The organism is Melioribacter sp. (assembly GCF_049325435.1).
Taxonomy (GTDB): Bacteria; Bacteroidota; Ignavibacteria; order Ignavibacteriales; family Melioribacteraceae; genus Melioribacter; species Melioribacter roseus.
Window position 1 is genome coordinate 37,501 of record NZ_JBMOLD010000012.1, and the last position, 57,671, is coordinate 95,171.

The 57,671-nt window shown below is 41.8% G+C and carries 49 protein-coding genes, 1 tRNA gene and 2 rRNA genes (2 of these 52 only partly in view); 26 read left to right on the plus strand and 26 right to left on the minus strand.

The window, feature by feature from the left end:
• Positions 1-861: ribosomal RNA gene (locus ACOYVE_RS08250) — 23S ribosomal RNA — on the plus strand (it extends 2,156 nt beyond the left edge of the window).
• 66 nt (positions 862-927) lie between these two features.
• Positions 928-1,044, plus strand: a 5S ribosomal RNA gene (rrf, locus tag ACOYVE_RS08255).
• A 471-nt stretch (positions 1,045-1,515) separates the two neighbouring features.
• On the opposite strand, the gene dnaX is transcribed toward rrf, so the two are convergent.
• Genes dnaX through lon form a run of 3 tightly spaced genes read right to left on the minus strand, consistent with a single transcriptional unit; the run spans position 1,516 to position 6,039 of the window.
• Positions 1,516-3,099: a DNA polymerase III subunit gamma/tau gene (gene dnaX, locus ACOYVE_RS08260; protein ID WP_014856456.1), complete on the minus strand. Its 1,584-nt coding sequence runs from the start codon at positions 3,097-3,099 to the stop codon at positions 1,516-1,518.
• 4 nt (positions 3,100-3,103) lie between these two features.
• Positions 3,104-3,619, minus strand: a complete 516-nt coding sequence (locus tag ACOYVE_RS08265; protein ID WP_014856457.1) for a GAF domain-containing protein — start codon at positions 3,617-3,619, stop codon at positions 3,104-3,106.
• On the minus strand, positions 3,619-6,039 hold the full coding sequence (gene lon, locus ACOYVE_RS08270) for an endopeptidase La (RefSeq protein ID WP_014856458.1): 2,421 nt from the start codon (positions 6,037-6,039) through the stop codon (positions 3,619-3,621). The genes ACOYVE_RS08265 and lon overlap by 1 nt, the downstream gene beginning before the upstream one ends.
• A 150-nt stretch (positions 6,040-6,189) precedes the next feature.
• On the opposite strand from lon, the gene ACOYVE_RS08275 reads away from it, so the two are divergent.
• From ACOYVE_RS08275 to ACOYVE_RS08320, 10 genes are all read left to right on the plus strand, one after another.
• Entirely contained in the window at positions 6,190-6,957 is a 768-nt protein-coding gene (locus ACOYVE_RS08275) for an inositol monophosphatase family protein (protein ID WP_014856459.1), read from the plus strand.
• A 210-nt stretch (positions 6,958-7,167) separates the two neighbouring features.
• Positions 7,168-7,956 (plus strand): 3-methyl-2-oxobutanoate hydroxymethyltransferase, encoded by a 789-nt coding sequence (gene panB / locus ACOYVE_RS08280; RefSeq protein WP_014856460.1) that lies wholly within the window; start codon positions 7,168-7,170, stop codon positions 7,954-7,956.
• Positions 7,956-8,714 (plus strand): pantoate--beta-alanine ligase, encoded by a 759-nt coding sequence (gene panC, locus ACOYVE_RS08285; protein ID WP_014856461.1) that lies wholly within the window; start codon positions 7,956-7,958, stop codon positions 8,712-8,714. Before panB ends, panC begins: the two co-directional genes overlap by 1 nt.
• The gene (gene coaBC / locus ACOYVE_RS08290) at positions 8,701-9,945 is read left to right on the plus strand and encodes a bifunctional phosphopantothenoylcysteine decarboxylase/phosphopantothenate--cysteine ligase CoaBC (RefSeq protein ID WP_014856462.1); all 1,245 of its coding nucleotides are present in this window, start codon (positions 8,701-8,703) and stop codon (positions 9,943-9,945) included. Before panC ends, coaBC begins: the two co-directional genes overlap by 14 nt.
• Positions 9,942-10,724, plus strand: coding sequence for a type III pantothenate kinase (locus ACOYVE_RS08295; protein ID WP_014856463.1), 783 nt, complete (start codon positions 9,942-9,944; stop codon positions 10,722-10,724). Before coaBC ends, ACOYVE_RS08295 begins: the two co-directional genes overlap by 4 nt.
• The gene (gene panD, locus ACOYVE_RS08300) at positions 10,721-11,062 is read left to right on the plus strand and encodes an aspartate 1-decarboxylase (RefSeq protein ID WP_014856464.1); all 342 of its coding nucleotides are present in this window, start codon (positions 10,721-10,723) and stop codon (positions 11,060-11,062) included. The genes ACOYVE_RS08295 and panD overlap by 4 nt, the downstream gene beginning before the upstream one ends.
• A 39-nt stretch (positions 11,063-11,101) precedes the next feature.
• Positions 11,102-11,809 (plus strand): (d)CMP kinase, encoded by a 708-nt coding sequence (gene cmk, locus ACOYVE_RS08305; protein WP_422881515.1) that lies wholly within the window; start codon positions 11,102-11,104, stop codon positions 11,807-11,809.
• 82 nt (positions 11,810-11,891) lie between these two features.
• Positions 11,892-13,721, plus strand: a complete 1,830-nt coding sequence (gene rpsA, locus ACOYVE_RS08310; RefSeq protein ID WP_422881517.1) for a 30S ribosomal protein S1 — start codon at positions 11,892-11,894, stop codon at positions 13,719-13,721.
• Between the two features lie 99 nt (positions 13,722-13,820).
• Positions 13,821-15,146 (plus strand): tRNA (N(6)-L-threonylcarbamoyladenosine(37)-C(2))-methylthiotransferase MtaB, encoded by a 1,326-nt coding sequence (gene mtaB, locus ACOYVE_RS08315; protein ID WP_422881519.1) that lies wholly within the window; start codon positions 13,821-13,823, stop codon positions 15,144-15,146.
• A 2-nt stretch (positions 15,147-15,148) separates the two neighbouring features.
• Positions 15,149-15,877, plus strand: a complete 729-nt coding sequence (locus ACOYVE_RS08320) for a hypothetical protein (RefSeq protein ID WP_422881520.1) — start codon at positions 15,149-15,151, stop codon at positions 15,875-15,877.
• Positions 15,878-15,915: 38 nt separating this feature from the next.
• On the opposite strand, the gene ACOYVE_RS08325 is transcribed toward ACOYVE_RS08320, so the two are convergent.
• Positions 15,916-17,148 carry a hypothetical protein gene (locus ACOYVE_RS08325; RefSeq protein ID WP_014856469.1) on the minus strand — a complete coding sequence of 411 codons (1,233 nt, stop codon included), beginning with the start codon at positions 17,146-17,148 and terminating at the stop codon, positions 15,916-15,918.
• Positions 17,149-17,164: 16 nt separating this feature from the next.
• The gene (locus ACOYVE_RS08330) at positions 17,165-20,059 is read right to left on the minus strand and encodes a TonB-dependent receptor domain-containing protein (protein ID WP_422881522.1); all 2,895 of its coding nucleotides are present in this window, start codon (positions 20,057-20,059) and stop codon (positions 17,165-17,167) included.
• A gap of 187 nt (positions 20,060-20,246) precedes the next feature.
• Here ACOYVE_RS08330 and truA point away from each other — a divergent pair, with 187 nt between their 5' ends.
• From truA to ACOYVE_RS08360, 6 genes are read left to right on the plus strand one after another with little or no spacing between them, the layout of a single operon-like run.
• Positions 20,247-20,981 carry a tRNA pseudouridine(38-40) synthase TruA gene (truA, locus tag ACOYVE_RS08335; RefSeq protein ID WP_014856470.1) on the plus strand — a complete coding sequence of 245 codons (735 nt, stop codon included), beginning with the start codon at positions 20,247-20,249 and terminating at the stop codon, positions 20,979-20,981.
• On the plus strand, positions 20,981-21,730 hold the full coding sequence (locus ACOYVE_RS08340; RefSeq protein ID WP_422881524.1) for an SDR family NAD(P)-dependent oxidoreductase: 750 nt from the start codon (positions 20,981-20,983) through the stop codon (positions 21,728-21,730). The genes truA and ACOYVE_RS08340 overlap by 1 nt, the downstream gene beginning before the upstream one ends.
• 14 nt (positions 21,731-21,744) lie before the next feature.
• Positions 21,745-22,194, plus strand: a complete 450-nt coding sequence (locus ACOYVE_RS08345; RefSeq protein ID WP_014856472.1) for a DUF2231 domain-containing protein — start codon at positions 21,745-21,747, stop codon at positions 22,192-22,194.
• Positions 22,191-22,784, plus strand: a complete 594-nt coding sequence (locus ACOYVE_RS08350) for a hypothetical protein (protein ID WP_422881525.1) — start codon at positions 22,191-22,193, stop codon at positions 22,782-22,784. Before ACOYVE_RS08345 ends, ACOYVE_RS08350 begins: the two co-directional genes overlap by 4 nt.
• A gap of 9 nt (positions 22,785-22,793) precedes the next feature.
• The gene (locus tag ACOYVE_RS08355) at positions 22,794-23,573 is read left to right on the plus strand and encodes an enoyl-CoA hydratase/isomerase family protein (protein ID WP_422881526.1); all 780 of its coding nucleotides are present in this window, start codon (positions 22,794-22,796) and stop codon (positions 23,571-23,573) included.
• A 17-nt stretch (positions 23,574-23,590) separates the two neighbouring features.
• Positions 23,591-24,577, plus strand: coding sequence for a hypothetical protein (locus tag ACOYVE_RS08360; RefSeq protein ID WP_422881528.1), 987 nt, complete (start codon positions 23,591-23,593; stop codon positions 24,575-24,577).
• Here ACOYVE_RS08360 and ACOYVE_RS08365 read toward each other — a convergent pair.
• Genes ACOYVE_RS08365 through ACOYVE_RS08375 form a run of 3 tightly spaced genes read right to left on the minus strand, consistent with a single transcriptional unit; the run spans position 24,574 to position 28,418 of the window.
• Positions 24,574-25,932, minus strand: a complete 1,359-nt coding sequence (locus ACOYVE_RS08365) for a M16 family metallopeptidase (protein ID WP_422881529.1) — start codon at positions 25,930-25,932, stop codon at positions 24,574-24,576. The genes ACOYVE_RS08360 and ACOYVE_RS08365 overlap by 4 nt on opposite strands.
• Entirely contained in the window at positions 25,925-27,208 is a 1,284-nt protein-coding gene (locus ACOYVE_RS08370) for a M16 family metallopeptidase (RefSeq protein WP_422881531.1), read from the minus strand. Before ACOYVE_RS08370 ends, ACOYVE_RS08365 begins: the two co-directional genes overlap by 8 nt.
• A gap of 1 nt (position 27,209) precedes the next feature.
• Complete coding sequence (locus ACOYVE_RS08375; RefSeq protein WP_422881532.1) at positions 27,210-28,418, minus strand: ectonucleotide pyrophosphatase/phosphodiesterase; 1,209 nt, start codon at positions 28,416-28,418, stop codon at positions 27,210-27,212.
• A 411-nt stretch (positions 28,419-28,829) separates the two neighbouring features.
• Between ACOYVE_RS08375 and ACOYVE_RS08380 the strand changes: the two genes are divergently transcribed.
• Positions 28,830-31,538: a TonB-dependent receptor gene (locus ACOYVE_RS08380; RefSeq protein WP_422881534.1), complete on the plus strand. Its 2,709-nt coding sequence runs from the start codon at positions 28,830-28,832 to the stop codon at positions 31,536-31,538.
• A 47-nt stretch (positions 31,539-31,585) separates the two neighbouring features.
• Here the strand turns inward: ACOYVE_RS08380 and ACOYVE_RS08385 are convergent, their stop codons facing one another.
• The gene (locus ACOYVE_RS08385) at positions 31,586-32,083 is read right to left on the minus strand and encodes a YajQ family cyclic di-GMP-binding protein (RefSeq protein WP_014856481.1); all 498 of its coding nucleotides are present in this window, start codon (positions 32,081-32,083) and stop codon (positions 31,586-31,588) included.
• Between the two features lie 162 nt (positions 32,084-32,245).
• Here ACOYVE_RS08385 and ACOYVE_RS08390 point away from each other — a divergent pair, with 162 nt between their 5' ends.
• Together ACOYVE_RS08390 and ACOYVE_RS08395 are read left to right on the plus strand one after the other, a co-directional pair.
• The gene (locus ACOYVE_RS08390; RefSeq protein WP_422881535.1) at positions 32,246-33,478 is read left to right on the plus strand and encodes a YjbH domain-containing protein; all 1,233 of its coding nucleotides are present in this window, start codon (positions 32,246-32,248) and stop codon (positions 33,476-33,478) included.
• Positions 33,468-34,796 carry a hypothetical protein gene (locus tag ACOYVE_RS08395; RefSeq protein ID WP_014856483.1) on the plus strand — a complete coding sequence of 443 codons (1,329 nt, stop codon included), beginning with the start codon at positions 33,468-33,470 and terminating at the stop codon, positions 34,794-34,796. The genes ACOYVE_RS08390 and ACOYVE_RS08395 overlap by 11 nt, the downstream gene beginning before the upstream one ends.
• Positions 34,797-34,897: 101 nt before the next feature.
• On the opposite strand, the gene ACOYVE_RS08400 is transcribed toward ACOYVE_RS08395, so the two are convergent.
• Together ACOYVE_RS08400 and ACOYVE_RS08405 are read right to left on the minus strand one after the other, a co-directional pair.
• Entirely contained in the window at positions 34,898-35,041 is a 144-nt protein-coding gene (locus ACOYVE_RS08400) for a GIY-YIG nuclease family protein (RefSeq protein ID WP_014856484.1), read from the minus strand.
• Between the two features lie 9 nt (positions 35,042-35,050).
• Positions 35,051-35,128: transfer RNA gene (locus ACOYVE_RS08405), tRNA-Pro, on the minus strand.
• Between the two features lie 74 nt (positions 35,129-35,202).
• Between ACOYVE_RS08405 and ACOYVE_RS08410 the strand changes: the two genes are divergently transcribed.
• The 5 genes from ACOYVE_RS08410 to ACOYVE_RS08430 all read left to right on the plus strand — a co-directional run bounded on the left by ACOYVE_RS08410 (position 35,203) and on the right by ACOYVE_RS08430 (position 41,562).
• Positions 35,203-36,288: an OmpA family protein gene (locus ACOYVE_RS08410; RefSeq protein ID WP_014856486.1), complete on the plus strand. Its 1,086-nt coding sequence runs from the start codon at positions 35,203-35,205 to the stop codon at positions 36,286-36,288.
• A gap of 101 nt (positions 36,289-36,389) precedes the next feature.
• Complete coding sequence (locus tag ACOYVE_RS08415; protein WP_014856487.1) at positions 36,390-38,417, plus strand: sensor histidine kinase; 2,028 nt, start codon at positions 36,390-36,392, stop codon at positions 38,415-38,417.
• Positions 38,414-38,857 carry a response regulator gene (locus tag ACOYVE_RS08420; protein ID WP_014856488.1) on the plus strand — a complete coding sequence of 148 codons (444 nt, stop codon included), beginning with the start codon at positions 38,414-38,416 and terminating at the stop codon, positions 38,855-38,857. The genes ACOYVE_RS08415 and ACOYVE_RS08420 overlap by 4 nt, the downstream gene beginning before the upstream one ends.
• A 60-nt stretch (positions 38,858-38,917) precedes the next feature.
• Positions 38,918-39,247 (plus strand): hypothetical protein, encoded by a 330-nt coding sequence (locus tag ACOYVE_RS08425; RefSeq protein WP_014856489.1) that lies wholly within the window; start codon positions 38,918-38,920, stop codon positions 39,245-39,247.
• A gap of 8 nt (positions 39,248-39,255) precedes the next feature.
• Positions 39,256-41,562, plus strand: a complete 2,307-nt coding sequence (locus tag ACOYVE_RS08430) for a FlgD immunoglobulin-like domain containing protein (RefSeq protein ID WP_014856490.1) — start codon at positions 39,256-39,258, stop codon at positions 41,560-41,562.
• A 105-nt stretch (positions 41,563-41,667) separates the two neighbouring features.
• Here the strand turns inward: ACOYVE_RS08430 and ACOYVE_RS08435 are convergent, their stop codons facing one another.
• From ACOYVE_RS08435 to ACOYVE_RS08505, 15 genes are all read right to left on the minus strand, one after another.
• On the minus strand, positions 41,668-42,822 hold the full coding sequence (locus tag ACOYVE_RS08435; protein ID WP_422881538.1) for a KamA family radical SAM protein: 1,155 nt from the start codon (positions 42,820-42,822) through the stop codon (positions 41,668-41,670).
• A 17-nt stretch (positions 42,823-42,839) separates the two neighbouring features.
• Positions 42,840-43,313, minus strand: coding sequence for a GNAT family N-acetyltransferase (locus tag ACOYVE_RS08440; RefSeq protein ID WP_014856492.1), 474 nt, complete (start codon positions 43,311-43,313; stop codon positions 42,840-42,842).
• Positions 43,291-44,349: a D-alanine--D-alanine ligase family protein gene (locus ACOYVE_RS08445; RefSeq protein ID WP_422881539.1), complete on the minus strand. Its 1,059-nt coding sequence runs from the start codon at positions 44,347-44,349 to the stop codon at positions 43,291-43,293. Before ACOYVE_RS08445 ends, ACOYVE_RS08440 begins: the two co-directional genes overlap by 23 nt.
• On the minus strand, positions 44,346-45,302 hold the full coding sequence (locus ACOYVE_RS08450; RefSeq protein WP_422881540.1) for a D-alanine--D-alanine ligase family protein: 957 nt from the start codon (positions 45,300-45,302) through the stop codon (positions 44,346-44,348). The genes ACOYVE_RS08445 and ACOYVE_RS08450 overlap by 4 nt, the downstream gene beginning before the upstream one ends.
• A 193-nt stretch (positions 45,303-45,495) precedes the next feature.
• Positions 45,496-47,667: an ATP-dependent DNA helicase RecG gene (gene recG, locus ACOYVE_RS08455; protein WP_422881541.1), complete on the minus strand. Its 2,172-nt coding sequence runs from the start codon at positions 47,665-47,667 to the stop codon at positions 45,496-45,498.
• A 53-nt stretch (positions 47,668-47,720) separates the two neighbouring features.
• Positions 47,721-48,722, minus strand: a complete 1,002-nt coding sequence (locus ACOYVE_RS08460) for an NAD(P)H-dependent glycerol-3-phosphate dehydrogenase (RefSeq protein WP_014856496.1) — start codon at positions 48,720-48,722, stop codon at positions 47,721-47,723.
• Positions 48,723-49,382 (minus strand): glycerol-3-phosphate 1-O-acyltransferase PlsY, encoded by a 660-nt coding sequence (gene plsY / locus ACOYVE_RS08465; RefSeq protein WP_014856497.1) that lies wholly within the window; start codon positions 49,380-49,382, stop codon positions 48,723-48,725.
• 57 nt (positions 49,383-49,439) lie between these two features.
• Complete coding sequence (gene ispD, locus ACOYVE_RS08470) at positions 49,440-50,132, minus strand: 2-C-methyl-D-erythritol 4-phosphate cytidylyltransferase (RefSeq protein ID WP_422881543.1); 693 nt, start codon at positions 50,130-50,132, stop codon at positions 49,440-49,442.
• A gap of 2 nt (positions 50,133-50,134) precedes the next feature.
• Positions 50,135-51,172: a tRNA preQ1(34) S-adenosylmethionine ribosyltransferase-isomerase QueA gene (queA, locus tag ACOYVE_RS08475; RefSeq protein WP_014856499.1), complete on the minus strand. Its 1,038-nt coding sequence runs from the start codon at positions 51,170-51,172 to the stop codon at positions 50,135-50,137.
• 77 nt (positions 51,173-51,249) lie between these two features.
• On the minus strand, positions 51,250-54,054 hold the full coding sequence (gene ppdK / locus ACOYVE_RS08480; protein WP_014856500.1) for a pyruvate, phosphate dikinase: 2,805 nt from the start codon (positions 54,052-54,054) through the stop codon (positions 51,250-51,252).
• A gap of 13 nt (positions 54,055-54,067) precedes the next feature.
• A complete protein-coding gene (lpxK, locus tag ACOYVE_RS08485; protein WP_014856501.1) occupies positions 54,068-55,135 on the minus strand; it encodes a tetraacyldisaccharide 4'-kinase in 1,068 nt (355 codons plus the stop codon).
• Positions 55,128-55,787 carry a lysophospholipid acyltransferase family protein gene (locus tag ACOYVE_RS08490; protein WP_422881545.1) on the minus strand — a complete coding sequence of 220 codons (660 nt, stop codon included), beginning with the start codon at positions 55,785-55,787 and terminating at the stop codon, positions 55,128-55,130. Before ACOYVE_RS08490 ends, lpxK begins: the two co-directional genes overlap by 8 nt.
• Positions 55,777-56,910, minus strand: coding sequence for a lipid-A-disaccharide synthase (gene lpxB / locus ACOYVE_RS08495; RefSeq protein ID WP_422881547.1), 1,134 nt, complete (start codon positions 56,908-56,910; stop codon positions 55,777-55,779). The genes ACOYVE_RS08490 and lpxB overlap by 11 nt, the downstream gene beginning before the upstream one ends.
• The gene (locus tag ACOYVE_RS08500) at positions 56,907-57,491 is read right to left on the minus strand and encodes a methyltransferase family protein (protein ID WP_422881548.1); all 585 of its coding nucleotides are present in this window, start codon (positions 57,489-57,491) and stop codon (positions 56,907-56,909) included. Before ACOYVE_RS08500 ends, lpxB begins: the two co-directional genes overlap by 4 nt.
• Before the next feature lie 2 nt (positions 57,492-57,493).
• Positions 57,494-57,671, minus strand: partial view of an MtnX-like HAD-IB family phosphatase gene (locus ACOYVE_RS08505; RefSeq protein ID WP_422881550.1) — the 3' portion only. 548 nt of this gene lie beyond the right edge of the window; the window shows 178 of its 726 coding nt (coding positions 549-726); its start codon lies off the right edge, out of view — the gene reads right to left on this strand; it ends in the stop codon at positions 57,494-57,496.

Here is a 57,671-nt window from a genome sequence, read left to right on the forward strand (position 1 = left end):
ATATGGACGGAAAGACCCCGTGCACCTTTACTGCACCCTAACATTGGGTTCGAGTAAAGCATGTGTAGGATAGGTGGGAGACTATGAAGCGGCGCCGCTAGGCGTCGTGGAGTCGACGGTGAAATACCACCCTTGCTTTATTTGGATTCTAACCTCGACCCTTGAATCAGGGCCAGGGACAGTGTTAGGCGGGTAGTTTGACTGGGGCGGTCGCCTCCCAAAAAGTAACGGAGGCTCCCAAAGGTTCTCTCAGCATGGTTGGTAATCATGCGTTGAGTGCAAAGGCATAAGAGAGCTTAACTGCGAGACACACAGGTCGAGCAGATGCGAAAGCAGGGCTTAGTGATCCGGTGGTTCCGAGTGGAAGGGCCATCGCTCAAAGGATAAAAGGTACGCCGGGGATAACAGGCTGATCTTGCCCAAGAGTTCATATCGACGGCAAGGTTTGGCACCTCGATGTCGGTTCATCGCATCCTGGGGCTGAAGAAGGTCCCAAGGGTTTGGCTGTTCGCCAATTAAAGCGGTACGTGAACTGGGTTCAGAACGTCGTGAGACAGTTCGGTCCCTATCCTATGCGGGCGCAGGATACTTGAGAAGAGTCGCTTCTAGTACGAGAGGACCGAAGCGAACGTTCCTCTAGTGTACCAGTTGTCACGCCAGTGGCAGCGCTGGGTAGCTATGAACGGATGTGATAAGCACTGAAAGCATCTAAGTGCGAAGCACACTTCAAGATGAGGTATCCCTTCCCGACGAAAGTCGGGTCTGAAGACTCCTCGGAGATTACGAGGTTGATAGGCTGCAGGTGTAAGTCCGGCAACGGATTCAGCCGAGCAGTACTAATAGGTCGTGCGACTTAGCCATTAATTTTATTCCAAGATAGATGTATAAGTTTTCGTTCTCTCCAATCTTTTTTAATGTTTGAAATTTTCTGGTGGTTATAGCTACGGGGAAACACCTCTTCCCATTCCGAACAGAGAAGTTAAGCCCGTAAACGCCGATGGTACTGCACTGGCAACGGTGCGGGAGAGTAGGTAGCTGCCAGGATTATAATTTAAGCCCGATTATACGTCGGGCTTTTTTTATTTTAAAATGTATTTTAATGAAAAATTAAGTAAGGCAACGGCGCGGGAGCCCCGCCGATGGCGGGATGAAATCCGGTAGCTGCCAGGATTATAATTTAAGCCCGATTATAAGTCGGGCTTTTGTATTTTAAAATGTATGTTAATGAAAAATTAAGTAAGGCAACGGTGCGGGAGTCCCGCCGGTGGCGGGATAAAATCCGGTAGCTGCCAGGATTATAATTTAAGCCCGATTATACGTCGGGCTTTTTTATTTTAAAATGTATTTTAATGAAAATTAAGTAAGGCAACGGTGCGGGAGCCCCGCCGATGGCGGGGTAAATCCGGTAGCTGTTAAGTATATAATTTTATTTCTATGAAATTATTCGAGCATGGGAAAAAAGTGATAGATATCAAACTTACTAAAATTGTTAAAAGATAATTGCTGTACTTGGGATTATATTTTTTTTCCGCCCAACTTATCTATTACTGCTTTTGCCAACGTATTCAATTCTTCCGATTTCGCGGAATTGCCGGCATTCGAAATATTAAATTCAATCTTTTTGCCGAAAATTTCTTTAGTCTTTTGCTCTAAATAATTTTTGTGATCATTGATAATATCAAAATCGTCAGGGTGTTCTACTTCCAGAACTATGCGATTGTCGATAAATTCTATGGGATTTGTTTTGTTGAGAAGCGATCCGAAAAAGAGTTTTTCCGATTTTACCTGCTCTACGAATTCGTTCCATTTGGAAATTATTCCTTTTAACTCCTTTTCGTCCTTAGGCGAAGGAGCGACGAATTTTTTTACTTCGGGAACGTTTACTTCTTCCTTGTAAGCGGGTCTTACATTCGATGTTTTCTGCGTTTTATTTTGGATAGGAGAAGAATCAATATTTCTGTTTACCGGAGTTGAAGAAATTTGTTTTATAATATCGCTGATTGTTGCGGTTTTCTCTAAACCGATTAATTGGCACAAAGCAATTTCTATTTTAAGCCGCTGGTCTGTAGCTGACTTGATTTCATATTGAGTTTTATTTATAAATGTTAGTATCCTGAGTAAGTCGCTTTCCGAGAAGCTGTCTTTATACAGGAGATATTTTTCTTTATACAGTTCGGCCGCTTCGACTAGATCGGTCGATTTCCTTAATACTACCGTGAAAATATTTCTGAAATGTTCGTTCAATTCATTCAGAAAATCGATAAAATTCCATCCGTTGTCGTAGATAGTTCGCGTAACTTCGAATGCAGCGTTATAGTCTTTCGAAAGTATAGCGTCGGATATGCGGAAATAAATATCCTGATCGATTAAGTTCAACATTTGAGAGATTTCTTCGGAATTAACCTTTTTTCCGCTATACGAAATTATTTGGTCGAAGAGACTTTCCGCGTCCCTAAGGGCGCCGTCGGCTTTTTTGGCTATTAACGAAAGCGCCGTATCGTCAATTTGAATGCCCTCGGCTTCCGCGATTTTTGAAAGCAGGTCTTTTATCGTATTTAATTCGATTCTTCGAAAATCAAAACGTTGACAACGGGATACAATCGTAAGCGGCACTTTGTGAACGTCCGTGGTGGCAAAAATAAACAGCGTGTGTTCCGGCGGTTCTTCCAACGTTTTCAAAAGGGCGTTAAAAGATTCAGGAGTGAGCATATGAACTTCGTCGATGATATAAACTTTATATTTCCCTTTGGCAGGAGCGTACTTTACGGATTCTCTTAACGATCGTATCTCTTCTATCCTTCTGTTTGAAGCGCCGTCAATTTCGATTACGTCGAGAGACTGGGAGTTGTGAAAAGATTTACACATTTCGCATTCGTTGCACGGTTCGCCGTCTAACGGATTGAGGCAATTTAATACCTTTGCAAGAATTCGAGCCGTAGTGGTTTTTCCTACTCCGCGCGGACCCGCAAAAAGATATGCGTGCGCAATTCTGTTGTTTTTAATGGCATTTTTCAGAGTGGTTGTAATGTGTTCCTGACCTACAACTTCTTCGAATTTCTGAGGTCGCCATTTACGCGCTGTTACTAAAAAATTGCTCATAATATTATATCATTAATCGTTCTAGTTTATCCAAATTTAATTGTTCTGACAAAATTCCGATTAGACGTTCAAGATAAATTTTGTCGGTATTACCGAATGCAGCGGGAATATAACTGTCCAGGTCCAAAACTCCGTATTTTATATCATCTTTGATTATGGGCACAACTATCTCGGATTTTGAACCCGCATCGCAATAAATATGACCGGGAAATTTTTCCACGTCTTCAACCACTATTGTCTCTCCTGTTTCAATCGATTTTCCGCAAACCCCTTTTCCAAAGTTAATTTTTGTGCATGCTGTTTTACCCTGGAACGGCCCCAGATAAAGTATGCCGTCTCTGTTAAAATAAAAACCGACCCAGCTGATTTTATCGAATGTTTGTTTCAGAAGGGCGGTAATGTTCGAAAGATTCGAAAGCAGGGGCAAAGCGTTATCTAAAATGCTTTCCGATTGCTTGATTATCAGTTTATATTTTTCTTCTTCCGGAAGAACTTTGTCTATTTGTTGATACTCAGCCATTATTTCCTACTTTTTTTAGAGGTAGTTTTCTTTTTCCTTGTTCCGGTTATTTTCCCGAAGACATACGGTATGGCGTCTTTTATAGTCTCTATCGGAATAATCTGAAGTCCTTCTTTTACTTCCGGTTTGATTTCGGTTAAATCTTTCTCATTGTCTTTAGGAATAAGAACGATCGACATACCGTTTCTTTGAGCGGCGAGTAATTTTTCGTTCAGTCCGCCTATCGGAATAACTTTTCCTCTCAGTGTAATTTCTCCGGTCATGGCTACGTCGTTCCGGGCAGGTTTACCGCTGAAGACCGAATAAAGAGCCATTGCCATTGTTATGCCCGCTGAAGGACCGTCTTTGGGAATGGCGCCTTCCGGCAGGTGAATGTGAACTTCTTTGCCTTTATGAAAATTGGCAGGAAGACCCAATTCTTTAGCATTCGACCGGAGGTAGCTCAATGCGGCAAGCGCCGATTCTTTCATAACATTACCGATTTGTCCCGTAAGAGTAAGTTTTTCCTGACCGTCCATAACGGTCGCATCGACCTGTAAAATTTCTCCGCCGACGCTTGTCCATGCCAATCCCGTTACGCTTCCGACCCGTAATTCTTTGTCGGCTTTCTTAGGACGGAATCGGGGAACGCCAAGATATTTTTCAATAGTTTCGGGTGTAATCGTAATTTTCAATTTCGGCTTTTTCTTACCGTTTGTTGAAATTACGATTTCGTGCGCCGTTTTTCTGAATACCGACGCAATTTCGCGCTCAAGATTTCTGACTCCCGATTCCCGCGTATATTCGTTGATAATCTTTTTGATCGCTTCGTCCTGAATTTCGATTTTGAATTTATCGAGTCCGTGCGCCTTTAATTGCTTGGGAATAATATGTCTTTTCGCAATTTCAAGTTTTTCAAATTCCAGGTATCCGGGTAATTCTATAATCTCCATACGATCCTGAAGGGGTAACGGAATATTATATCTGACATTTGCCGTAGTAATAAACATTACCTGCGAGAGATCATAATCGACGTCGAGATAATGGTCGTTGAATGAGTGATTTTGTTCGGGATCGAGAACTTCGAGCATAGCCGAAGACGGGTCGCCCCGGAAATCCATGCTCATTTTATCGATTTCGTCAAGCAGCATTACCGGATTAATTGTCTTGGCTTTTTTCATCGACTGAATAATCTTGCCCGGCATGGAGCCGATATATGTTCTGCGATGCCCTCTGATTTCAGCTTCGTCGCGTACTCCGCCAAGTGAAATCCTTACAAAGTTACGTCCAAGCGCTCTTGCGATTGATTTTCCCAATGAAGTTTTTCCAACTCCGGGAGGTCCTACAAAACAAAGTATTTGTCCCCGCATACTTTTGACGAGATTCAGAACGGCAATATGTTCGACAATTCTTTCTTTCGGTTTTTCGAGTCCGTAATGGTCTTCGTCGAGGATTTTTCTGACGTTTTTCACGTCGAGATTGTCGCGCGTTTTTTTGTGCCAGGGCACTGCAATCAGCCAATCGAGGTAGTTTCTAATTACCGTCGCTTCGGGGGAAGACGGAGGCGTCTTCTTTAATTTATTCAATTCGTCTATGGCTTTTTCATAGACGGGTTTGGGCATCTTTGCTTTTTCGATTTGCTCTTTTAATTTGACAAATTCGGGAGCGATTTCCTCTTCGTCTCCCAGTTCTTCCTGCAATATTCTTATCTGTTCCTGTATAATAAATTTGCGCTGTGTCTTGGCAATATTTTCCTGGACTTTATTTTCAATCTCTTTTTCGATTTTAAGAATTTCAATTTCCGAATTGAGTATTCTTATGACTTCATAAAGTTGGTCTTTCAGAGAAAAATGTTGTAGAATTTTTTGTTTTACTTCGATCGATTGATTTATGTTGGCTGCTACGTAGAACAGTTTGCGGTCGGGCTCGTCGATATTTTCGAATGCATTGATGGCTTCTGGCGGAATAGCTTTGTTTATTTTAACATATTCCTTAAACAGGTTCGACATCTGCCTTAAAAGGGCGTTGAGCTCGCGTGGATTTTCCTCGGTTGGCGTAATAACTTCCAATTCCGCTTCGAAAAATTCTTTTCTGTCCGTAAAACGAACTATTCTGCCCTGAATCACTCCGTCGACCAAAATTTTCAGTAAGCCGTTGGGCAATTTCAGGATTTGAATAATTTTTGCTATCGTGCCTTCGGGATAAATATCCTCCGGAGTTGGTTCTTCGATCGACGCCTTTTTTTGAGCGGCAAGGAAAATATACTTGGAGTTTTCGAGCGCAAAATTTGCGGCTTTGATCGATTGTTCTCTTCCTACGAGTACGGGAAAAATCATGTAGGGGAAAACTACTGTATCTCTCAGAGGCAATACCGGTAATTTATTCGGAATGTCCTCAATCATCGAATAATCATTTTCGCTGGCTTTGATTTTTTCTTCCATATAAAACTTTGTTCCTTTGTATTGGTTGAATTAAATATACATAATAATGCGCAGGCTATCAATCAGTATAAAACGCCCGAAGAAATTCAATTTTTGTTCTACAAAAATAGTATTTTTGTGGGACATAATTTTAATCTTTACGGGGCATAAATGCTTGACAAAGTAATTGAAGCGGCGCAAATAGCCGGAGAAATTATCAAAGAAGGTTACAGAAAGAATATTTCCATAGAATATAAAACTAATCTGGCAAATCTCGTCACCGAAATCGATAAAAAATCCGAAGAAGCGATAATTAATTTTATATCGAAAGAATTTCCCGGCCATTCTGTATTGGCTGAGGAAAGCGGCATTAAGGAACGGGATTCGGAGTACAAATGGATTATCGACCCGTTGGACGGCACTACGAATTTCGCGCACGGGCTCCCGATTTTTTCGGTTTCGATTGCCGTACAAAGAAGCGACGAGGTCATTTGCGGAGTAGTCTACGACGTTATGAGAGAAGCGATTTACAGCGCCGAAAAAGGCGGCGGCGCTTTTTGTAACGGCCGTAAATTAAAGGTAAGCCTGAATGACGATTTGAGAAAGAGTCTGCTCGTTACCGGATTTCCGTATAATATTGATGAAAATCCCGGCCATGCAATTGAACGTTTCGTAATTTTCCTGAAAAATTCGAGAGCCGTCAGACGTCTCGGTTCGGCGGCTATCGATCTGTGTTACGTAGCCGAGGGAATTTTCGATGGTTTTTGGGAAGTCTCTTTAAATCCGTGGGATATGGCTGCGGGCAAATTAATCGTCGAAGAAGCCGGCGGAGTGGTCACTAATTTTAATAATGAACCGCTCGATCTTGCCGGGAAACAGATATTGGCTACGAACGGAAAAATTCACGATAAAATGCTAAAATTGCTAAACAGCGTCTGACTCTTGTTATATAAAACTTATTGTTTTAATTTTGCGTTATAAAAAAGAACCGATTCTTGTGAACGGTTACTTTTTTGATTAAATAAATAAAATAAGAATAACAGGACTTGATCCCCGGGACAGGTACCATGAAAATGAAACTCTTTTTCCTTTCCGTATCTAATACTTCACACTCGTCCTTAGATGGAATCCGTCCTGTAAATGAGGCTAATGAAAACCGTATCGGAATTCAGAAAATCTAAATCGAAGGAAAAAATTTCGATTGTTACCTGCTATGACTACTGGTCGGCAAGAATTATCGACGAGTCGGATATCGATGCAGCCCTCGTCGGCGACAGTCTCGCTATGGTAATACACGGCTATGAAACTACCGTTAACGCCGACATAGATTTAATGGCTTTGCATACTTCCGCCGTAAAACGCGGGATTACAAACAAACTTATTATAGCGGACATGCCGTTCCTTGCGCACCGTAGGGGCAAAGATAAATTGATTGAAAATGCGGGGAAATTAATTAAAGCAGGAGCGCAGGCATTAAAAATTGAAGGCGGCGACCAGGATACGATCGATTCAATTCGTTATTTGATCGATTCGGGCATCCCCGTCATGGGACATCTTGGACTGACGCCTCAATCGGTTCACAAGTTCGGCGGATTCAAATTAAGAGGTAAAGAAAAAGAAGAAGCCGATTTTATTATCGAAAGCGCGGGCAAACTGGAAGCCGCAGGATGTTTTGGGATTGTACTCGAAATGGTGCCTTCGCAAATTGCAAAGGAAGTTACGGAACAAATTTCGATTCCTACTATCGGCATAGGCGCAGGTATGTATATGGACGGACAGGTGCTCGTTCTTCATGATATGTTGGGATTTAATAAAGATTTTAGTCCTAAGTTCCTGAGAAAATATATGGATGGTTACAGTTCGATTATGGACGCGGTTAATGCTTATTCACGCGACGTTAAAAACGGAAATTTTCCGAATAAAAACGAGAGTTACTGATGACAAGGATAATTAAAAAAATATCGGAATGGCGAAAAGTAAGAAATGAAACAGAAAACAAATCTATCGGCTTTGTGCCGACAATGGGAGCATTGCATCGGGGTCACGAATCATTAATTGAGAAAAGCGTGTCCGATAACGAGATTACGGTTGTAAGCATTTTCGTCAATCCGACGCAATTTAACGACCCGGATGATTTGCAAAATTATCCCCGCGCTTTTGAAAAAGATTATGAGATTTTGAATTCCCATAACGTCGATTATCTTTTTTTTCCGGACTATGGAGAAATTTATAACGACAATTACAGATATAAACTAAGCGAATCGGAATTTAGTAAAATTTTGTGCGGCAAATTCAGACCGGGACACTTTGACGGAGTATTGACGGTGGTAATGAAACTGTTCAACATTATTAAACCGCACAAAGCCTATTTCGGAGAAAAAGATTATCAACAGCTAAAATTAATCGAAGGAATGTGCAAAGCGTTTTTTATGGATATAGAAATAATTCAGTGTCCCATTGTAAGAGACGTAGACGGACTGGCGTTAAGTTCCAGAAATAAACTGCTCTCGGAAGAGGAGCGTAAATTTGCGCTTAATTTCCCTCGCCTTTTGAAATCGGATAAGTCGAAAGAAGAAATTTTCAGAGAGCTCGAAAATCTCGGCTTCAAAGTGGATTATATCGAAGAAATGGACGGGAGAAGATTGGGAGCCGTTTATGTGGGAAATGTGAGGTTGATCGATAATGTTAAAATCTAAAAAAATTCTCCTCGGAATCACCGGCTCGATTGCGGCTTATAAATCGCTCTATCTGATTTCCAGATTGGTTCAGAACGGGTGCGATGTAAAAGTCGTTACTACAAAGTCGGCTCTTCAATTTGTAGGGAACGCCTCGATTGAAGGCTTAACCGGAAATCGGGTCTATAACGATTTATTCGATCCCGGAACGGTTATGAGCCACATCAATTTGATTAAATGGTGCGATCTTTTCATTATTGCGCCGGCTACGGCAAACGTGATTAATAAGATTGCTTCCGGTATTGCCGACGATTTGCCGACTTCGCTTGCACTGGCAAGAGACAATTCCACGCCTTTCCTTGTGGCTCCGGCGATGAATACGAATATGTATTTCAATCCGGCAACTCAGGCTTCTATAAAAAAATTAATCGAATTCGGCGCAGATGTTTTACCTACCGCGGAAGGTTACCTTGCGTGCGGCGACGAAGGCGCAGGTAAACTGCTTGAACCCGAAATTATTTTTAATGTCGTCAAAGCTAAATTGCTTAAAAAAGAGAAAGCCAAAAGAAAACTAAAAATTCTGATTACTGCCGGGGGCACAAAAGAAAATATCGACGGCGTGCGTTATATTACAAATTTGAGCACAGGAAAAACGGCGTCGGAATTGGCCAATTACTTTTTTGCCAGAGGACACGCTGTCGATTACCTTTCGGCGGAAGATGCAATGCGTCCGGGAATGGTAAACAATATATATCGATTCGCGGATTTCGAAAGCTTGGATAACAGGATGAAATTGTTGCTTGGCAAAAATGATTATGACGTAGTCGTTCATAATGCCGCTGTCAGCGATTTTTCTCCGGCGTTAATGACGGCAGGGAATATTAAGCTCGATTTGCCGTCGAATAAAAAAATCTCTTCCGGCGTTGAAAATGTTTCAATTATTTTAAAAAGAAATCACAAAATATTGGCGCGAATAAGAGAATACAGTTCGAAAAAGGAAATCACGGTTGTCGGGTTTAAGTTTACCAATACGATGAATAAAGAAGAAAGAAAAGAAGCCGTCAAAAAATTGTTAACCGAGAGTAATTGCGACCTTGTTGTACAAAACGACCTGAGCGATCGGACGAACGGCGTTCAGCGGAATTTTTATCTTTACGACAAGAACGGAATCATAAATTCTTCGGAAGATCCGTTTTCGCTCGCAATGCAACTCGAAAATTATTTTGAATCAAATAGACGGGATGAAAAATGATTATCTGTCTTGACGTCGGGAATTCGCACATTTACGGCGGATTATATCGGAATTCCGAATTGGTATTGCAATTCAGGAAAACTTCGCGCGAACGATTCACATCCGATGAGTTCGGTATTTTTTTAAGGAGCGTGCTGAAGGAAAACAATTTCACTCCTGAGGAAGTCAGTGAAATATCCATTTGCAGCGTTGTGCCCGATTTAAATCATTCAATCCGTTCGGCGGCGCTGAAATACTTCAATATAGAGCCGTTCTTTCTGAAGCCGGGAGTGAAAACGGGTTTGAAAATAAAATACAGAAATCCGCTCGAAGTCGGAGCCGACAGAATTGCCAATGCAATTGCGGCTGTCGATAAGTTTCCCGGAAAAAATCTGATCGTAGTCGATTTCGGCACAGCCACAACGTTTTGCGTTATTAGCAAGCAAAAGGAATATCTCGGCGGTATTATTATTCCTGGTGTGAAAATTTCAATGGAAATTCTTGAGAGCTCTACTGCGCAGCTGCCCGCCGTTGAAATAACCGAAGCAGTTGAAGTAGTCGGACGCTCGACTGTCGAGAGTATTCAATCGGGACTCTATTTCGGACAAATCGGAATGGTTAATGAACTGAAAAAAAGAATTACCGAAGAAGCTTTCGGCGAAGACAAGCCGGTTGTTATCGGTACGGGCGGTTTCTCCAGACTGTTCGAATCTGCCGGACTCTTTGACATTATAATTCCTACTCTGGTGCTCGACGGTCTGTTCAAAGCAATTTTAATTAACAGAGAATCAGAAAAATGAAAAGAACGCTATTAAAATCGAAACTTCACAGAGCGGTTGTAACATCAGCCGACCTGAACTACGAGGGATCAATTTCCATCGACAGGGAATTATGCGAGCTGGCGGACATAAAAGAATTTGAGAAAGTCGATATTTATAATATCAATAACGGAGAACGATTTTCTACGTACGTAATCTACGGCGGCAAGGGAGAAATTGGACTCAATGGAGCGGCTGCCAGACTGGCACAACCCGGCGATTTAATTATAATTGCCAGTTACGCCGTTTATGACGAGTCTGAAACCAATAATTTCAAACCGAAAATACTCCTCCTGGACGGCCAAAACCGGGTAAAATAATTTGCAGTAAGATTTTCGTTTTCATATTTTTGTAAGTCAATGTCGAAAAAAATTATCATAGCAATAGACGGTCCTGCTGGCTCGGGTAAATCGACCGCAGCAAAGAACTTAGCCCGTAAGCTCAATTTCACTTATCTTGATACCGGAGCGATGTATCGGGCGATTACTTATTGCGCTTTGCAGCGTGGAATTGCCGACGATTACGACGCCGTTGTCGAAATGACCAGAAATCTGGACTTAAAATTACGTTTTGAAAACGGCGTTACTCGTGTTTTTGTGAACGGGGAAGAAATTACGGATAAAATAAGGACTGCTGAAGTAAATTCGAAAGTGAGCGAAATTAGCGCTATTCCCGGAGTGCGCGAAGAAATGGTAAAACTTCAGCGAGCAATCGGGAAAGATTGTAATTTAATTGCCGAAGGACGAGATATTGCGACTGTGGTTTTTCCCGATGCCGATGTGAAAATATACCTGACGGCTTCTCTGGACGAAAGAGCCAGAAGAAGGTTCAAAGAATATCAGGAAGGTAGTGTAAATATCTCTTTCGACGATGTGAAAGCCAATTTGGCCAAGAGAGACGAAATAGACAGCGGGCGCGACGTGGCGCCTCTTAAAAAAGCCGAAGACGCTCTCGAAATTGACAATACGGGTCTAACTCCCGACGACGATCTGGAACTGCTGATTAAAAAGATTGAAGAAGCTCTCGAAAAAAAAGGAATACAATTAAAAAGTTTGTCGCCATCGTAATTAACTAAATGTGTAACAAATTATTACTGCCGCGGCTTTTTTGATGGCGGGAAGACGCGAGCGGTAAAAAGTAGGAGGACTAATGTCCGATAAACAAGAAAAAGTGCAAAATCAATTAGACAACGTCAAATTTATCAATCCGGAAGAGTATACGGAAGAAGAACTTCAGACACTTACCAAGCTTTATTCCGAGTCTTTCAGAGATATTAAAGAAGACGAAATTATTCAGGGTACAATTGTCGGTATCCACGGCGACAACGTCGTTATCGACGTGGGTTATAAAACCGACGGTACCATTCCGAAATCGGAATTCTCAGCTACCGAAGAAATCAAAATCGGCAATAAAGTCGATATTGTTATTGAAAGCTTTGAAGACGAAGACGGCAATCTCGTATTGAGCAAGAAAAGAGCCGATTTCCTCAAAGTATGGTCGCGCGTTCTTAAAGCTTACGAAAACGACGAAGTCATTCAGGGTAAAATCCTCAAACGCATCAAAGGCGGTATGGTCGTCGATTTAATGGGCATCGAGGCATTTTTGCCCGGTTCTCAAATCGATATCAGACCTGTCAGGGATTTCGATGCCTTTGTAGGTCAAACGATGGATTTCAAAATTGTTAAGGTAAATATCCCGACTGAAAATATCGTAGTATCCCACAAAGTGCTTATCGAGGAAACCATTTCCGATCAACGTAAAGAAATTCTCGACAAACTCGAAAAAGGACAGATACTCGAAGGTATAGTAAAAGCAATTACCGATTTCGGCGTATTCGTAGACCTCGGCGGCGTCGACGGTCTTATTCATATTACAGACCTGAGCTGGGGCAGAATTAATCATCCGAGCGAAGTTGTAAAACTCGACGAAAAAATCAAAGTTGTCGTTACCGACTTCGATAAAGAAAAGAAACGTATTTCGCTCAGTTTGAAACAACTTATGCCGCATCCGTGGGAAAATATCGACGAGAAATACAAAGTGGGCGACAAAGTCTCCGGACGAGTGGTTTCCCTCACCGATTACGGCGCATTCATCGAAATCGAAAAAGGCATCGAAGGCTTGATCCATATTTCCGAAATGAGCTGGACTCAGCATATCAGTCATCCGTCTCAGTTCGTTTCGATGGGACAAATTGTCGAAGCCGTTATTCTGAGCCTCGATAAAGACGAGAAGAAAATTTCTCTCGGTATGAAACAATTGACTCCCGATCCGTGGCAGGATATCGTTAAGAAATATCCCGTCGGTTCGCGCCACACCGGCATTGCAAGAAACCTCACTAATTTCGGCGTTTTCGTCGAACTCGAACCCGGCGTAGACGGTCTGATTCATATTTCCGATTTGTCGTGGACGAAGAAAATTCGTCACCCCGGAGAAGTCGTTAAAAAAGGCGAAAGCATCGAAGTTGTTGTGCTGAGCGTCGATACCGAACAGCGTAAAATATCTCTCGGACATAAGCAAATCAATCCGAATCCGTGGGATAATTTCGAATCGGTTTATGCCGCTGGCACAAAGACGGAAGGCAAAGTGGTTCGTATTATCGAAAAAGGTCTGATTGCCGAGTTGCCTCTCGGAGTCGACGGTTTTATCCCCGCAACTCAGTTGTCGCCTTCGAAAATAAAAAATCTGTCTTACTGTTTCCCTGTGGGAACGACTCTCGAACTAAAAGTCGTTGAGTTCGACAAGGAAAACAAGAAAATAGTATTGAGCGCTCTCGCGGTATTGAAAGAAAAATCCGACGAGGAGATCGCTGAATATATTACTACGCATAAACTGGATAAAGTTACGGTAGACGATATCAAGCAGGCTGACGCCGGTAAGTTCGATTCTTCGGATTTCAATTTATATGAAGATAGAATGCCGCCGCAGATGCCTCAAGCGTCTCAGCAGGAATCCGATAAAGCTGAAGAAAAATCTGAATAAGCATATTGATAAATTGATTTCCGGGCTGTGCTTATTTTATATAAGTACAGCCTTTTTTGTAAATTATATTTAACGTTATTCAAAAAGAAAGAAGTTGCCATGTCGAAAGTGGCTTTTTATACATTGGGTTGTAAATTGAACTTTGCCGAAACATCAACAATCGGCGATAAATTTCTAGACCGCGGATACGAAATTGTCGGTTTCAACGATTCGGCCGACGTCTATGTCGTAAATACGTGTTCCGTCACCGACGGAGCGGAAAAGGAATGCAGACAAATAGTACGGCGCGCATTGAGAGTTAATCCAGACGCATTCGTAATAGTTACGGGATGCTACGCTCAATTGCGCCCTGAAGAGATTGCCAAAATTGACGGCGTAGGCGCCGTGCTGGGGAGCAAAGAAAAATTTAACCTTTTCGATTACCTGAAGAATTTCAAAAAAGATATTAAACCGGAAATTTATGTTTCTCCCACGGAAGAGCTCGATTCTTTTCACTCGTCGTATTCGACAGAAGCCGATTCGAGAACTCGGGCGTTCTTTAAGGTTCAGGACGGCTGCGATTATAAATGTTCGTTTTGCACTATACCGCTGGCCAGAGGCAGGAGTCGCAGCGCAAATCCGGAAGAAGTGATTTCCGAATTCAAAAGTCTGGTCGAAAACGGATATAAAGAAATTATTCTAACCGGCGTTAATGTGGGCGATTACGGAAAGAATCTCGATTATAATCTTTACAAACTTTTAAATGATTTGCTGAAGACCGAAGGAGATTTTAGAATAAGAATAAGCTCTATCGAGCCGAACCTTTTGACGGATGAAATAATCGATTTGGTCGCTGCGGAAGATCGGCTTTGCAAACATTTTCACATTCCTCTGCAAAGCGGAAGCCCGAAAATTCTCCGGCTTATGCAAAGGAGATATAAAACGGAAGATTATTTCAGACTGATACATAAAATAGTAAATCGTATACCTGACGCGGGAATAGGCGTGGATGTAATCGTAGGCTTTCCCGGCGAAACCGACGAAGATTTTCTGGACACATATAATTTTCTTAAAGATTTGCCGGTTTCATATCTCCATGTATTCACATATTCGGAGAGACCCAACACCAAAGCCGAAAAAATGCCTGAACACGTTACGCATGAGATAAGAAAGAAACGCAACAACATGCTCAGAATATTAAGCGAGAAAAAGAGAAATGAGTTTTATCGGAAGATGATGGGGAAAGAACTAACGGTTTTATTTGAAAGCGAAAATAATAATGGCTTTATTAAAGGATTTTCCTCAAATTACGTACGTGTTAAAATTCCTTTTGACGAAAATTTAATCAATCAATTTGTAAAAGTAAAAATTAAGGAGATTGATGGGAACATTGTTACGGGTGAGTATTCTTTAATAGTTAATTCATTCAAAACAAAGGCAGGTTAAAAATGAAAAGAATATTTTTGTTGCTGATGTTCTCGTCAATGATTGCGGCGCAAACTTCGGGCAGCCTTCTCGAAATTAAATATGCCGGCAGCAATCGACAACTTGTTACGGAAAGATACAACCCGGTTACGATGAATGTAGCTCAATCAAAAAAGAACGCCGGACTGGCAATCCTCTATTCGATGATTCTGCCCGGTATGGGCGAGCTCTATGCCGGAGATTACGGCAGCGGCATCTACTTTACAGCGGCGGATGCGGCGCTCTGGGGAGTTTATGCAGGTTACTCTATTTACGGCAAATGGAAAGAAGACGATTACAAAGCTTTTGCCGTTTCCAACGGAGGGATTTCAACGGACGGAAAAGACGACAGTTATTACGCTTCAATTGGCATCTATATGAACATTGAAGAATATAACAGGATACAGGAACTGAACCGCAGTTTTGCGTATGTTTACGATACCGATACGCATTATTGGAGATGGAATAATAACGAAGACAGGCGTAAATACAGAGAATTATGGAAATCGAGCGAACAGGCGTATAATAATTTGCGGTTTGCAGTGGGAGCGCTCATCCTCAATAGGATTATTAGCGCCATCAACGCCGTGCGTCTGGTGGCAATTCATAACAGAAATTTGAACGAATCGTTGGGCTGGAACATTTCCTTTGAAGTAGTAAACAATGCCGATTTGCCTTCCACCTTTAAATTAAACTTTGTAAAAAGCTTCTAAAAAAAGAGGCGGATGTAAGTCCGCCTCTCTTTATAAAATTATTCTGGAAGATTGGGATTTCTTACCCTTTCATTTTCTGTAATCGGCAGATACTGCCATTTGCCGGGCATATGGAATATATTAAATCTTCTTTGGTCGGGTAGTCTCATTCCCTGGCAGAAAAGTTCTTTGTCCCTTTCTTCGACAATTGAGGGCGATGAAGAGTCGAGACTTATATCGGTGATTGTCGAAACAGAATGCGATTCCCTTACTTCGTTAACAAGAGCGACCGCATCGCCGGCCATTGCGCCTCTGAGGATTAATTCGGCTTTCATTAAGTTGTTTTCCTGCCATGTCATTACGGGAATGCTCGATACCAAACCGGTTACGTCCAGTTTGTATTTGTATTGATAGTAGTATGTTACGCCGTCTCCGCCTTTGCGTGTTTTAAGAGGAAGACGGTTAGCTTCGGACGGATCCTGGTTTATATATTCGGGAAAACGAAAATCTACTACAAATTGAGAACGTAATTCCCCGGCTTGCACTCTGTAATTATTATCGCTTAGAGTGCTGTATTTTGCTTCGAGAGGTGAGTCGCCGTTAATAAGTCCTTGTTGCGCATAAGTGGCTGCATTCGCATAATCGCCTTTGAACAGGTAACATCGGGCAATCAAAGAGTTGACAAGGCGTGTTTCGTAGTCTCCAGGAGCGTAGGTCAAAGCTGTCTTAAAACGCTCTACGGCTAAATCGTACATCTGATTCGAAGGAATAAACGGTCCTACGTTTATAACTCCGCCTCCTTGCGTTTCGGTCAGACCGAAGTAAGTAGCAAGATAATACCTTGCTATTCCTCCGTATAGATAGGCATTATAATAACCTTCTTTTTGCAAGTCGGTATCTTCGAACGATATTTTATCCAAACGCGCAATAAGCGTATCGGCATACTTACGGAATCTCTGCAATGGATTAAATGCGTTGTCTATGGAGTTGTTGTCCAGAAGTATATCGCCTATGTCAATTTGTTCGTAAGTAGGATAAGTGGCATTCGGAACGTTTCTGGTAAAGAAAAGCTGATCCGAAAGTCCGTCTGCGGCAATGAACAAATCGTCGGTTGCAAGAGCGAATTCATCCTGAATACCGATAATCAGAAACGGAACTTCGGATTCCCGAGTTAACACCTCGTCTTCAACCGCATCGACAAGGGGGTCTACGTTCGATACGTAATCTTCGCACGATATAAACAGAGTCGTGATAGCGAAGAAAAGCAATAATGATATATATTTTCTTTTCATATTAAATTCTCCCTTTTTATAATCCGAGTTGTACCCAGAATGTATAAGTTCTTGGATTTTGCAATGTCAGGAAGTCGCTGCCTCGGCTAAGACTTCTGCCGCCGTCGAAGTTAAGTTCGTAGTCGGCGCCGCTGTATTTAGTCAGTTTGAGAAGATTGCGTACGGAAAATCCTACCACAACTCTCTGCAGATATGAAGAGGTTTGGAGGTACTGACCGAACAGCTCGGTAAAGTCGTAACTCAAACTTACTTCTCTGATCGTGAAATAATCGGCGTCTTCAATAAAATTGCCGTCGTAGGCTGTGTTGAGTTTAGCATATTGTTCGGCAGCTGCTTTGTATTCGGGAGAACCAACTTCCAGAGGAGATACTTCGTCATGAGACGAGGAAAGTCCCAACTTAGCTCTCAGTATTTCATACTCCGTATCGTTCCGGAATTGAATTGCGAATTGTCTCGTAAGATTATATACCTTGTTATTAAGTCCCCATTCGGCTAAAGCGTACAAATTGAAATTCTTCAGAAAGCGGAAATTAAAGCTGATAGAGCCGGTGTGATCGGGAATCGGGTTGCCGAGGTCTACTCGACCGTCGGAAACCTGAGGACCTAAATATTTACCGCTTTCGTCAAAACGGGCGCCGACTGTTTTGTATGTATAGAACTCGTGTTTTTTCATCCCTTCTTTAATGTAATTCACGTCGAAACCGTCGGGGATTTCCTGTCCGTCCATATCCGTTACTTCGTTCGTTTGATAATTCCAGATTATATTGACGTCCAGGTTATAATCCCTGCCTTTAATCGGGTTGATTTGCAGTAATGTTTCGAATCCGTGATTCTTCATTGCGCCGATATTAAAAGGCACCGTGCTGGCTGTAAGGCCGGATGAAGGCGGATTAGTTTTGTAAATTATTGAATTCTTTGCGCTGCCGTTATAATATGTGAACTCGAGAGCGAACATATTTAAGAATTCCGAATCGAAACCAACTTCGAATTCCTTAATTCTTTCCGGCTCAATTCCTGCGTTACCTATCGAACTCAAAACGCCGCCAATGCCGGCTCCGCCGTTATATGCCTGCCAGAGTAACGGTATGGCATCGTCTGTTCCGGGAAGCTGACCGCTTTCGCCGTAAGCGGCTCTTATCTTAAATAAGCTGAAGAATTTCGGGAAGAAATCGTATTTATCCATTCTTACGGCAAGGCTTGCTTTGGGATAAGTTATAGCAGGAGCGTTTTCTCCGATTGTGCTTGCATAATCCCTTCGTATGGCTAGCGTTAAGAAGTATTGGTCTTTATACGAGAAATTGTTGTCCAAATAAATACCTGCCTGACGAGTGTGGCTGAATCCCTCGTCGTACTCATTGATTGTAAGGCCGGAGCCGATGTTCATAATAAATTGACTTCCAAAATTTTCGGCTGACATAAAGCTTGTCGTAAGTTTACGGTCGAGAATTTGAGTTCCTATTACAGAAGATCCTCTCAGGTCCTTCGTTATGTCATAATTATATCGAGCGTTTAAATCATATGTATATTGACGATTGTGTCTGTTGTAAATGCTTTTTTGTCCTTTGTTTATGGTCGAATATCTACCGGTAACGGGGAATATTTGATCTTGACGCCAGTCATTGTCGTCAATTCCCACGCCGGCATTTAATTCGAGTTCCTCAATCGGTTTCCATGTGATTTTGAAAGATCCTAAGTACTGGTTATTCTTATTCAGGTCTTTAATGCCGGCTACCGAAGCGCTATCCGTGAAATACCAAAGTCGAAGTAATGTATTACCCAGCCATCCGTATATGTTGTTGTCGTTATTAGGACGTTGAATATTATTGAAAATGAACGCCGAAGTAAATTGGAATGTCAGGTTCTCGGTCGGATAAGCCGAAAGATTTAATCTGACCGATGATCTGTCCATCGACGAATTCGGGAGAATACCGTTTTCTAGACGATTTTCATACGAAGCGTAATAACGGAGAATTCCCGTGCCGCCCGAGAAATTAACATAATGATTTCTTATTAAACCGTCCTGATAAATGCCGTTTGCGCCGTCAGCGCTTTCAAAACGGTCCTTTTTGAATTTGTATGCCTGAGTATTGTATCCGTAATCGTATTTATAAGACACAGAATATGGTCTCAATCCTGCGCCCAATTTCCCCGATTTAGTCGTAATCAAAACAACGCCGTTTGAACCGTCCGTGCCGTACATAGCCGCAGCGGCAGGTCCTTTAAGCACTTCAATATTTTCAATATCCTGAACGTTCAGATTTGCGAGAATGCTCGAGCCCTGACCGCCGACGCCGTAACCCTCGATCTCAGCGTCTTCAACGCGTATACCGTCGATGTAAATTACGGGTTGTTCATCGCCGTTCAGTCCGCCGCCGCCTCTTACGAAGAAACGGAAACCACCTCCGACGTTGCCGGATGACGGGGCTACCTGCACACCGGAAATTTTACCCGACACCAATTGCGATAAACCCTGATAACTTTGTATCTCTGCTAATTGCGCGGCGGGAACTCTCGAAACTGCTACTTCCGCCACGGATTTGGAAGTTTTGGACGCGATGCCCGTTACAACTACAGTCTCGCTTTCGAATACGTCTTCTTCCAATTCAAAATCCTGCTGAATTGAATTGCCCGTAAGCGTTAATGTTACGCTTTGGGATTTATATCCGACATACGTAACATTGAGCACCACTTGTTGTCCCTGCGCGACATCTTTCGAAAGTTCGATAACATATTTCCCTGCCATATCCGTAGCTGCGCCGGTATTAAAAGCAGGGATGTAGACGTTTGCGCCGATTAACGGTTCCCCGTATGTATCGGTTACCGTTCCCATTATTCTAAATGTGTTTTGAGCCATCAGGCCAAAGGGAAGCATAAAGATTAATAATAATAGAAGTGGTATTTTCTTTTTCATACACACCCCTCATTTTGTTGGTGAATATATTTATTATTTATTGTGTAGAACCCTATTCAATAATATAAAAGCCATAGCCCAAATTTTTTTTACAATTTAGCGTTAATAACAAAAAAAAACAATAAAAAAGTAGTTTAATTCTCTCTTTTGGCGTAATTTTGAAACGTATAGATTCAGACCTGGAATAATGCGTAATTATAAACTAACAATTCAATACGACGGCACTAATTACTTCGGTTGGCAGATTCAAAAAAATAAAATTACCGTACAACAAAGAATAATAGAAGCAATAGAAGTAATACTCAAAGAGAAAGTCAATCTGATCGGCTCGGGCAGAACCGACACCGGAGTGCATGCGCTAGGCCAGGTGGCAAACTTCAGATTTCACGATGATTTGGATACGAATAAATTTATATATTCCTTAAATGCCCTTTTACCGAACGACATAGCAATTAATAATATTGAATGCGTGACTGAAAATTTTCATGCCAGGTACGACGCCAGGGAAAGGAAGTATATTTATCTATTCAGCCATGTAAAATCCCCTTTTTATTTAAGATACTCTTATTTGTTTCCGCCCGTAAGGAATATTGATATAAATCTTCTTAATGAATTAAGCAGCGTGTATCTCGGGAAAAAAGATTTTACTTCGTTTTGCAGAGCCAAATCGTCGGTTAATAATAAATTTTGTGAAGTAAGAGAAATCAGATGGTTCAGAAGGTCGGATTTTACGATTTTTACGGTATCAGCCGACAGATTTCTGCACGGCATGGTGCGCGCGCTTGCAGGCACAATCTTAAAGGCGGCTCTTAATAATGAAAGCCCCGGATTGCTTCAAAAAATTTTGGATGATAAAGACAGAAAATCCGCCGGCGAGGCGTTGCCCGCAAATGGTTTGTTTTTATATAAAGTGAGGTATTAATGATTGACTTGAAAAACAGAGTAGCCGTTATAACAGGCGGTTCCCGAGGTATAGGCGAAGCTTGCGTCAGATATTTTACGCAGGCAAACGGCAGAGTTGCTTTTACGTATAAAAATTCAGCCGAACGCGCCAAACAATTGGAAACTCGGCTGCAGGGGAAAGCAAAAGCATACAGAACGGATATGGAATCGGAAACGGAGATATTCCGTATGGTCGAACGGGCGGCTGAAGATTTCGGCAGTATCGACATTCTTGTTCATAACGCCGGAATATGGAACGACGGCCCTATCGACCGTTTGACTCTCGAAAAATGGAACGAGATTATAAGGATTAATCTTACTTCGGCGTTTTTATTTTCCAAAGCCGTTTTGCCTTTTATGAAAAACAATAGATACGGCAGGATAATTTTAATTTCTTCCACAGCCGGACAACGCGGCGAAGCTTTCCATTCGCATTACGCAGCCACTAAAGGCGGTATGATTTCTTTTACCAAATCGCTGGCGGTAGAATTGGCAAAGTTTAACATTACCGTCAATTCCGTGGCTCCCGGCTGGGTAGATACTGAAATGAACAACGAAGTTTTTGCCGACAAAAAATATAAACAGGAAATAATTAATTCTATTCCGTTGGGCAGGATTGCCACTGCGGAAGATGTAGCCGGTCCGGTTTTGTTTCTTGCGTCGGATCTGGCGGGGCATATAAACGGCGAAATACTTAACGTCAACGGCGGAAGCGTGCTCTGCGGTTAATCGAAAGGAAATTTATGGAAACCATTCACCCGATTATTATTCATTTCCCGATCGTGTTTTATATTATTTATTTTGTACTCGATGCCGCCGGCGTCTTAACCGGCAAGGAAAGTATGACTAAACCCGCTCTGGCTTTCCTGTTCCTTGCAATTCTTTTTTCTTTGGCGGCGGTATTGACGGGTAATATGGAAGCTCAGAAAATAAACGAGGTTTCAATTCAAAATTCCGGGCTGCAAAAAGCAATAAATAACCACGAACTTTTCTCTTCTTTGTTTGTCTGGCTTTGCGCTTCTCTGTTTTTTTACAGATTTTATACAATCAAGAAAAACAAAAACTTGCTTTACAATAAATTAATTATTCTTTTTTTTTCTATTATTGGCTTTGTATTAATATTAACTACCGCATATTACGGCGGTCAATTGGTTTATGAATTCGGAGTCGGAACCAAATTTTTCGGTGGATGATGAAGAAATATTTTGTTTTAATAATGATGTGGATTTCGGTCGCAGTTTGCGCTCAGCCGATAAAATTCGGAGAAGCCAAAGGATTGTTTATGTCGCTGGGAGTAGGTCCGAAATTCCCGATCGGAAATTTTTCCGATAAAAATAATATCGGAGTCGGAGCTGAAACTTCGTTGCTCTATACGGATAATCATTTGATGCCGTTCTTTTTTTATTCAACGCTGGGTTATCAGCATTATCCGGGCAGGCAGACTCTCTACAAGAAAACCGATTACGCGTCGTATTCGAGCAATATGATTTTTCTGGCGGCAGGCGTTAGGTATTATTTCACGCCGCTTGTGGAAAATATTGCATTGCTAATGCCTCTTGTAGACGCGGGTATACAATATTCTTATTTTGAGAATTCTCATATTTTCAAAGAAGGTAAAAACAAACAAAACTTTACCGAAGGGAAATCAAAGTTCGGCTTACAGGTGGGAGGAGGATTTTCGATGTTTATTCTCGATGTAATGGCGTATTATAATTATCTGCCGGATAATCAATATATCTCTATAGTATTTAAAGCCACTATCCCGATTTTTGTAAAAATTTAGGAGATGAAAATGGAATTTGAAAATGTTATACTCAGTAAAGAAGGAAAAATCGGAATCGTAAAAATCAACAGACCGGACAAACTAAACGCTTTGAATCTCAGAACGCTCGACGAGCTTCGTAAAATATTTAAAATGATTGAAGAGGATTCGTCAATCCTTTCGGTGATATTAACCGGAGCGGGCGATAAAGCTTTTGCCGCCGGCGCGGATATAACGGAAATCAATAAGTTGAGCAAACGGGAAGCCGAAGCTTTTTCAAAAAACGGACAGGAAATTTTTAATTATATAGAAAATTTCGATAAGCCGGTTATTGCCGCCATTAACGGATATGCGCTCGGCGGAGGATGCGAACTGGCAATGGCCTGCCATATCAGAATCGCTTCGGAAAATGCACGCTTCGGTCAACCGGAAATCAACCTCGGAATAATTCCCGGATACGGAGGCACGGTTAGATTACGGGAAATTGCAGGCAAATCAAATGCCCTCGAAATGATTTTAACAGGGGATATGATTGATGCGCAAGAGGCTTACAGAATAGGTCTTGTAAACAAAGTAACTCCGCACGCGGAATTACTTGATGCTGCAAAGAAGACGGGCGAAAAAATCGCTTCGAAAAGCGGCGTGATAATTAAATACGCTCTTGAATCCCTTAGAATCAAATCAACCGAACGCAGGGAGGAAATGGAAAACGAAAGCCGGCTCTTTGCGCTTTGTACGGAAACCGAAGACTTTAAGGAAGGCACTTCCGCTTTTCTCGAGAAAAGACCGGCGCAATTTAAGAACAAATAATACATCCCGATTTTTTCATGAATTATAAATTAACCTATTATCTTATCGGTATAGCCGTAGCTTTGCTCATTGTCAATCTGTCCGTTGATCTTTTCTCGAATAATAATGATGAAAAAGACAACGTGGTAGGCGAATATTCCGTTAGGGCAATCGATTCAGTATTCAGCGCAGTTCTGGAAAGCCATGGAATCGAAGAGAGCTGGGTGAGTAAGAAAAAGCTTAAAATTAGCGGCGAGGATTCCGTCCGTTATAAAATCATTGTGAGATTGCCCGAGGATTTACCTATCCCTCTGATTTTGCGGGATCTCGAATATGCTATTGAAAACGATATTACAAGTTTCGTCTCGGAAGAAAAAAAGATTTTCGGGGAAACTGAACTGCGCGTCTATTCGAACGAAAAATTGAAGTTGCTTGCCGATATAGTTCCCGACTCAAAATTAAAGCGGGAGCAAAATAATCTGGCGTTTATTTTTTATGAGCTGGAGCCGGGCGATTCGGAATTTACCGAGATACTCAACATGCCGTACCGGTTTGCGGTCGGATTTATTCCTTCAGAGGAATCGAAAAGCGCCGCAGATTCGATTAAAAAATACGATAAAGATTATGTCGTAATTTTGAACGACGATATTTCTTCGGATTATAGAATCAAGACTCGCTCGCATAAAAAGGTAATCGACAATGCGATAAACAAAATTGTGACGGATTTCTCGAAGTCCATTTTCTATCTAATCGACGTAAAATCGAAGCTCTATAATTCTCCCGTTTATAATTACGTCGAGGAAAGATTTAAGAAAAGGGGAGTAAAGCTTAAAAGAATATCCGATTTTATATTGCTCGACGATGAGGATAAAAATGAATTGCTTTCCAGATTCAAATATTATTGTGAAGATAAATCCGGCGCAAGGACTAAAATCTTTTTAATCACCTCCGATAATTTCTGGGTTATTAAATCCGAATTCGACAAATATCGCAAAAAGGGATATAGGATTGTGCCTGCAATTTAAGCGCCTCCCCGGACATCCCCTTTTTCGTCTATATAAACAATCTCAATACCGAGCTCCTTTACCTGCTCGTAAATTTTGTCCCTGTCGCCCACGGCTACAATAACTAGACTTTCCGGATGCAAATATTTTTTCGCCGCATCGATTATTTCTTCGTTTCGGACCGACTGAATTTTGTCAACGTAATTTTTATAATAATTCGTATCCAGATTATGAATAATTAACGGCGTTATATTTTTGGCTATCTGGGTATAAGTCTCGAATAACGATGGAAACTTTTTTGTATGAAATGACTTGGCAAAGTTAATCTCATCTTCTTCTATACGTTCTCTGACGCCGTTGATTTCTTTTATTATTTCTGAAATCGATTCGCCTGTGTTGACGGCATTAACTGCCGAGTGGACTTCGAAAAATCCTGCGTTTTTATGATATCCGTATACCGACCCTGCGCCGTAGGTAAAGCCTTTTTTTTCTCTGAGATTCAGATTGATTCTGCTAGAAAAATCGCCGCCTAAAATTGTATTCATTAATTTTAGCCTGTAGTAAGTTTCTTCGTTTCGTTTGACGCCGCGGTGCCCTATCCTTAATTCGGTTTGAGGGGCGTCCCTTTTGTCCGCAATATAAATCTTGGTATTCTGATCAACAACCGGCTCGATATTTTGATCAATCGTTATCTTTTGTCTGCCGTTAAAATTCTTGTTTACAAGTCTGACGATCTCATCTTTTGAGACATTTCCCACGACCGCAAAATTAAGTGAATTATTTTGAATATATTTTCGGTAATAATCCCTGACGTCTTCAATCGTAATTTTATCCAGCGTCTCGAGATAACCGAGTTCCGGATAAGCGTAATATGTTCCGTCGAAAACAATTCTGTCGAATGCCGTATTTGCAATGTAGGAAGGTTCTTTTCTCAACTGAATTATTTTACCGGTAAGTTTCTTTTTTTCCCTTTCGAAGTCTTCGGTATTCAAACGCGGATTGTTTAAGATTTCGGCGAGGAGTTCGAACGATTTTTCGAAATTCTCGCTCAATGAAAGCATTGATAATACAAATGTGTCGTGATCCACATTAATGCTAATAATTGTGCCCAACTTTTCGAATTCGTCGTTTAGTTCAAATGAATTATATTTACCCGCTCCTTCGTCTATCAGCAGAGAAGTAAGCAATGCAAGCCCTTTTTTGTCGGGAGGGTCAAGCCTGCTGCCTGCGTCAATCAAAACGTTGAGCTGTACGATCGGCAACTTTTCTTTTTGAGAATAATAGATCGTATTGTTATCCGTATCAAATTTTTCAATTTCGGGCAAATTGAAATCGACCTTAGTTTTCGGCTTGGGCGGCGTCGACCTGTCAAACATTAAGACCTCCTTCTTTGGGTACGATGTGCAGTTCAACATATTTATCGGACAGGTATTTATGCGCTGTCTCTCTAACTTTTGTACAGTTCACATTGGAGTACCGCGCCAGGTCATATTCAAACGAATCGGGTTCTCCGAGATGAAAATTATAAAGATTAAGCTGGTCGGCGATTGTGTCGATTTTCTGCAATGAATAAACATAATGCGATTTAATCGAATTTTTTGCTCTTTCTAATTCCTCGAAAGTAATACCATTCTCTTTCAGTTGATTGACTTGATTAAAGATCTCGGTTTTTAACTCGGTTGTGGATACGCCGGGTTTTGCCGTTGCAACTATAATAAACGCGCCTGCAAGTTTAGCGGAAAACTGAAACGCGCTTACATCTTGCGCAATCTGTTTTTCGAATACAAGCGACTTTTGAAGTCGTGAACTTTTGGCCGACGACAAGGCGTCTGCAAGAATATCGAGCGAGGCGTCGTCCTCGCCGAAAATTTTATCGGAATGCCAGGCTAAATAAATCCTCGGCAGTTCGATATTGTCAGGGTGAATGATTTTTTTCGATTCGGTCAATGAAACCGGATCGGCTGCCGGCAGTTCCGGCTTTTCGCTGCCCGGTATATCGCCGAAATATTTCCCGATTAATTCGAGGGCGTCTTCTTTGTCGAAATTTCCTCCCACAACAAGAGTTGCGTTTGAAGGCTTATAGTATTTATTAAAAAATTCTTTTACATCCTGGAGACTGAAATTTTCAATATCTTTCATCCATCCGATTGTCGGCCAGGAATAAGGATGGCCTGCCGGGAACAGATTCGAAAAAATTAATTCCCATGCCAGTCCGTACGGTTGATTTTCGTATCTCTGGCGTCTCTCGTTCATTACCACTTCTTTCTGATTATCTAGTTTCTCCTGGGTAAGAGACGGAAGCAGGAAACCCATACGGTCGGATTCGAGCCATAGCGCCAATTCCAGATAATTTGCAGGCACTGTTTCGTAATAATTTGTTCTGTCGAAGGAAGTCGAGCCGTTCAAACTGCCTCCGGCTTCTTCGATGAATTTGAAATGACCTTCTTTCGGCACGTGTTTCGAACCCTGAAACATCATGTGCTCGAAGAGATGTGCAAAACCTGTTTTGCCCAGCGTTTCATTTGCCGAACCTACTTTGTACCAGATGTTTACCGAAACAGTCGGCACGGACTTATCCTGAAACAATATTATTTCGAGTCCGTTTTCCAGATAATGTTTGATGTAATTAATTTTGAAAATATTTCCGGACATCTCAATTCTCCTTCAGTATGAATTCAATCCGTTCGAGTTTGCCGTCTATGTTCGAACGGGTCGATATTCCGAATATCTTGCAAAGGAGCGGGTAAAGGTCGATATTCCAGAGCGTTCCCGTCTTGTAGCTGGATTTGAATGCCGGACCGTGAGCCAAAAAAATGCCGTGCATATCGATCAAATTATTATCGTAACCGTGATTTCCTTTCGCTTCGTCGAGCCATTCGGGAGCTTCATTTGTTCTTAAACTCCAGCCCAAATCGGCAACCAGAATCAGTCTGTAGATAAAGGGATGAGAGCTGAAATGATAATAATCCGGCATTTCCTCCTTCTTGTAAACTTTGAAATGATTTTCGGATTTTTTCAGGAGCTCGTAAACTTCTTCAGTTTTATCTTTCGGAGGATTAACAAACATTACAGGACCGTCGTATTGAAAACTGCATTTGTATTTTTCAATTATCTCTTCGATGTTAATTGTTCTTTCCGGGGCTATCGCCGTCATGCCGTGGTCGGATACGAAAATATAGTTTACGCTGTCTTTCAGATTAGTTTTGTCGATCTCGTTCACCAGATATGCGGTAACGGAATCGAGGTATGCAATTGCCCGGTTTGTTTCCGGGGAGTCCGGTCCGTAATCGTGTCCGTATGTATCCGTATCATGAAAGTAAATAGTAATAAAGTGAGGACGTTTGTCGTCAGGAAGTTTCAACCAATTAATAATTCCTTTTACTTTTTCCCGGTAGCTTCTGTTGTGGTCGTATTTTTCGTAATAAGTGGGACGCCTGTAATCCAAACTAATTTCCGAACCGGGCCAGAAATAGCTCGCTGTTACAATGCCGTTTCTTTCGGCGGTTTCCCAGAATGCTTCGCCAAGGTACCAGAAAGGTTCTTTTACAGCCGCGGTGTCGCCGAGAGAATATTCTTTATGTTTGATTGTATCTTTAAAGTAATTGCCTATTATTCCGTGGTTATCCGGATACATTCCCGTAATCAACGATATATGATTTGGAAAAGTCTTCGAAGGGAAAGCCGGCCTGAGCGATAAAGCTCTCACGCCTTCGTCAGCCAGTTTATTGAGATTCGGCGTAAGTTCTCTATCCAGATAATCCCAACGGAATCCGTCGAATGAGATTAATATTACATACGGTTTATTGCCGGCATATGCAAGAGTAGTAAAAAATAAGAATAAACAGATTATGTATCGTTTCATATAACTCCCTAAATTAAGACGGAAATATAAAAAAATAATAGTATTCGAGGATTTGATAAATACAAGTAATTTAAATTTCAAAATAAATTAAAATTATATAAAATTTTTTTTCGCCATTTAAAAGTATTTTCCTATTTTCAGAAGTGCGATATATAAATTCCATAGGGTATTAAGAAATCGTTAAGAATTAAAAAACAAGTTGAAAATGAAATTAATTCCCCTGATATTTGATGCCGGAATCAATCAGTTATTGACTGGCGTTTCATTAGGGGAGTTCGGAACAATTTGAGAAATCCGAAAATTTATGCAAATTAATTTAACCCAAATTAAATCTGATATGATATTGAACCGTTCGAATAATCTTACCTTTTTTTTAATAAACATAATTTCCCAAAAAACAGAGGTTAAACTATGAGTAAATCATTTTACCGTATTTCAGCGTTACTGCTGATGTTAATGTTTTTGCCGACATTTTTGATGGCGCAAAACTACACAATCAGCGGTGTAGTAAAATCGCAAACAGGCGAGGTTCTAATCGGAGCCAACGTATTTTTGAAGGGCACCACATTGGGCGCCGCTTCGGAAGCGGACGGAACATACAAAATTACGGCTCCGAAAGGCAGATACACTATAGTTTGCAGCTACATCGGCTACGAAAAAGTTGAGTACGATATCAACCTTACAAACAACATGGAAGTCAACTTCACGCTGAGAGAACATGAATTCTCCCTGTCGGTTGAAGTTATCGCCGACCGCGCTAAAGAACAAAAAACGCCTGTTGCATTTACGGATGTCGATAAAAAAGAAATTGAGCAAGTATTAGGTTCTCGCGACATACCTCTGGTGCTTAACTATACTCCCTCGGTTTACGCCACTTCCTCTGGCGGCGGCGCGGGCGACGCTCGTATTAACGTGAGAGGTTTCAACCAGAGAAATATCGCTATAATGATCAACGGTGTACCCATTAACGATATGGAAAACGGTTGGGTATACTGGTCCAACTGGGACGGACTCGGCGACGCTACTTCTTCAATTCAGGTTCAAAGAGGACTTTCTTCCGTTACGCTTGCAACCCCAGCAGTGGGCGGCGTTATAAACATTGTTACGGATCCTACAGCTTCGAAAAGAGGGGTCTTCTACAAAAACGAAATCGGAAGCGGTAACTTTACAAAACAAACTCTCTTTGTCCATACAGGCTTGATAGACAATAAATTTGCTCTCACTCTGGGAGGAGTAAAAAAATCACAGGACGGAGTTGTCGACGGAACATGGTCCGACGCATATGCATACTATCTGGGAGCAGCTTATCAGGTGGATCAGAACAACAGACTGGAACTTTATGCTACCGGAGCTCCTCAAAGACACGGACAGAGAAGATGGCGTTTGAATGCCGCTACGTATTCACATGAACTGGCTCGCGAACTCGGTTATAGCGAAGAAATTTTGCAGGATCCCAAATTAGCCGAACAGGGAATTCTTTATAATTCCAACTGGAATTCTCTCGATCCTACATACCGCGGTAAACAGTACTGGAACGACGGCACAAGCAATCGTTATTCGCCTACTTTCATCAGTGAAAGCGAAAATTATTACCACAAACCGATCGTCAACTTCAACTGGTATTCGAATCTTACGAAAGATTTATCGTTATATACAACATTATACTGGTCGGGCGGCATCGGCGGAGGCTCTGGTACATTCGGTTCGATGGTTTGGGATTATACTCTGTTGCAGCGTGTAGTTGATTGGAACGGAACAATTCAAAGAAACATGAATAACATCGATACTCTTGCAAACGGTAATGCGGTAAAAGTATCCCGCGGAATTTTGAGAAACAGCGTAAATAACCAGTGGACGCTCGGCGGTATATCGAAAGCTTTCTATAAAGTTAACGAAAACCTTACAACGTCGTTCGGTCTGGATATACGCTATGCGGAAATCGAACATTACAGAGAAGTAAGAGATTTATTGGGCGGCGACTATTTCTATAGTACTGCAAATGCATTCGATATGCCCGATCAATATTACAAGAAACTCGGCGATAAAATCGATTACTTCTTTACTAACTCAGTAAGTTGGGTAGGTACTTTTGCTCAGGCTGAATACAGTATTGATAGATTCACGTATTATGCAACCGCAGGTTACTCGATGATCAAATATGATCATACAAATCACTTTAGAAAAGCAGCAGACGGTAGCGAATTATATACTGAAACAGATTGGATCGGCGGATACCAGGTAAAAGGCGGAGCCAGCTTCCGTTACAGCGCCGACCTTAATTTCTATGCAAACGCCGGTTATATAGCCAGAGTGCCGATTTTCGATCAGGTTATCGACGACAGAAGCGGCGCTAAAATTACTGATCCGAAAAACGAAAAAATTCTTTCTTTTGAAGTAGGAGCAAACTATAAAGCTTTAAACAACAGACTCTCGGCTAAAGCTAACTTATACTACACTATGTGGAAAGACAGAGCGCAATCCAGAGGAGTTGTTAATCCAGACGGCTCGGAAGGCCTTGTCTTTTTGAACGGCATTAACTCAAGTCATACCGGTCTGGAACTTGAGCTTGCTTTTCAAGCCTCAAAATTCCTGCGTTTCGATGCAGCGGCTTCATTTGCAAGCTGGGTTTACACAGATGATGTGGCCGGTGTGTATGTCGTTGATTACCAAACAAATCAACAAGAAGACTATAATTATTACATTAAAGACTTGAAAGTTGGCGACGCGCCTCAAAGACAAATTGCGGGAGGTATTACAGTTACACCTATTCAAGGATTTAATGCTCAATTGGCGTGGAGATATAATACTGAATATTATGCCGATTTCGATCCTTTTACCAGAACTAATGAAAGCGATAGAGGACAGGTGTGGAAAATTCCATCTTTCAATTTATTTGAATTACATTTCTATTACAATTTGCCAATTGAACTGAATGGGATGGACTTAACTGTTTTTGCTCACGTTTTCAATTTGTTTGACGAGCTTTACGTTCAGGACGCTACGGACAACAGCAGATTTAATGCCTATAAAGCAAACGGCGTAAATCACTCGGCAGACGACGCTGAAATTTATCCCGGCTTGCCGAGAACATTCAATCTCGGTTTCTCTATCAGATTCTAATTATTGTAGATTGTTAAAAAAAGCCGTCCCCAAAAGGACGGCTTTTTTTATTTATAATTAACAAACTGTACCGGAAAATCGAAATCCGCTTCTTTAACCAGTTGAATTACCGCTTGCAGGTCGTCAATCTTTGGAGCGGTAACGCGCACCTGCTCGTCCTGTATTTGAGCGTTGACTTTGAGCTTGCTGTCCTTTATTAATTTTGTAATCCGTTTTGCGTTTTCTTTCGATATTCCGCTTTGAAGAGCAATTGTTTGTTTTAATCTGCCGCCTGCCGCAGGTTCGGGCTCGTTCGGTTTCATGGCTTTGATCGATATACCCCGTTTTATAAATTTGCTCTGAAGAATGTCGAAAGACTGCTTTAATGAATAATCGTCCTTCGTGTTGATGTTAATTTGCTTGTCCTTTTTGTTGAATTCGATTTCCGTATTCGAATCCTTCAAGTCGTAGCGCTGTCGAATTTCCTTTAGCGCCTGGTTAATTGCATTGTCTACTTCCTGAAAGTCGACCGCCGAAACAATGTCGAACGAATGATTTGAAGCCATTTATCCTCCCGATGAAAAATTATTTGTTTACAAAAAAATAATTAAATTTATTTTGATATTAAAAATTATATCCGCTATATTGCACACAAAATAGAAGGGTTGTGAGCTGGCGTAATCCTGTCAACGGGGTTGGTTCCTTAATCACGGGTTAGTTCCATCAAAATGAAAAATACGTTCATTAGGATAATTGTAATTTTTTTTTTACTTCCGTTACCGTATTTCGCTTACTCTGTAACTTCTGTAATTAATGAATTGAGTAGTAAGGGCTTCGAAAATCTGTCGGTTAACGTAAAAGGGACGAAAATTTTTATTGCTTACGAAGACCGCGTCTATAGATTCAATATAGACGGATTGATCGAAGTAATGAATATTCTTAAGAATTACAGGGAATACGATACGGTAGTAATTACAATGCTCAATAAGAAAATACCTGTGCTCGAAATCCGGTACGATAACAGTTTGTTTTATTCTGTGACCGCCGGCACATCCGGTTGGAGCGATTTCGAAAAGAATTTATTTATTTCGTATACTCCAACGGAGTTTGATACGGAAAGCGATAATCAATCGGACTTTCGTACGGACTTAACTATTCATCCCGGTTTCAAAGGGCAGTTTGGAGATTACGATAATCCGGTTCGAGCTCAAATAAATATTATTCCGGAAATAAGAACTTCCTGGTGGAAAGGTATGGAATTGAATATTCAAACGATTATTCCCGTTTATAACGAATTTAAAGGCGAGGGAGATTATATAAGACCTGGCATCGTATCATTAGGACAGACGTTTAAATTTGACGAATCAACGTATGCATTTGCAACGATGGGATATTTTACTGAAAACAGGTACGGCGCGGATTTTTCCGCAATGAAAATTTTTAATAACGGCGACTTTGTTTTAAAAGGCAATGCCGGCTATACGGGATATCTTTCGGTTTATCAGAATAAATTCTTTTATTCCGATTTATATCTCTTTACGTATAATCTGAGTATGAAATATCGAATCAATAAATACGACCTTACAATCGGAATAACAGCGGGGAAATTTCTCTATGAAGACAAAAGTTTGAGAGTCGACATAAATCGACAGTTCGGCGAAATTGAACTCGGCTTTTTCGCCGTACGTTCTACTGACGGATATACCAACGGAGGATTCAATTTTTCGGTGCCGCTGTTTCCTTCCAGATATTCCAAACCCTCGTTTATACGAATAAGAACGGCGGAAAATTTCAGGTGGGAATACAGAGTAAAAGGAGAAATATCTTCGTTGGTGGGTATGACATATAAAACGGGGGACTATTTTGAAAAAGAATTATACAAATACAATCCTGCATTTATTAAAAAAGAATTGAAGAAGAAATTTATATCAAACCAGGAAAGGGGTATGTATGTACGCTAAAAAATCATTATCCGCTTCAATAATACTTTCCATATTTCTTGTGGTTGCATTGATTGCATACACAGGATGTGAGGGTTCAAAAACGGAACCGATAGTTCCAGCTCCAACAACGCCGGTTGAGCCGCCCGCTCCGTTGGTGTTGAACGGTTACGTTAAAGACGCCGTAACGCTCGGCGGCATTCAAGGGGCTACCGTTATTCTGGCTAATGAGTCAGGTGAAATATTGACTACTCTCGCAACGGACAATACCGGCAATTATCAATACGACGTTTCAAATATTCCGAGCGCCAGATTAAAAGTGAGCGCCGCTGCTGCTTCGTATGGCGCTAAAGTTGTCGCTGCGACAATTGATAAGGATAATTACACCGCGCAGGTGCCAACGACTTATCTTATTAAATTGAAAGGCGTAACTCAATCTGTTTCGGCTACAAGCGGCGGACAGGTAGGAACCACCACGACAGAGTCGGTAACTACAAAACAGGTCTCGGTGGACGTTCCTCCGGGCGCTTTGGCCACAAATACCGATATATCCGTGGCTCCAATAACAGTTAATAATACGGTGCCTTTACCGGCAACATCGAATAAAGTGGTAACGGCTGCGGCAAATTTTGAGCCTACCGGGATTACATTCTCTCAGCCGGTTACGGTTTCATTCCCGTTGCCTTATATCTCAACGCCGGGGAAGACAATGTCGGTCTACAGACTAAATCCGGTTACGCTTGAATGGGAAACAAGAGGAACTGCAACGGTTGACGCGGACGGAACTTCGGCTTCGACTCAGATAACCGGCTTCTCGTCGTGGACGGTAGCCGACGATGGTTCGATTTCAATAACCAGTGTTAATACAAACGAACCGGACGCGGCAGAACAAGTAGTAGCCAAAGGGCAAACAATCAGTCACTCTTATACGCCAATATTAAGCGTGACTCCCAAAACAGGCACGGTGAGTGAAAAATGGGTGCGTAATATTATCACCCAAACAGACGCGTTCGACGATTACGACTTGCGTTATGACGACCAGGGAAATATACTTGCTGTAAGTATTTCTTATACGGCATCGCCTCAACCCCCGCTGCCAGAAGAATATCAGGATGATCTGGATGGCGATGGAGTAGATGATCATTATAATCCCGATTTCCCGACGCAAAGAGGCACTTGGGTTTGGTCTGCCGTTGTTCAAAGATTTAAAGTAGCCGTAACAGCGTCTTTAAGCGCAGGCGAAACTTCCGCAGACGTTGTGGCTACGTTAAAAGTTTATAAAAAAGTTAGAGACCAATGGGTCTGGGTGCCAAAACACGATCAGGGCGTAGGCGGTTAATATTTTATCGGGAGCGCCCTTGATTAAAAGGGCGCTCGATTATTCATACCTTATGCAGAAATATTTTCTGTCCAATATTATTCATTGGGGTAGTACTTGCCTTAGTTCCAGGGTTTACCCGGTCTCGTGGATTTAGTTTGACCTGAATTGTGTTCGTTGAGTCTTCGTTGGATATCGTTGGTCGAACCGACGTAAAATCTGTTCTTTGAAGGGCTGAAAATTATGTAGGTAAAAAAAGTTTCCATTTTAGATTTTGGTCGGGGTGGAGAGATTCGAACTCTCGACCTCTTCGTCCCGAACGAAGCGCGCTAACCGGGCTGCGCTACACCCCGACGAAAATGGACAGACAAAAATATAATTTTTTTTATTAATTAAAAAACAAATAACCTCGGAAAGGGGAGGATGTATGAAAAAAATAATCACTATTCTAATTCTTTTTGTATTTTTTGCCGCTCAATCGGTCGACGCTCAGCTTGCAAAAAACAGCTGGGCAGTAGGCGCGGGATTTGACTATCCGCGTTATGTTAATTCAAATATTACAGCCACAAGCGCAAACTACGGCGCTTATCTTTCGATTCAAAGGAATTTTACCGAACACGTCGGACTCCGTCTCTCGGGCGCATATCTTCACTTGGAAGGCGAATGGGGAGCGCCCGTTACCACTACAGTCAACAATACGATTGCGGGAAATTTGAACTTGCTCTATTATCTTGTGCCTTGCGAACCCGTATCTCCTTATCTGAATGTAGGCGGCGGAGTTGCTTATAGGATGCTTACAGATCAGGCGACCCCCGGTGTAGAAGACAATGCGGCAAGCGGAGTTTTCAATGCCGGATTAGGCGTCGAGTGGCATCTTGGGAATGATTTTAAATTGGTCACGGAAGGGAACTATAATCTTGTTGCCAATTCGGAATTCGACGGTGCATTGGGAGTGGGAGAAATTAACGGAAAAGATTCTTATATGACCGCCAAGATAGGGGTGCTCTATTACTTCAGCAAAGGAGAACCTTCCAAATATTGCAAACTTTATTCCGGATTGAGCGTTGAACAAAAAGCCGCTCCGATCGATTATGCGCGGATCGAAGAAATTGTTAAAAGGTATATTCCGAAAGAAGTGGTTAAAGAAGTAGTTGTTGAAAAACCCGTTAAAGAAGAAAAAAGATGGGTGCTCGTTGGCGTCAATTTTGAGTTCAACAGCGCAAAGTTGACTCCCGAATCGTACCCGATTTTATTCGACGCCGCCAAAACGCTTCTGTCGAACCCGGAATTAAAAGTCGAAATTCAAGGCTATACGGACAATATCGGCTCGGAACAGTATAACAAGAAATTGTCTCAAATGAGAGCCGAAGCGGTTATGAAGTATTTGATTGCAAAAGGCGTAAGCGCAGACAGACTGACAGCCGTGGGATACGGCGAGAGCAATTCGATTGCCGACAATAAAACCGCCGAGGGCAGAGCAGCCAACCGCAGAATTGAATTTAAAGTAAAATAATATCCGTTTCGAGGAGGGAAGTCCTTTGCGACTTCTCTCCTTTTATTTTATTTAAATTATTTTTAATTTCACTTTAAGAACAAGCGTATCGAAGAGGAATCGTGAACTATCGATATTGGCTCCTCAGTATATTATTATTTCTCGTAATAGCCCTCTATACCTTTGTCTCTTTTTACAGCGAAGAAAAAATTAACGTTATTCAAAATTCTTATTATCTTCAGAGAATACACGCCCGTCAAACTTCATTGTCTTTTAGTGAAATGTTCGATAACTGGAAGGGCATTTTAAATTATCTCGCCGCCGACAAGGACATAATTGAGATGAATAAACGAGGTAAGGAACATCTCCGATTTTTATATAAAAACTTACGCAAAGAATTAAAAAGCATAACGCGAGTCGGTCCTGACGGAAAAATCACATTTACAGTTCCTTATGAAAACGCAGCCGGGATGGATATTTCTTCGCAAGCGCATGTAAGGGAAATTTTTCAAAAGAAAAAGCCGGTTATAAGCGATGTATTCCTGGCGGTGCAGGGCTTCTACGCTATTGTTATCCACGTTCCCGTTTTCAAAAACGACAAGTTCGACGGAACAATTGCGCTCGTTTTGAATTTTGAAAAAATTGCCGAAAAGTTTGTCAGAGAGGTAACGATCGGAAAAAGCGGTTATGCGCTGCTAATAAGTCGTAACGGAACCGAACTTTATTGCCCCAGGCGGAAACATGTGGGCAATAACATAAAACTGACTATTCATGACGACCCGGATTTCGGGAATATGATTAAGCGTATGCTGGAGGGGAAAGAAGGAACTTCGCATTTTTATTATGACCATGCATCCGAATCGTATCGTAAAATGAGAGCCTTTTATATGCCGATTTATCTCGACGGCACATTCTGGTCTCTGGCTATCGTTACATCCGAGGAGGAATTGACGGAGGGACTTGCTAATTTCAGGAATAAACTGCTGATACTTATAAGCGCAATCTTTCTTGGCGCCGTATTGTTTTCTTACTATGCATTCAAATCATGGGGACTTGTCAAAGAGACCGAAAAAAGGAAAAAAGCCGAAGCGAGATTCCGAGCCTTACTCAGCAATTCCAACGATATTTTTATGCTCATTAATTCAGAAGGCGTCATACAGTATGTAAGTTCGGCGATCGAAATGCTGACAGGTTTCGAGCCCGGGGATATTGAAAATAAACCGTTCGATAAATTTATTCATCCGGAAGATCTTAAAAATGTGGTCGAAGTTTGGGATCAAGTGCTTCAGAATGAAAGAAGTCTTTTCAGGGTTGAATACCGGGCGTTGAAAAAAGACGGCGAGTATATGTGGCTCGAAGCGGTCGGCAGAAATTTCCTTTCCGAACAACATCTAAACGCAGTGGTGGTTAATATAAGAGACATTACCGAAAGAAGAATAAAAGACGAAGAAATTCGCCGGAAGAACGAAGAAATAACGCGGTTTATTTACAGCGTTTCGCATGACTTGAAGAGCCCAGTTGTTACTATTCGTACGTTTGTCGATTATATGAAAGAAAATCTGAAAAAGAACGACATAAAGAAACTGTCCGACGACCTTATTTATATCGACAAAGCTTCCGATAAAATGAGTAAATTGATTGAAGATTTGCTTGAACTTTCCCGATTAGGACGGATTTCTCACAAAACCGAAAGATTGACTTTGCAAGAAATTGTAAAAGATTCTCTTAACCTTCTCGCAGGTCAACTGAAAGATAAAAATATACGGATAGACGTAACGGACAAACCTGTAATCATCTATGGCGACGGGGACAAGTTAGTTGATGTATTTCGTAATCTGATCGAAAATTCAATCAAATTTACGAGCGATTGTGAGCAGGCTCACATTGAAGTCGGCGTCAAAGAGAATGACGAAATTATTATCTATATTAAGGATAACGGCAGTGGGATTGAACCCGAATATAAAAACAAACTGTTCGGACTGTTCGAAAAACTGCACACTAATTACGAAGGTACGGGACTGGGATTGACGATTGTGAAACGAATAATCGAAATACACGGCGGCAGAATCTGGATTGAATCCGAAGGACTGAATAAAGGAACCACTGTCTTTATTACACTTCCGAAAACCAAAATCGCGGGGGTGGTATGAAAAAAAGAAACGCGGTTATCCTGTTAATTGAAGACGATATTGCCCATGCGGAAATCGTCAAAAGAAGTCTTGAGGCTTCCGAATTCAAAATAGAGCTGATTCATCTCTTCGACGGAAAGGAAGGGCTCGATTTTATCTTCAAAGCGGGAAAATATTCCGCCAATAATATCCAGCCGGATATCATTCTGCTCGATATCCGCCTGCCGAGAATCAACGGTTTCGAATTCCTTCAAAAAATAAAGAACGACGAAGCATTTAAAGTTATTCCGGTTGTCATATTGTCCACATCTTCAAATCAGACCGATATCGACAGAGCTTTCGAACTCGGCGCCAACAGTTATCTTATTAAACCCCTCAGCTTCGACAGATACAAAGAAATGTTCGGTAACTTTACCGACTATTGGATCGGAGAAAATTTTTTCCCTCAGCTTCAAGTTTGAATTTTTTCGAAATTTTATTTGTTTTCTAAGTATATTTAAACAAAAATTCACGGGATTTATATGAAAATCAAAAAATTTATACCGTTTGCTCTTATTCTGATTTCCGTTATTGCCGTAAACGCATGCTGTTCGTGCAAAAATGCCGTTGCCAAAGGCGGCAAAGTGAAAGGATATATTACGGTTGTAGGCAACGAACCGTTCTCTAAACTTGCGATTAAAACCGACGATGATAATGTATATATCTTGAAGTGTAAACCGGCCGTGGAAAGAGAATTATGGGAAAAGCAGGGAGACTACTATCTGGTTACTTTCACAAAAACCGAAAAGGATACGAGAGCTCCCGTTTTAATAGTTGAAGAAATAACCCCTTTAAATAAGAATACAAAATAGGCAGCAATATGAAAAAATTAGTTCTCATTTTAACCGTATTATCGACAATCGGTATTTTCGGACAGACATCAATAAAATTAAATAAATCGGCGGAAAAGGGAATCGCGCAGGAAAAGAGCTATCCGGTAGACGCTCGGCCGTTTCTCGAAAAATTCAGCAAAGCAAACGGAATCGACCTCTCGAAAATAAAACCTGAAAAATCTCTCAAAAAATCCTCCGCGTGGGGATTTACAGTCGGTTCAAAACATACGTGGACGGCTTCGGACCTGACTACAACAAATGAATTTTATGACGTACCGTCTACTTGCCGAGCCGTGGGTGATAATTGCTACATTTTTGTTGAAGACGATCTGTGGAACAAAGATAAGGTCGACCAGAACGCAGTAAATGCGGTATTGAACGCTTTTGAAAAATCGACTCCCGCAAACCCGAATAAAGGAATTTATCAAACCGTAGTTGAGAATTTCGGCAACCCGCCCGATGTGGATCATGATCCGAGAATTATCATTTTAATTCTCGATATTAAGGACAGTTATAACGGTTCCGGAGGCTATGTTTCGGGATATTTTTTCTCTTATAATCAAGAAACAGACAAAAGCAAACCGGGATTTTCTCACAGCAATGCAGCCGAGATTTACTATCTCGACGGCGTTCAGAATAAACTGTTAACCGAAGCCGGACTTACGAACGCTATGAGCACCACCGCGCACGAGTTTCAGCATATGGTACATTTTAATTATATAGAAGAAGAAGAGACGTTCTTTGACGAAGCCTGGTCGCTAGCCGCCGAAGTGATTTGCGGTTACGAAATTTATAATCAAAATCTTTATGCTCAGGAACCCGATCATTATTTTCTCGATTGGCGCCGGAACGACAACACCGCCGTTTTGACCGACTACTCGAGAGCAGCCCGCTTTTCTCTCTATCTCTACGAACAGTACGGATCGTCGTTCTTCAGGGAATTTCTTAATAAAGGAGTAAAAGGTTTTAACGGGGTGACCTACACACTGGGTTCAATCGACAAATCGATTACTTTCTCAACGCTAATGGAAAACTGGTTTCTGGCTAATTTTATAAACGACAAGAGCGTAAATCCGAAGTGGGGCTATTCTTATCCCGGGCTGCCTAAAATGGCGGATACAAAATATTTCAATCCGAACGTGTCGGTTTCTTCCGCTTCGGTTTATAAATACGGAGTCGATTACATTACTTTTACCGGCGGCAGCAATTTGAACGTTAAATTTACGACAAACGAAAGCATACAGTTAAAAGCAATTAAAAGAACTTCCTCCGGCGGCGTCGAAGTCGAAAACGTTTCTTTCGGAACGGATTATTCGCTGCCTTCCTTCGGCTCCGATTATTCCGAAGTGACTTTTATGGTTTATATGGTTGACCAGAATATATCTGCTACTGAAAATACAAAGTTCAAATATACATTCAACGCAACCGGCGTATTCGATAACAAACCGATCGAAATTGCTTACGACAATACTGAACCTGTGGGTTTATATCCTTGGGATATAGGCGATTCAGTTGCTGTTGTATTTAAGGGAGTAGAAGGTGCAAAATTAGATTCAATTAGAGTGGCTTTAAGAACATTAAGCCCTTTGCAAGGTGGCGTATGGAATATTGCTAATAGCGCTAAATATTTACTAGGTAATAAATTAGCATCATTTGAAGCGGTTGGAAATTATTATGTAGAGGGCAATTATCCAGCAAAATGGCCTAACTGGGTTAAAGTTGACTTAAGTTCATATAATATTTCTGCTGATAAGGATTTTGTTGTATCTTTTGTAATTGATGGGGATTATCTGGGCACCAATAATCCTAATAATAAAAATGGGCCAAATAGAGTAATGCATACTTATCAACCTACTTCTCAAAGTAGGACATATACGATGAACGGCGATGCCAAAGGTTGGTACAATTTTTATGTTGACGATGTGGTGCCGCAGGACTCTTTTATTGTATATCTTATCCGCGCTTACGTAAGCTATAAAACAACCGGCAATAACGATGTAATCGAATTGCTGCCAACGAGTTACGCTCTCGATCAAAATTATCCCAATCCTTTTAATCCGTCTACAATTATAACATATACATTGCCCGAAATGAACAACGTGCAGATAAAAATATACGACGCGCTGGGCAGGGAAGTGAGGAGCTTACTAAACGAAGTTAAATCGGCTGGCAAACACAGCATTCTCTGGGACGGTATGGACAATTTCGGAAATCGTGTAAGCAGCGGTACGTACTTCTATCAAATTATCGCCGGCGATTTCGTCCAGACCAGAAAAATGGTGATGGTGAAGTAGTGTTAGGGATTAGGAGTTAGGGATTAGTTATCAGGGATTGGTGGTATTAATATAAGAGCCTGTCGATTTGCCGGCAGGCTCTTTCGTTTTTAAATGACTGATAAATCAGGTTATTTCATATTCCGATACTACCGCCTTCGCGCTTTTCTTTAACTTTTTCGGTTTGGGCAATTTACCGTTGTCGTTCCCGGAAATTTCCACTTCTATTTTGTTCTCTTCATTTTTGGCTTCGCGGTAAACGTAAATTTTATTTTGATAATTGCGCATTACAATTTTTTCTTCGTCGCGGTGGAGAATATAATCGGGCAGAACGGGAATTTTACCTCCGCCTCCCGGGGCGTCGATAACAAAATGAGGAATTGCCAATCCGCTTATATTGCCGCGCAGAGCGAACATAATTTCCAAACCTTTGTCGAGCGAAGTTCTGAAATGATTTGCCCCTCGGGTTTCGTCCGCCATAAAAAGGTAATAAGGTCTTACGCGTATTTTTAACAATTTAAGGAACAACTCTTTGAGCACTTGCGGATCGTCGTTAACGCCTTTCATCAATACAGCCTGATTGTTTACGGGAAATCCGGCGTCAACCAGCATTTGGCAGGCTTTAGTGCTCTCCGGCGTTATTTCCCACGGATGATTGAAATGCGTGTTAATGTATATCGGATGATATTTCTTCAACATTTCGACAAGTTTGGGCGTGATTCTGTGGGGCAAAACGCACGGCATTTTTGTGCCGATGCGGATTATTTCGATGTGAGGAATCTGGCGTATTCTTTTAATTATTTTTTCGAGCATTGTGTCGGTTAACATCAGCGGATCGCCGCCGGACATGATTACATCTCGAACTTCGGTATGTTCCTCCAGATATTTGAACGCCGATTCCAATTGCCGCATCGAAATCTTATCGGAGTTGCCCACTTTCCTTTTGCGCGTGCAAAAACGGCAGTACATCCCGCATTGGCTTGTCGTCAAAAACAATACTCTGTCGGGATAACGGTGAGTGATATTAGGCACGGGACTCATAGCGTCTTCCAGAAGCGGGTCTTCGTAGCCGTCCAGGTCTTCAAGCTCTTTGACGTCGGGGACGCATTGAAGCCAGATGGGGTCGCCGGGATAACGTATCAGGCTCAGATAATAAGGATTAATGCGCGCCTGAAAAAATTCGTCGAGTTCCTCGGCTACCTTTCTGTCGATATTGAATTTTTCAACGAGTTGGTCTACGGTGTGTATACTGTCCCTTATCATTTGCTGCCAGAGTTCCATATGTGTGCCCTTTATATTTATTTTTTTATATATTTTCCAAAGACGATAAGATTATCGTTCGGTTTGTAAAAATCTTTTATCTCGGCAACAATCGAATAATTATTCCTGAAATAAAAATTCCGCGTTTCGTTATAATTGTCCTGCGACGAAGTTTCGGCGAGTATCCATCTGCCGTTGTTGTTAATTGCGAACTCTTCGGCGTGGTCGAGCAATTTTTTCCCGATCCCTTTATTCTGGAATTTTTTGTCGACTACAATCCAGTAGAGATCGAACACTCCGTCAGTCAAAGGTCTGCGACCGATGCAATGATAGCCTGCAATTTCCGAGCCTTCCAGATAAACGAACACATTATAATTGTCGACTCCGTCTTTTTCCAGAGCTTCGTCTATCAATTCGACGGCAATCTTTTTTTCTTCTTTGCTGAAGTTTTTTGTGCCGTCGATAATTTCAACCAGTCGTTTCCTGTCGTCAGATTGCAGCTTGCGTATCATATTTAATCCTCTTTTCTGCAAGTTCGGCAATAGTAAGAATAACGTCTTGAAAACTTAAGCCGGCTGCATTGGCAGACCTTATGAATCCGGCGTCGGGCGATATATCGGGATTGGGATTGACTTCGATTACGTAGGGCACATTTCTTTTACTCAATCGAATGTCGACCCTAGCATAGTCCCTGCAGCCCAAAGCATTGAAAGCCGCTTCAGCAGCGATTTTAATCTTATCTTCAATATCTTCGGATAGTTTAGCCGGACATTCGGGCACGGTGTTATTGTAATAAACGCTGTCCGGCGACCATTTTGCTTCGTATGTTATAATCTTTGGTAAATTGTCCGGCAGCCCGTCGAATTTTATTTCCGACAAAGGCAGTATTCTCGATCCGAGAATTGCAACGTTGATTTCTCTTCCCTCGATATATTCTTCTATTAAAACTTCCTGTTTGTACGTATGAAAAAGATATTCCAGTTGATTGCGCAGGTCGGTAAAATTACGGACGACCGAATTTTCTGATATACCGATACTGGCGTCTTCTCGCGCAAGCTTTGTTATAACCGGAAACTTCAACGGAAATTTATCTTTGTCCGGATAAGAATTGAAACTTGCAATTATATATTTGGGAGTTCGAATGCCGTGAGACTGCAGGATTTGTTTCGTTCTGTTTTTGTTCAAACAATTTCCCAGACAAAGCGGAGTGTTGCCGGTATAGGAAATTTCAAAAAGATCGTATAAACCCGCTACGTAACTTTCATAGTTGGCGTTGCCTTCTACGGATTCGATAAGATTGAATACTACGTCCGGGGAAATATTTCTCAATTTGTCGATAAATTTTCTAATGTCCCTGTTGACCGATAGCGTTTCAACAGAAGAATATTTCTTAGCGAGCGTATCGCGTATATTCTCAATTTGCTCGACGATATTTTTTTCGGACAGGTCGATATCGTTCGAAGCTTCGGGCGAGCGTTTGCCCGTATAGTTTTCGTAGTAGCGAACCGGATCGTTGAAGCAAATCAATATCTTTCTGTAACTTTTCATATCAGGTTGTGCCTTTTAGCAGCGTGGTAGAGCACTTTGTTTATCATTTCGTTGTACGATAATCCTGCGGCTCGGGCGGCTTTGGGGTAACACGAATTGTCTTCGGGATTCGGCAAAACTCCGGGCAGCGGATTTACTTCTATAACGTTCGGCGTACTGTCCTTATCGAGACGAATGTCGATGCGCGCCCAGTCGCGGCATCTTAAAATTTTATATGTGTCGAGAGCGGTTTTTTCGATTTTGCTTTTGAGGACGTCGTCCAGCCGGGCGGGGCAACTAAAAATATCGAGAGGATTGTCGGGAGTATCGGCAATCCATTTTGCTTCGTATGAATAAATCGGTAAAAGATTTTCGGGCAGAGAAGCGTAATTGATTTCTACAATCGGCAACACTTCGACTTCTTTTCCATTGCCCATTATAGCAACCGTAAATTCGCGCCCGGGTAAAAATTCTTCTATCAATAAAGGCTGTTTGTATGTATCGAGCAGTTCGTCGAGCCTTGTTTGCAGTTCTTCAATATTGTTGACCAGCGACGAATTGAAAATTCCTTTGCTTGAACCTTCCGCTACTGGTTTTATGATAACCGGGAACGTGAGCGAAAAGTTTATAATGTCGTCGTGCGATTCGACGGTAATAAACCTGGCGTTAGGTATTCCGTAATAAGAAAGTATTTCTTTTGTTCTGGATTTGTCGAGACATGTAGTAAGAGTAAGGGGGTCGGAACCCGTATAAGGTATGCCGAGCAAATCGAGCATTGCGGGAATTTGAGCTTCGCGGCTTATGCCGTTAAAACCTTCCGATACGTTAAATACAATGTCCGGTTTCAAGATTCTGAATTTTTCGAAAGCTTCTTCGTTAGCTTCGATTAAATGTACTTCATGAAAAAGTTCGAGCGCTTCTTTGATGGCGTTAATTGTTTCGATTGTATCCCACTCAGCATATGTGTCGTTCATAGTCAGAGTGTCGTTGTTCTGAAAAGAGAAAGAAGCGCCTTCGGAAGCGTTGGTTACATCCGGTTTTATATTATATGTTAATGCTAATTTAAGTCTTCTATTTAATAAAAAAGAACTAATAGGAAATCCTTTTTATTTTTTTGTTACCAATATACTGATTTAAAATTTTTTTGCAAGAATTATAAAAAAATAATTAACCTATTTGTGATAACGAAATGTGTTTTGAATAAGTTTCTTTTAATACTTCTTTTATAACCGCGTGTTCTTTCTCTTTTAAATGCATGTCGGTTTTAACGATATTAAAAGCCGCGGAGCGTGCAGAGTAAAGAATATCAACGTCTTCAGCTATGTCGGCGTGTTTGAATTCGGGCAGACCGCTTTGCTTTGTTCCGAACAGATCTCCGGGTCCTCTCAATTTTAAATCTATTTCCGACAGTTCGAAACCGTTATTGGTTTTAGTCATTGCGTTCAAACGTATGAGAGTTTTGTGCTTTTCAATTTGAGTAGGCGAAAGATAATCGAAGTTATAATCGAATTGATTGACCTTAACCGCAAATTCGTCTTTGGTTATTAAAATACAATAAGCTTGTTTGTCGCTTCGTCCTACCCTACCTCTCAGTTGATGCAATTGCGACAGTCCGAATCTGAAAGCGTCGTTGATAACGATTATATTAGCGTCGGGAATATCGATGCCAACCTCGATTACGGTTGTCGATATTAACACGTCGAACTCTTTACGCGCAAAGCTGAGCATCACTTCTTCTTTTTCCTGCCATTTCATTCTGCCGTGAATCAAAGCGACTCGCAAGTCATTCAAGTGTTCTTTTTTGATGAGTTCGTATTGCGCAATTGCGGCTTTAAGGTCGAGCTTTTCGGAATCTTCTATAAGGGGATAGACAAGAAACGCCTGGTAGCCTTCCTTGACTTTTTGTCTTATAAAATTGTAAATGTCTATTAATTTGCTTTCGCCCCGCAAAACGGTTTTTACGGGTTTTCTGTTTGCCGGCATCTCGTCAATTACTGAAACGTCGAGGTCGCCGTAAAGAGTCATTGAGAGAGTGCGGGGAATCGGCGTGGCTGTCATTATCAGTATATCCGGATTTAATCCTTTGTTTATCAACTGCGAACGCTGCAGGACTCCGAATCGGTGCTGTTCGTCTATGACTACAAGACCAAGCTTATCGAACTCGACGTTATCCTCAATAATGGCATGCGTGCCAATTATAATTTTTGCCTTCCCCGATTTAATGTCGTCGAGAAATCTTTCCCGTTCTTTTTTCTTTTGCCCGCCTATTAATAAAGCAACTTCTATACCGAGGGGTTTAAGCAATCCAGAAATTTTTTTATAATGCTGGTCGGCAAGTATTTCTGTGGGAGCCATCAATGCCGCCTGATAACCGCTTCCCGCCGCAATAAGCATGGATATTAACGCTACTACTGTTTTTCCGCTGCCCACGTCGCCTTGCAGCAAACGGTTCATCGGACGGTCGCTCTCCATATCTAAACGAATTTCATGCAGAACCTTCAACTGCGCCTGCGTAAGTTCAAAGGGGAGAAGCTTCAAAAAGTTTTTAAGCAATTCCGTATTGGTTTTGTATAAGTTGGTTTTTTTTTGAATTTTTAATTGTTGTTTTCTGAGAGCGACTAATATTTCAAAATAGAATAGCTCTTCGAATTTGAATCTGTAGCGGGCGCGCTCCAGATTCTCGAGCGATTCAGGGAAGTGAATATTCTTAAGAGCCAGATTCAACGGCAATAGATCGTAATCTTTTATTATATTTTGGGGAAGAGTTTCTTTTACGGAATCTGCAAAGTCGGATACAGCTTGCGCTACAATTCTGCGCAGTCCCAGATCGCCTAAATTAATCGACCTCAATTCTTTTGGAATTCTGTAGAAGGGAATTATTTTACCGGTGTTTAAGAAATCGTTCGACTCTTTGTCGCTTATGCGGTCGAAATCCGGATGCACAAATTGCAGATGTCCGTATTTTGTTATTGTGGGCTTGGCGGAAATTGCAAAATAATTTCCCGGATTAAAAACGTCTTTGAAATAAGGAATGCCCTGGAACCAAACGCATTCGAATGAGCCCGTGTTATCGCTGAAAAATACTTTCAGCAATTGCTTCTTTCCGTATCGTATTATTTCCTTGTCGGTAACTCTGCCAATAACCGTTACTTCGCCTTCGTAGCCGTTCCTGAGATGTTGAACGGCTTTGACGGTCGAAAGAATTGTAGAACGATCTAAATGCTTCGAAGGGAAATAAAAGAGCAGGTCTTTAATTTTTTCGATGCCGATTTTGGAAAAAGCTTTGGCTCTTTTGGGACCGACAAATTTCAAATACTGAATCGATGCGTTTAAGTCCATCTCTTCAAAAATTTTTGGGTCAAGATAATAAAAAAGGGGAAAGAAATGAATTGTTATTCGGACTCGGGTTTCATATCCCGCGTCATTAATTCATACGTAATTTTAACCGGGTCCCGTTCTTCGAATAAAATTTTGTAAACTGCGGAGCAAATCGGGGTTTCGATCTCGTGATCCTGCGATAGCTTATGGACCGCTTTACTCGTTTCTACTCCTTCGGCAACCATATTCATCGACTTGAGAATATCTTTTAATTTTTTGCCTCTGCCTATTTGTTCTCCCACGTATCTGTTGCGACTGTGCCGGCTCATACACGTTACTATCAAATCGCCCATTCCTGACAATCCGGAAAAAGTTTCGGGACGCGCGCCCAGCGCCATACCGAGTCTCGATATTTCGGCAATGCCTCTCGTCATTATGGCTGCTTTTGTATTGTCTCCGAAATTCGCGCCGTCTACAATTCCTGCGCCGATTGCAATAACGTTCTTCAGGGCTCCTCCGTATTCGACGCCCAGTATATCGGTAGTGGAATAGACGCGGAAATAAGACGTAATAAAAGCCGCTTGAATTTCTTTGGCAGTTAATTCGTCGCTCGACGCAGCGACGACCGCGGTCGGTATCTTCCGGCTTACTTCCTCTGCGTGACTCGGTCCGGAAAGAACGCCTACTTGCGAAGGAGAAATGTTTTTTAATTCATCCTGAATAATTTGAGAAACAGTCATCAGCGTATCGCGTTCGATTCCTTTAGAAACGCTAATGAATGTGGTATCTGAAAAATCGTGTTTTTTTATTTGCGAGAGCACGCTGCGTATATACTGCGTAGGGATGGCGATAACAATCATATGCTGATGATCGCATGCTTCTTCGAGCGCATGCGTTATCCGTATTTCTTTCGGGATCCTTACGCCGGGAAGATATAATTTGTTTTCGCGTGACTTGGATAAAGTCTTGGCGTAGCTTTTTTTGTATTCCCAGAGAGTAACTTCATGTCCGTTAAAATAGAGAAGGATAGCCAGGGTGGTACCCCAGCCTCCGGCTCCTAATACTGAAATTCGCATTTATTTCTTTCCGAAAGAAATTTTGTTTTCGTTTCCTTTGAGAAGTCTGTCGATGTTTTTACGGTGAGTGTAAATAACAAGCAATGCCAAAACAATGGCAAAAGGAAGAATGACGCCATAACCGGCAATGTGTACGCCGAATAAATTTTCGCGAACAAAAAGGATAACCGGCACAGAAACGGCAGCTGTTAAAGAACCGAGTGAAATATAACGCGAGAAATATACGACGACTAAAAATATGCCGATAGCAACGAGCATGTCGACCGTAATAATGGTCATCAGAAAACCGAGCGCCGTAGCAATTCCTTTGCCGCCTTTAAATCCGGCAAAGACCGTCCATATGTGACCGATAACAGCAGCCACCCCGCAAAGTATCTGTACCAGCGTGAAATCGTCGAAGGGCGTAATGTTGTTGAACGGAATATTATCCAGATAGAGGCGCGCCACTACTATAACTGCTACTGCCCCTTTTAGAGCGTCGAGCAAAATAGTTGATACTCCCCATTTCCAGCCGAGCACTCTGAAGACATTTGTACCGCCTGCATTTCCGCTTCCGTATTGGCGGATGTCTATTCCTTTTACGAGTTTGCTTATTATTATACTTGTGGGTATGGAACCTACAAGATATGAGAGAATGATTACGAATAATAAGTTAAGCATAATTACATCTGATTTATTTATTACACAATTTTATACAATTTTTAAACAAAATAAAAGCTATAAATGTTCACCGGTTTTGAGCAACTGTTCAAAGAGTTTTATGTCGTCGCCGGTGGTTATTTTGAAATTAAGCGAAGATCCTTCCACAATCTTTACTTTATTGCCGTTCCTGTGAAACAGCATCGATTCGTCTGTGCCGAGGAAATTCTCGGTTTCGGCTCTTTTAAAAGCCTCCTTAAAAATTCCGTATCTGGCTCCCTGAGGCGTCTGGGCATAATAATATTTTGACCTGTCGGCGTAAGAGTCTACGAATTCGCCGCCTTTTATCAAAGTATCTTTAGCTTTGACAGCCGTTACGAAGCAACCGAACTCTTTAGCCGCATTTACCGAAGAAGTTAAAATTACCTCGCTAACAAGCGGTCGCACCGCGTCATGAACAATGACTATATCGTCGTCGGACGCGTCGTCAATCGAAAGCAATGCATTATAAACCGAATATTGCCTTTCGGTTCCTCCGGGGATTATATCGTTCAGTTTGTCGAATCCGTATTTATTTCTTATTTCTTTCAATTTGCCGATATAATCTTTATGCGCAGCGACTATTATTTTATTTATTATCGATGATTTTTGGAATTTTTCAAGAGTATATGCAATTATCTCTTTGCCGTTGACTCGTATAAATTGTTTGGGAACGGGCGCGTTTATCCGCGTGCCTGTTCCGCCTGCCGGTATAATCGCATAGACTTTCATAATTACAGAATCAACATTGCGTCGCCGTAGCTGAGGAAGCGGTAACCTTCTTTCAATGCTTTTTTATACGCTTTCATAGTGAAGTCGTAACCTGCAAATGCTGCGACCAACATCATTAATGTCGATTCCGGCGCATGGAAATTTGTTATCAATTTTTTGGTGATTTTGAAATCGTACGGCGGAAAGATAAATTTGTCCGTCCAGCCGCGGTTCGGTTTCGAAAAACCTTCGGCGGTAACGCTGCTTTCCAATGCGCGGCAGGTGCTGGTGCCGACTACAAACACATTCTTTTTGCTTTTGAGGGCTTTATTGATAGTCTCTGCAGTTTCTTCCGGTATTTCATAGTATTCCGAATCCATTCGGTGTTTGGTCAAGTCTTCGACTTCTACGGGTCTGAATGTGCCGAGTCCGATGTGGAGTATAACGGGAACGAATTTAATCCCTTTCTTTTCGATTTTTTTAACGAGTTGAGGAGTAAAATGAAGACCTGCTGTTGGAGCGGCAACGGAGCCGTCGATTTCGGCAAAGATAGTCTGATAATTTTCGCGGTCTTCCGGAACCGGTTCGCGCTTGATGTATGGCGGAAGCGGCGTGTTGCCGATTTCCTCGATAGCTTTGAAAATATCGCCGGCGTCTTCGTTGAATCTGACCGTTCTACCGCGCGAAGTCGTATTATCGATTACTTCGCACCACAGGTTGTCGTTAAAATAAATTCTGTTGCCTATTCTTACTTTTCTTGCCGGGTCGACTATAACATCCCATATGTTTTCTTCTTTGTTAAGCTCGCGCAGAACGAACACTTCTATCTTGGCATTGGTTCTTTCTTTCTTTCCGATAAGACGCGCTTGCATTACTTTGGTTTTGTTAATTACAACCACGTCGCCTTTGTCCATATAATCGATAATGTCGGAAAATACTTTGTGCTCAATTTCTTCGGTGGCTCGGTTTAGCACCATTAATTTAGCCGCGTCTCGCGGAGTGACCGGGAATTTGGCAATAGCAGTCTTGGGCAAATTGTATTTGAAATCCGATAGCTTCATTAGTTCCTCATCTCCTTGTTGTCTAAATAAATATTTCGGGCTGCCTTAACAAAGGCAGCCCGGGAATTCAATCCATATTATTTTTTCTTATTGCTTGTTTTTGCAGCTTTTTTCTTGGCAGCGGGTTTGGCGGATTTTGCTTCTTTAATAGCCGCCTGAGCCGCAGCCAGACGCGCAATCGGCACGCGGAAAGGCGAGCAGCTTACATAATCGAGACCGATATTGTGGCAGAATACGACGGATTTGGGTTCGCCGCCGTGTTCGCCGCATATACCGATTTTAAGATCGGGTCTGGTTGCGCGTCCTTTCGCTACGCCGATTTTCATCAGTTCGCCGACGCCTTCCTGATCGATCGACTGGAACGGATCTTCGGGAAGAATTTTCTTTTCGAGATAATCGGGGAGGAATCCGCCGATATCGTCGCGCGAAAATCCGAAGCCCATCTGAGTCAGGTCGTTTGTGCCGAACGAGAAGAATTGCGCGTATTCGGCAATCTTATTGGCTGTCAATGCGGCGCGAGGAATTTCGATCATTGTGCCAGTAAGGTGCGGAATCTTTTTAAGACCGAATTTTTCACATACTTCTTTGTGAACTCGAACAACGATATCGTACTGATGTTTCAGTTCGTTTACGTGACTTACAACGGGAATCATGATTTCAGGGAAGGGTTTTTTGCCTTCTTTTATTAATTCCGCTGCGGCTTCGAAAATTGCTCTTACCTGCATTTCTGTCACTTCGGGGAACGTGATACCCAAACGTACGCCGCGATGTCCCATCATCGGGTTGTTTTCATGAAGCGATTCTGCGCGTTCGTTTAATTCTTCGAGCGTAATGCCGAGGCTTTTTGCGAGTTTTTCTCTTTCTTCCTGGCTATGGGGTACGAACTCGTGTAACGGCGGATCGAGAGTTCTGATTGTTACGCCGTATTTGTCCATAGCTTCGAGAGTGCCTTTTATGTCGGCTTTCACGTACGGGAATAATTCGTCGAGAGCCTTTCTTCTTTCATCTTCTGTCTTCGATACAATCATTTTACGCAGTTTGGACAAAGGCTCTTCGGAATTTTTACCGTAGAACATATGCTCGGTTCTGAAAAGACCGATGCCTTCGGCGCCGAAGGATCTTGCTTTGGAAGCGTCTTCAGGAGTGTCTGCGTTCGTTCTGATTTTGAGTCTTCTGAACTGGTCGCATAATTTCATTAATTTCTGGAAGTACGGATTTTCCTCGGCGGCTTTAATCATCGGCAATTCGCCGAGATATACGACGCCTTTGGTTCCGTTGAGCGTAATCCAATCGCCTTCCTTGAGTGTGTAACCGTTGGTGGTCATTGTTTTGTCTTTGAAATTGATTTTGATCGAACCGGCGCCAACGATACAGCATTTGCCCCAGCCGCGCGCTACGAGAGCTGCGTGGGAAGTCATACCGCCTCTTGCAGTAAGGATGGCTTCGGCGGCGCGCATGCCTTCGATATCTTCAGGATTGGTTTCTTCGCGCACGAGAATAACTCGTTTGCCGGCTTTTGCCCATTTAACCGCCTCTTCGGAACTGAATACAATTTGTCCGCTCGCTCCGCCGGGGCCTGCAGGCAATCCTTTTGCCACCATCGTAGCGGTTGTTTCAGCTTTCGGATCGATAATCGGGTGAAGCAGTTCGTCCAATTGCGCCGGATTAACGCGTAATATTGCTTCTTCTTTTGTAATTAATTTTTCCTGCAACATATCGAGCGCCATTTTAACAGCGGCAGGTCCGTTGCGTTTACCTACGCGGCACTGAAGCATATAAAGTTTACCTTCCTGAATCGTGAACTCGATGTCGAGCATGTCGCGGTAATGTTTTTCGAGCATCTTTTGATAGCCGAGCAGTTCTTTGTAAACTTTCGGCATTGCTGTTTCTAGCGAAGGAAGGTGTTTGGTGTGCTCGGATTTTCCGATTTCGTTGATCGGGTTCGGAGTTCTGATACCCGCTACAACGTCTTCGCCCTGAGCGTTAGGCAACCATTCTCCGTAGAAATATTTTTCGCCGGTAGCGGGGTTGCGCGTGAATGCAACGCCTGTAGCCGATGTGTCGCCCATATTTCCGAAAACCATCGACTGAACGTTGACTGCCGTGCCCCAATCGTCGGGAATACCTTCGAAGCGACGGTATGAAATAGCGCGCTTACCCATCCAGCTCTGGAATACTGCGGCGATTGCGCCCCACAATTGTTCCATCGGATCTTCGGGGAAAGGTTTACCGAGCACTTCCTGAACTTTTGCTTTGTAGATTTCAATAAGTTCTTTCAAATCGTCTGCAGTCAGATCGACGTCGCTTTGATAGCCTTTGGCTTCTTTCATTTTTTCGAGTTCGGCTTCGAGCTGTTGGCGAACGCCTTTGCCTTCTTCGGGTTCGATACCGGCTGCTTTTTCCATAACAACGTCGGAATACATCTGAATCAAACGGCGATGCGAATCGTAAACAAAGCGCGGATTGTTCGTCTTTTTAATCAATCCTTCGCGGGTTTCATTGTTCAAACCGACATTCAGGATCGTTTCCATCATACCGGGCATCGAAGCTCTTGCGCCCGAACGTACGGAAACCAATAACGGATTGTCTTTGTCGCCGAATTTAGCGCCCATTTCGTTCTCAACTTTTTTGAGCGCGTCGAGAACTTGTTGCTTGAGTTCTTTCGGATATTTTTTGTTGTTTTTGTAATAAGCGGTGCACACTTCTGTCGTGATTGTAAAGCCTGCCGGAACGGGCAATCCGATGTTAACCATTTCCGCAAGGTTTGCTCCTTTACCGCCCAGAAGCTCCTTCATGTCTGCTTTTCCTTCGGCTTTCTTACCGCCAAAGAAATAAACATACTTGGGGGTTTTGCGTTTTGTTTGTGACTTACTTTTAGCCATTAGTTACCTCCAATTAGTTTTTGTGAGTGGGATTATATTTTATTTTGCTAATTATCATATCGTCGAATTTCTCGGAGTCTTCTATTTTTAATGAAATTTTCAGATAGAAAATATCGATGTCGTCCAGTTCCTTCGAATATTTTGTCAATTTTACGGCGTCTTTCTGGGTAGTGAGCACCGAGTAAGCGTTTGTATCGTAAAATTGCTTGCGTATTGCCTGCACTTCCTTCAAAGTATAGTTTTTGTGGTCGGGAAAAAGCATTTTATTTGTAAAGTCGATTTCGTTTTTTTCCAGTACGTTCAAAAAAGAATGAGGCTTGGCAACGCCGCACACAATCAAACTTTTCTGTCCCTTAAAATCTTCGAACGAATATTTTTTATGCGTTTTTACGTCGTAAATTCCTTCCACTTCATAATAAGCCCGGAAGACGGGTTTGTTTTCAAAATGATGTTTGAGCGATTCGGGCAGGCTGTAGTCGTCGAGAAATTTACGATTTAATATTATCAGGTCGGCACGTTTAAGCGAATCGAAAGGCTCGCGCATATTGCCGAGCGGAAGAAGCCGCTGTTCTTTATTCCCGGTTTTATTAAGGAATCGCTGGTCGATAATTACAATGTCGATATCTCTGTGAATCCACCTGTGTTGAAAAGCGTCGTCGAGTATTATGGCTTCGATATCCGTTTCTTCGAGCATCCGTTTGCAGCCGTCGACCCTGTTTTCGGAAACCGCAGTCGGAAGACTCGTTTCGGTCGAAACAAAATACATCTCGTCGCCGCAGTCGTCAACGGTTGAATAGATTTTTTTGCCGTCGGAGACAAGCAGATAGCCGCTTGTTTTACGTCGGTAGCCCCGGCTCAAAATACCCGCTCGTATTCCGTTTCTTTTCATCAGTTCGGCGAGATATAAAACCGCGGGCGTTTTGCCCGAACCTCCAACGGTTATGTTTCCTACAGAAATCACCTTTGCATTAACTCTTTCTGTTTTAAATATTCCTTTGTCGAAAAGATAATTTCTAAATTTAATTGCCAGAAAATAGAAAGCGACCAAAGGCGCCGATATAATTCTTAAAACATCAATCAATTCTTTCCGCTTCCTCTTGAAGTTTGTTCAAATAAATTTCGCTTTTGCCAATCAATTCCGAAGTGGCGTCGTAGTCGAGTTCTTTGTCGATATAAATCGGTTCCGAATATTTAACGTTAATTTTTGAAAAGGGAAGCGGGAATTCGAATTTATCCCAGCTGTTCAGACAAATTTTATTTTTTACGTACATACCCGCAAGAATCAAAGGCGCTCCTGCTTTTTTAGCCGCAATTACCGCTCCGGCTTTCATCTTATGCCGCGGTCCACGCGGTCCGTCCGGAGTTATTACCAATGTATGCTTTTCTTTCAAAAGGGAAATCATCTCTTCTAAAGCTTCCTTTCCTCCTACGTGACTCGAGCCGCGGACGACTTTATAACCCCATTTGCTGAGGATATGGTATAAAACTTCGCCGTCCTTACTTTTGCTTACAAGAGCCGCGCTGTTGAAATCTTTGTGCAAATACCATCCCGGTACCATCGAACCGTGCCAGAAAGCGACTACAAAATTTTCACCTTTATCAATCATTTCGTCCAAATAGTTCCCGTTTATTCTTTTTATTCTGTAAGTCTTTACCAAAATATTTATAATAAAATATCCCGCTCTAATGCCCAAAAAACGGGCTATATTTTTTTGAATATCGCTAAGCTTCATTAAGTTTACTATATATTATTTCCGCGGCTTTGCGGGAGGCGCCCGCATTGCCGAGCATCGATTTTATTTTACTCAATTTGTTTTTTATTTCTTTATACTTTTCAGGGTTATTGAGAATCCCGTCGGCGACCTCAATAATCTTTTCTTCGTTAAGATCCTTTTGAATCAATTCCTCAACCACGGTTTCTCCCAGTAATATATTGGGCATAGCAATATGATCGAGCCGTACAAATATACGACCCAATAAATAAGTAATTATGTTTGTGGAATAAACAACCACGAATGGTAGTCCGAGCAATGCGGCTTCCAATGTGGACGTTCCCGATTTTACGATACCGAAACGTGAATACCTGAAAAGCTCGTATGTATGTCCTTTAATAATCTTAAAATTAGAGTTGTCGGAATTCCCGTAAATGGAAGCATCGATATTATCCGCGCATGCGACGACGATTTGCAGATTGTTTTCGTTAGCAATCCTTTCGGCTGCGGGCAGAATAACAGGAAAGATTTTTTCGATTTCATGCCGTCTGCTGCCCGGCAGCAAGACTAAAATTTCTTTATTCGTATCCAGCCGGAATTTATTAAAGAATTCTTCTTTCGGCATGAATTCATAATTTTCTACTTTTTCGATTAGGGGATGACCTACAAAGCTGACGTCGACATTATTGTCTTTGTACAATTTTTCTTCGAAAGGGAAGACGACAATCATTTTGTCGATTATCTTTTTGATTTTCCTGATCCTTTTTTTGCCCCACGCCCACACTTGAGGCGATATATAATAGAAATTCTTCAAGCCCAGTTTTTTGAATTTATGCGCGATTCTGAGATTGAATCCCGGATAATCGATTAAAACGGCGTTTTGTATTTTATATTTTTTTACCGTATCTATCAATTGGCTGCGCACTTTCCTAATAAACGGCAGATGACGAATGATTTCCGTTACTCCTAAAAACGCCATTCGATTTATATGAACAAGAGGTCTCAGACCGGCGGCAATCATACGGTCTCCGCCGACCCCGTAAAATTCGATTTCCGGGTCGATTTTTTTAAGTTGTTGTATTAACTCCGCTCCGTGCAAATCGCCCGAAGCTTCGCCTGCAATGATCATTATTTTTTTGTTCAATTTGTAACCAAATAAAGTATTATTAACAATAATACAGTAACGGAAATTGCCTGGAGAGTGCGTCTTTCGGATTTAAGTCCGGCTTTTAAATTAAATTCCGGTTGGGGGAGTCCGGGGTTTTTATATTTGGAAAATGTCGGTATCCATCTGGGTACTTCATTGCAATAATCTTCGTAGGATTGACCGAATTTTTTTCTTAAATAGTTTTCTTCTTCTTTTATTATTACTCTGTACTGCCATATAAAGAATGCAAGCGCGGCAACCAGTAAAAACGGATAGAGAGCCATCGACATAACGCCGATGCCGGTATAAATTAATAGATTGCCGAAATAGAGAGGATTACGTACGTGAGCGAATGCGCCCGAAACTACGAGATAAGTTCCCCCTACGCCTCCCGTAGTGCGCGTTTCGCTGCCTGCGTACGACACTCCCCAGAGTCTGAAAAATTCTCCGACCAAAACAATTATAAACCCGACAATCAGGCTTGCCGGAGTGGCTTCCTGAAAAATCAGCATCAGCAATAGAAAGGGCAATGGAGTATAACTTCTGTACTTGAAAATCTTAGTTGCAAAGTTGCTCATGATTATCCTTGTATGTAAACTTCTTTTCTTTTGAGTTGAGCCTGGAAACGCTTTTTCAGGCGCTTTCTGGCGGCTAATTCGTTTAATTTATTTATTACATCGATAAAGTTTTCGAACGGGAAATAAGTTATCCTGTTGATTTCGCAGTAGCGCAAGAGCGAACCTTTTGCAAAGATAAAA

Bases quoted from the DNA above. Each gene is read 5' to 3' on its own strand.
- dnaX (WP_014856456.1), bottom strand. From the start codon at position 3,099: ATGAGCAATTTTTTAGTAACAGCGCGTAAATGGCGACCTCAGAAATTC.
- ACOYVE_RS08265 (WP_014856457.1), bottom strand. From the start codon at position 3,619: ATGGCTGAGTATCAACAAATAGACAAAGTTCTTCCGGAAGAAGAAAAA.
- lon (WP_014856458.1), bottom strand. From the start codon at position 6,039: ATGGAAGAAAAAATCAAAGCCAGCGAAAATGATTATTCGATGATTGAG.
- ACOYVE_RS08275 (WP_014856459.1), top strand. From the start codon at position 6,190: ATGCTTGACAAAGTAATTGAAGCGGCGCAAATAGCCGGAGAAATTATC.
- panB (WP_014856460.1), top strand. From the start codon at position 7,168: ATGAAAACCGTATCGGAATTCAGAAAATCTAAATCGAAGGAAAAAATT.
- panC (WP_014856461.1), top strand. From the start codon at position 7,956: ATGACAAGGATAATTAAAAAAATATCGGAATGGCGAAAAGTAAGAAAT.
- coaBC (WP_014856462.1), top strand. From the start codon at position 8,701: ATGTTAAAATCTAAAAAAATTCTCCTCGGAATCACCGGCTCGATTGCG.
- ACOYVE_RS08295 (WP_014856463.1), top strand. From the start codon at position 9,942: ATGATTATCTGTCTTGACGTCGGGAATTCGCACATTTACGGCGGATTA.
- panD (WP_014856464.1), top strand. From the start codon at position 10,721: ATGAAAAGAACGCTATTAAAATCGAAACTTCACAGAGCGGTTGTAACA.
- cmk (WP_422881515.1), top strand. From the start codon at position 11,102: ATGTCGAAAAAAATTATCATAGCAATAGACGGTCCTGCTGGCTCGGGT.
- rpsA (WP_422881517.1), top strand. From the start codon at position 11,892: ATGTCCGATAAACAAGAAAAAGTGCAAAATCAATTAGACAACGTCAAA.
- mtaB (WP_422881519.1), top strand. From the start codon at position 13,821: ATGTCGAAAGTGGCTTTTTATACATTGGGTTGTAAATTGAACTTTGCC.
- ACOYVE_RS08320 (WP_422881520.1), top strand. From the start codon at position 15,149: ATGAAAAGAATATTTTTGTTGCTGATGTTCTCGTCAATGATTGCGGCG.
- ACOYVE_RS08325 (WP_014856469.1), bottom strand. From the start codon at position 17,148: ATGAAAAGAAAATATATATCATTATTGCTTTTCTTCGCTATCACGACT.
- ACOYVE_RS08330 (WP_422881522.1), bottom strand. From the start codon at position 20,059: ATGAAAAAGAAAATACCACTTCTATTATTATTAATCTTTATGCTTCCC.
- truA (WP_014856470.1), top strand. From the start codon at position 20,247: ATGCGTAATTATAAACTAACAATTCAATACGACGGCACTAATTACTTC.
- ACOYVE_RS08340 (WP_422881524.1), top strand. From the start codon at position 20,981: ATGATTGACTTGAAAAACAGAGTAGCCGTTATAACAGGCGGTTCCCGA.
- ACOYVE_RS08345 (WP_014856472.1), top strand. From the start codon at position 21,745: ATGGAAACCATTCACCCGATTATTATTCATTTCCCGATCGTGTTTTAT.
- ACOYVE_RS08350 (WP_422881525.1), top strand. From the start codon at position 22,191: ATGATGAAGAAATATTTTGTTTTAATAATGATGTGGATTTCGGTCGCA.
- ACOYVE_RS08355 (WP_422881526.1), top strand. From the start codon at position 22,794: ATGGAATTTGAAAATGTTATACTCAGTAAAGAAGGAAAAATCGGAATC.
- ACOYVE_RS08360 (WP_422881528.1), top strand. From the start codon at position 23,591: ATGAATTATAAATTAACCTATTATCTTATCGGTATAGCCGTAGCTTTG.
- ACOYVE_RS08365 (WP_422881529.1), bottom strand. From the start codon at position 25,932: ATGTTTGACAGGTCGACGCCGCCCAAGCCGAAAACTAAGGTCGATTTC.
- ACOYVE_RS08370 (WP_422881531.1), bottom strand. From the start codon at position 27,208: ATGTCCGGAAATATTTTCAAAATTAATTACATCAAACATTATCTGGAA.
- ACOYVE_RS08375 (WP_422881532.1), bottom strand. From the start codon at position 28,418: ATGAAACGATACATAATCTGTTTATTCTTATTTTTTACTACTCTTGCA.
- ACOYVE_RS08380 (WP_422881534.1), top strand. From the start codon at position 28,830: ATGAGTAAATCATTTTACCGTATTTCAGCGTTACTGCTGATGTTAATG.
- ACOYVE_RS08385 (WP_014856481.1), bottom strand. From the start codon at position 32,083: ATGGCTTCAAATCATTCGTTCGACATTGTTTCGGCGGTCGACTTTCAG.
- ACOYVE_RS08390 (WP_422881535.1), top strand. From the start codon at position 32,246: ATGAAAAATACGTTCATTAGGATAATTGTAATTTTTTTTTTACTTCCG.
- ACOYVE_RS08395 (WP_014856483.1), top strand. From the start codon at position 33,468: ATGTACGCTAAAAAATCATTATCCGCTTCAATAATACTTTCCATATTT.
- ACOYVE_RS08400 (WP_014856484.1), bottom strand. From the start codon at position 35,041: ATGGAAACTTTTTTTACCTACATAATTTTCAGCCCTTCAAAGAACAGA.
- ACOYVE_RS08410 (WP_014856486.1), top strand. From the start codon at position 35,203: ATGAAAAAAATAATCACTATTCTAATTCTTTTTGTATTTTTTGCCGCT.
- ACOYVE_RS08420 (WP_014856488.1), top strand. From the start codon at position 38,414: ATGAAAAAAAGAAACGCGGTTATCCTGTTAATTGAAGACGATATTGCC.
- ACOYVE_RS08425 (WP_014856489.1), top strand. From the start codon at position 38,918: ATGAAAATCAAAAAATTTATACCGTTTGCTCTTATTCTGATTTCCGTT.
- ACOYVE_RS08430 (WP_014856490.1), top strand. From the start codon at position 39,256: ATGAAAAAATTAGTTCTCATTTTAACCGTATTATCGACAATCGGTATT.
- ACOYVE_RS08435 (WP_422881538.1), bottom strand. From the start codon at position 42,822: ATGGAACTCTGGCAGCAAATGATAAGGGACAGTATACACACCGTAGAC.
- ACOYVE_RS08440 (WP_014856492.1), bottom strand. From the start codon at position 43,313: ATGATACGCAAGCTGCAATCTGACGACAGGAAACGACTGGTTGAAATT.
- ACOYVE_RS08445 (WP_422881539.1), bottom strand. From the start codon at position 44,349: ATGAAAAGTTACAGAAAGATATTGATTTGCTTCAACGATCCGGTTCGC.
- ACOYVE_RS08450 (WP_422881540.1), bottom strand. From the start codon at position 45,302: ATGAACGACACATATGCTGAGTGGGATACAATCGAAACAATTAACGCC.
- recG (WP_422881541.1), bottom strand. From the start codon at position 47,667: ATGGACTTAAACGCATCGATTCAGTATTTGAAATTTGTCGGTCCCAAA.
- ACOYVE_RS08460 (WP_014856496.1), bottom strand. From the start codon at position 48,722: ATGCGAATTTCAGTATTAGGAGCCGGAGGCTGGGGTACCACCCTGGCT.
- plsY (WP_014856497.1), bottom strand. From the start codon at position 49,382: ATGCTTAACTTATTATTCGTAATCATTCTCTCATATCTTGTAGGTTCC.
- ispD (WP_422881543.1), bottom strand. From the start codon at position 50,132: ATGAAAGTCTATGCGATTATACCGGCAGGCGGAACAGGCACGCGGATA.
- queA (WP_014856499.1), bottom strand. From the start codon at position 51,172: ATGAAGCTATCGGATTTCAAATACAATTTGCCCAAGACTGCTATTGCC.
- ppdK (WP_014856500.1), bottom strand. From the start codon at position 54,054: ATGGCTAAAAGTAAGTCACAAACAAAACGCAAAACCCCCAAGTATGTT.
- ACOYVE_RS08490 (WP_422881545.1), bottom strand. From the start codon at position 55,787: ATGAAGCTTAGCGATATTCAAAAAAATATAGCCCGTTTTTTGGGCATT.
- ACOYVE_RS08500 (WP_422881548.1), bottom strand. From the start codon at position 57,491: ATGAGCAACTTTGCAACTAAGATTTTCAAGTACAGAAGTTATACTCCA.